Source organism: Glutamicibacter sp. AOP38-B1-38, assembly GCF_052377485.1.
Lineage (GTDB): Bacteria > Actinomycetota > Actinomycetes > Actinomycetales > Micrococcaceae > Glutamicibacter.
In genome coordinates, this window is record NZ_JBQSWU010000001.1 from 115,344 (window position 1) to 173,014 (window position 57,671).

General features: G+C 58.3%; 50 protein-coding genes (2 of these 50 cut by a window edge). 37 read left to right on the top strand and 13 right to left on the bottom strand.

Features of this window, described 5'->3' with window-relative positions:
• Positions 1 to 385: the 3' end of an NAD-glutamate dehydrogenase gene (locus ACT3TP_RS00520; RefSeq protein WP_444618769.1), read on the top strand. It extends 4,421 nt beyond the left edge of the window; 385 of the gene's 4,806 nt are visible here — the last part of the coding sequence; its start codon lies beyond the left edge, outside the window; the stop codon is at positions 383 to 385.
• Between the two features lie 9 nt (positions 386 to 394).
• Positions 395 to 1,891 (top strand): sensor histidine kinase, encoded by a 1,497-nt coding sequence (locus ACT3TP_RS00525; protein WP_096286575.1) that lies wholly within the window; start codon positions 395 to 397, stop codon positions 1,889 to 1,891.
• A 69-nt stretch (positions 1,892 to 1,960) separates the two neighbouring features.
• On the opposite strand, the gene ACT3TP_RS00530 is transcribed toward ACT3TP_RS00525, so the two are convergent.
• Positions 1,961 to 3,679 (bottom strand): LysM peptidoglycan-binding domain-containing protein, encoded by a 1,719-nt coding sequence (locus ACT3TP_RS00530; protein ID WP_444618771.1) that lies wholly within the window; start codon positions 3,677 to 3,679, stop codon positions 1,961 to 1,963.
• Between the two features lie 202 nt (positions 3,680 to 3,881).
• Between ACT3TP_RS00530 and ACT3TP_RS00535 the strand changes: the two genes are divergently transcribed.
• Positions 3,882 to 4,235 (top strand): Rv2175c family DNA-binding protein, encoded by a 354-nt coding sequence (locus ACT3TP_RS00535; RefSeq protein ID WP_444618773.1) that lies wholly within the window; start codon positions 3,882 to 3,884, stop codon positions 4,233 to 4,235.
• A 231-nt stretch (positions 4,236 to 4,466) separates the two neighbouring features.
• Here ACT3TP_RS00535 and ACT3TP_RS00540 read toward each other — a convergent pair whose 3' ends face one another.
• On the bottom strand, positions 4,467 to 5,573 hold the full coding sequence (locus ACT3TP_RS00540; protein ID WP_444618775.1) for a polyprenyl synthetase family protein: 1,107 nt from the start codon (positions 5,571 to 5,573) through the stop codon (positions 4,467 to 4,469).
• A gap of 149 nt (positions 5,574 to 5,722) precedes the next feature.
• Between ACT3TP_RS00540 and dinB the strand changes: the two genes are divergently transcribed.
• From dinB to nrdR, 24 genes are all read left to right on the top strand, one after another.
• Positions 5,723 to 6,901 (top strand): DNA polymerase IV, encoded by a 1,179-nt coding sequence (dinB, locus tag ACT3TP_RS00545; RefSeq protein ID WP_176484185.1) that lies wholly within the window; start codon positions 5,723 to 5,725, stop codon positions 6,899 to 6,901.
• A gap of 181 nt (positions 6,902 to 7,082) precedes the next feature.
• On the top strand, positions 7,083 to 7,469 hold the full coding sequence (locus ACT3TP_RS00550) for a DUF3040 domain-containing protein (RefSeq protein ID WP_096286567.1): 387 nt from the start codon (positions 7,083 to 7,085) through the stop codon (positions 7,467 to 7,469).
• 429 nt (positions 7,470 to 7,898) lie between these two features.
• The gene (gene mraZ, locus ACT3TP_RS00555; protein WP_444618777.1) at positions 7,899 to 8,312 is read left to right on the top strand and encodes a division/cell wall cluster transcriptional repressor MraZ; all 414 of its coding nucleotides are present in this window, start codon (positions 7,899 to 7,901) and stop codon (positions 8,310 to 8,312) included.
• Positions 8,313 to 8,491: 179 nt separating this feature from the next.
• Positions 8,492 to 9,484 (top strand): 16S rRNA (cytosine(1402)-N(4))-methyltransferase RsmH, encoded by a 993-nt coding sequence (rsmH, locus tag ACT3TP_RS00560; protein WP_096286505.1) that lies wholly within the window; start codon positions 8,492 to 8,494, stop codon positions 9,482 to 9,484.
• A 2-nt stretch (positions 9,485 to 9,486) separates the two neighbouring features.
• Positions 9,487 to 10,263: a hypothetical protein gene (locus ACT3TP_RS00565; RefSeq protein ID WP_444618779.1), complete on the top strand. Its 777-nt coding sequence runs from the start codon at positions 9,487 to 9,489 to the stop codon at positions 10,261 to 10,263.
• Positions 10,264 to 10,339: 76 nt separating this feature from the next.
• Positions 10,340 to 12,154, top strand: coding sequence for a peptidoglycan D,D-transpeptidase FtsI family protein (locus ACT3TP_RS00570; protein ID WP_444618781.1), 1,815 nt, complete (start codon positions 10,340 to 10,342; stop codon positions 12,152 to 12,154).
• Complete coding sequence (locus tag ACT3TP_RS00575) at positions 12,148 to 13,740, top strand: UDP-N-acetylmuramoyl-L-alanyl-D-glutamate--2,6-diaminopimelate ligase (protein ID WP_444618783.1); 1,593 nt, start codon at positions 12,148 to 12,150, stop codon at positions 13,738 to 13,740. Before ACT3TP_RS00570 ends, ACT3TP_RS00575 begins: the two co-directional genes overlap by 7 nt.
• Positions 13,741 to 13,790: 50 nt before the next feature.
• Positions 13,791 to 15,248, top strand: coding sequence for a UDP-N-acetylmuramoyl-tripeptide--D-alanyl-D-alanine ligase (locus ACT3TP_RS00580; RefSeq protein ID WP_444618785.1), 1,458 nt, complete (start codon positions 13,791 to 13,793; stop codon positions 15,246 to 15,248).
• A complete protein-coding gene (gene mraY, locus ACT3TP_RS00585; protein WP_096286499.1) occupies positions 15,245 to 16,348 on the top strand; it encodes a phospho-N-acetylmuramoyl-pentapeptide-transferase in 1,104 nt (367 codons plus the stop codon). The genes ACT3TP_RS00580 and mraY overlap by 4 nt, the downstream gene beginning before the upstream one ends.
• Positions 16,330 to 17,865: a UDP-N-acetylmuramoyl-L-alanine--D-glutamate ligase gene (gene murD / locus ACT3TP_RS00590; protein WP_444618787.1), complete on the top strand. Its 1,536-nt coding sequence runs from the start codon at positions 16,330 to 16,332 to the stop codon at positions 17,863 to 17,865. The genes mraY and murD overlap by 19 nt, the downstream gene beginning before the upstream one ends.
• Positions 17,866 to 17,890: 25 nt before the next feature.
• Positions 17,891 to 19,132: an FtsW/RodA/SpoVE family cell cycle protein gene (locus ACT3TP_RS00595; protein WP_096286495.1), complete on the top strand. Its 1,242-nt coding sequence runs from the start codon at positions 17,891 to 17,893 to the stop codon at positions 19,130 to 19,132.
• Between the two features lie 56 nt (positions 19,133 to 19,188).
• Positions 19,189 to 20,313, top strand: a complete 1,125-nt coding sequence (gene murG, locus ACT3TP_RS00600) for an undecaprenyldiphospho-muramoylpentapeptide beta-N-acetylglucosaminyltransferase (protein WP_096286493.1) — start codon at positions 19,189 to 19,191, stop codon at positions 20,311 to 20,313.
• A 2-nt stretch (positions 20,314 to 20,315) separates the two neighbouring features.
• Complete coding sequence (murC, locus tag ACT3TP_RS00605; protein ID WP_096286491.1) at positions 20,316 to 21,719, top strand: UDP-N-acetylmuramate--L-alanine ligase; 1,404 nt, start codon at positions 20,316 to 20,318, stop codon at positions 21,717 to 21,719.
• 14 nt (positions 21,720 to 21,733) lie between these two features.
• Positions 21,734 to 22,468, top strand: a complete 735-nt coding sequence (locus ACT3TP_RS00610; RefSeq protein ID WP_444618789.1) for a cell division protein FtsQ/DivIB — start codon at positions 21,734 to 21,736, stop codon at positions 22,466 to 22,468.
• Between the two features lie 218 nt (positions 22,469 to 22,686).
• Positions 22,687 to 23,877, top strand: coding sequence for a cell division protein FtsZ (ftsZ, locus tag ACT3TP_RS00615; RefSeq protein ID WP_096286487.1), 1,191 nt, complete (start codon positions 22,687 to 22,689; stop codon positions 23,875 to 23,877).
• Between the two features lie 59 nt (positions 23,878 to 23,936).
• Positions 23,937 to 24,620, top strand: coding sequence for a polyphenol oxidase family protein (locus ACT3TP_RS00620; RefSeq protein WP_444618791.1), 684 nt, complete (start codon positions 23,937 to 23,939; stop codon positions 24,618 to 24,620).
• 126 nt (positions 24,621 to 24,746) lie between these two features.
• A complete protein-coding gene (locus tag ACT3TP_RS00625) occupies positions 24,747 to 25,298 on the top strand; it encodes a cell division protein SepF (RefSeq protein WP_096286483.1) in 552 nt (183 codons plus the stop codon).
• A 23-nt stretch (positions 25,299 to 25,321) separates the two neighbouring features.
• Positions 25,322 to 25,618: a YggT family protein gene (locus ACT3TP_RS00630; RefSeq protein WP_096286481.1), complete on the top strand. Its 297-nt coding sequence runs from the start codon at positions 25,322 to 25,324 to the stop codon at positions 25,616 to 25,618.
• A 226-nt stretch (positions 25,619 to 25,844) separates the two neighbouring features.
• Positions 25,845 to 26,582: a DivIVA domain-containing protein gene (locus tag ACT3TP_RS00635; protein WP_096286479.1), complete on the top strand. Its 738-nt coding sequence runs from the start codon at positions 25,845 to 25,847 to the stop codon at positions 26,580 to 26,582.
• A 108-nt stretch (positions 26,583 to 26,690) separates the two neighbouring features.
• The gene (lspA, locus tag ACT3TP_RS00640) at positions 26,691 to 27,263 is read left to right on the top strand and encodes a signal peptidase II (protein ID WP_255248439.1); all 573 of its coding nucleotides are present in this window, start codon (positions 26,691 to 26,693) and stop codon (positions 27,261 to 27,263) included.
• Entirely contained in the window at positions 27,260 to 28,207 is a 948-nt protein-coding gene (locus ACT3TP_RS00645) for an RluA family pseudouridine synthase (RefSeq protein ID WP_096286475.1), read from the top strand. Before lspA ends, ACT3TP_RS00645 begins: the two co-directional genes overlap by 4 nt.
• 83 nt (positions 28,208 to 28,290) lie before the next feature.
• Positions 28,291 to 31,854 (top strand): DNA polymerase III subunit alpha, encoded by a 3,564-nt coding sequence (dnaE, locus tag ACT3TP_RS00650; RefSeq protein ID WP_096286473.1) that lies wholly within the window; start codon positions 28,291 to 28,293, stop codon positions 31,852 to 31,854.
• A gap of 75 nt (positions 31,855 to 31,929) precedes the next feature.
• Entirely contained in the window at positions 31,930 to 33,282 is a 1,353-nt protein-coding gene (hisD, locus tag ACT3TP_RS00655) for a histidinol dehydrogenase (RefSeq protein WP_444618793.1), read from the top strand.
• 85 nt (positions 33,283 to 33,367) lie between these two features.
• A complete protein-coding gene (gene nrdR / locus ACT3TP_RS00660; protein WP_096286469.1) occupies positions 33,368 to 33,856 on the top strand; it encodes a transcriptional regulator NrdR in 489 nt (162 codons plus the stop codon).
• A 107-nt stretch (positions 33,857 to 33,963) separates the two neighbouring features.
• Here nrdR and map read toward each other — a convergent pair whose 3' ends face one another.
• Positions 33,964 to 34,839, bottom strand: a complete 876-nt coding sequence (map, locus tag ACT3TP_RS00665) for a type I methionyl aminopeptidase (RefSeq protein ID WP_096286467.1) — start codon at positions 34,837 to 34,839, stop codon at positions 33,964 to 33,966.
• A 112-nt stretch (positions 34,840 to 34,951) separates the two neighbouring features.
• Here map and ACT3TP_RS00670 point away from each other — a divergent pair, with 112 nt between their 5' ends.
• Positions 34,952 to 35,146 (top strand): hypothetical protein, encoded by a 195-nt coding sequence (locus tag ACT3TP_RS00670; protein ID WP_096286465.1) that lies wholly within the window; start codon positions 34,952 to 34,954, stop codon positions 35,144 to 35,146.
• A gap of 70 nt (positions 35,147 to 35,216) precedes the next feature.
• Here the strand turns inward: ACT3TP_RS00670 and panB are convergent, their stop codons facing one another.
• Positions 35,217 to 36,053, bottom strand: a complete 837-nt coding sequence (gene panB, locus ACT3TP_RS00675; RefSeq protein ID WP_096286463.1) for a 3-methyl-2-oxobutanoate hydroxymethyltransferase — start codon at positions 36,051 to 36,053, stop codon at positions 35,217 to 35,219.
• 133 nt (positions 36,054 to 36,186) lie between these two features.
• On the opposite strand from panB, the gene glnA (ACT3TP_RS00680) reads away from it, so the two are divergent.
• The 4 genes from glnA (ACT3TP_RS00680) (at position 36,187) to ACT3TP_RS00695 (ending at position 41,721) form a co-directional block, all read left to right on the top strand.
• A complete protein-coding gene (gene glnA, locus ACT3TP_RS00680) occupies positions 36,187 to 37,527 on the top strand; it encodes a type I glutamate--ammonia ligase (protein ID WP_096286461.1) in 1,341 nt (446 codons plus the stop codon).
• Between the two features lie 51 nt (positions 37,528 to 37,578).
• The gene (locus tag ACT3TP_RS00685) at positions 37,579 to 40,605 is read left to right on the top strand and encodes a bifunctional [glutamine synthetase] adenylyltransferase/[glutamine synthetase]-adenylyl-L-tyrosine phosphorylase (protein WP_444618795.1); all 3,027 of its coding nucleotides are present in this window, start codon (positions 37,579 to 37,581) and stop codon (positions 40,603 to 40,605) included.
• Complete coding sequence (locus ACT3TP_RS00690; protein ID WP_096286457.1) at positions 40,605 to 41,168, top strand: DUF1990 family protein; 564 nt, start codon at positions 40,605 to 40,607, stop codon at positions 41,166 to 41,168. The genes ACT3TP_RS00685 and ACT3TP_RS00690 overlap by 1 nt, the downstream gene beginning before the upstream one ends.
• An 85-nt stretch (positions 41,169 to 41,253) precedes the next feature.
• The gene (locus ACT3TP_RS00695) at positions 41,254 to 41,721 is read left to right on the top strand and encodes a nucleoside deaminase (protein ID WP_096286455.1); all 468 of its coding nucleotides are present in this window, start codon (positions 41,254 to 41,256) and stop codon (positions 41,719 to 41,721) included.
• Here the strand turns inward: ACT3TP_RS00695 and ACT3TP_RS00700 are convergent.
• Together ACT3TP_RS00700 and glnA (ACT3TP_RS00705) are read right to left on the bottom strand one after the other, a co-directional pair.
• A complete protein-coding gene (locus tag ACT3TP_RS00700) occupies positions 41,718 to 42,086 on the bottom strand; it encodes a hypothetical protein (protein WP_096286453.1) in 369 nt (122 codons plus the stop codon). The genes ACT3TP_RS00695 and ACT3TP_RS00700 overlap by 4 nt on opposite strands.
• Before the next feature lie 139 nt (positions 42,087 to 42,225).
• Complete coding sequence (gene glnA / locus ACT3TP_RS00705) at positions 42,226 to 43,650, bottom strand: type I glutamate--ammonia ligase (RefSeq protein ID WP_096286451.1); 1,425 nt, start codon at positions 43,648 to 43,650, stop codon at positions 42,226 to 42,228.
• Between the two features lie 240 nt (positions 43,651 to 43,890).
• Here glnA (ACT3TP_RS00705) and ACT3TP_RS00710 point away from each other — a divergent pair, with 240 nt between their 5' ends.
• Positions 43,891 to 44,328, top strand: a complete 438-nt coding sequence (locus ACT3TP_RS00710; RefSeq protein WP_444618797.1) for an RDD family protein — start codon at positions 43,891 to 43,893, stop codon at positions 44,326 to 44,328.
• Between the two features lie 69 nt (positions 44,329 to 44,397).
• Here ACT3TP_RS00710 and ACT3TP_RS00715 read toward each other — a convergent pair whose 3' ends face one another.
• The 3 genes from ACT3TP_RS00715 to lipB all read right to left on the bottom strand — a co-directional run bounded on the left by ACT3TP_RS00715 (position 44,398) and on the right by lipB (position 46,980).
• Positions 44,398 to 45,141, bottom strand: coding sequence for a DUF4191 domain-containing protein (locus tag ACT3TP_RS00715; protein ID WP_096286447.1), 744 nt, complete (start codon positions 45,139 to 45,141; stop codon positions 44,398 to 44,400).
• Between the two features lie 158 nt (positions 45,142 to 45,299).
• A complete protein-coding gene (gene lipA, locus ACT3TP_RS00720) occupies positions 45,300 to 46,301 on the bottom strand; it encodes a lipoyl synthase (RefSeq protein ID WP_096286445.1) in 1,002 nt (333 codons plus the stop codon).
• Between the two features lie 31 nt (positions 46,302 to 46,332).
• Positions 46,333 to 46,980 (bottom strand): lipoyl(octanoyl) transferase LipB, encoded by a 648-nt coding sequence (gene lipB / locus ACT3TP_RS00725; RefSeq protein ID WP_444618799.1) that lies wholly within the window; start codon positions 46,978 to 46,980, stop codon positions 46,333 to 46,335.
• A 105-nt stretch (positions 46,981 to 47,085) separates the two neighbouring features.
• Here lipB and ACT3TP_RS00730 point away from each other — a divergent pair, with 105 nt between their 5' ends.
• On the top strand, positions 47,086 to 48,600 hold the full coding sequence (locus ACT3TP_RS00730) for a serine/threonine protein kinase (RefSeq protein ID WP_444618801.1): 1,515 nt from the start codon (positions 47,086 to 47,088) through the stop codon (positions 48,598 to 48,600).
• 72 nt (positions 48,601 to 48,672) lie between these two features.
• Here the strand turns inward: ACT3TP_RS00730 and ACT3TP_RS00735 are convergent, their stop codons facing one another.
• The 4 genes from ACT3TP_RS00735 to ACT3TP_RS00750 form a co-directional block, all read right to left on the bottom strand.
• Complete coding sequence (locus tag ACT3TP_RS00735) at positions 48,673 to 49,023, bottom strand: hypothetical protein (RefSeq protein WP_096286439.1); 351 nt, start codon at positions 49,021 to 49,023, stop codon at positions 48,673 to 48,675.
• A 108-nt stretch (positions 49,024 to 49,131) separates the two neighbouring features.
• Entirely contained in the window at positions 49,132 to 50,910 is a 1,779-nt protein-coding gene (gene sucB / locus ACT3TP_RS00740; protein WP_444618803.1) for a 2-oxoglutarate dehydrogenase, E2 component, dihydrolipoamide succinyltransferase, read from the bottom strand.
• 158 nt (positions 50,911 to 51,068) lie between these two features.
• Positions 51,069 to 52,448: a dihydrolipoyl dehydrogenase gene (gene lpdA, locus ACT3TP_RS00745; protein WP_096286435.1), complete on the bottom strand. Its 1,380-nt coding sequence runs from the start codon at positions 52,446 to 52,448 to the stop codon at positions 51,069 to 51,071.
• A gap of 257 nt (positions 52,449 to 52,705) precedes the next feature.
• Positions 52,706 to 54,220 (bottom strand): leucyl aminopeptidase, encoded by a 1,515-nt coding sequence (locus ACT3TP_RS00750; protein ID WP_444618805.1) that lies wholly within the window; start codon positions 54,218 to 54,220, stop codon positions 52,706 to 52,708.
• A 245-nt stretch (positions 54,221 to 54,465) separates the two neighbouring features.
• Between ACT3TP_RS00750 and ACT3TP_RS00755 the strand changes: the two genes are divergently transcribed.
• The 3 genes from ACT3TP_RS00755 to ACT3TP_RS00765 all read left to right on the top strand — a co-directional run.
• A complete protein-coding gene (locus ACT3TP_RS00755) occupies positions 54,466 to 55,422 on the top strand; it encodes a proteasome assembly chaperone family protein (RefSeq protein ID WP_255248438.1) in 957 nt (318 codons plus the stop codon).
• A 35-nt stretch (positions 55,423 to 55,457) separates the two neighbouring features.
• On the top strand, positions 55,458 to 56,687 hold the full coding sequence (locus ACT3TP_RS00760; protein WP_444618807.1) for an MFS transporter: 1,230 nt from the start codon (positions 55,458 to 55,460) through the stop codon (positions 56,685 to 56,687).
• Between the two features lie 66 nt (positions 56,688 to 56,753).
• Positions 56,754 to 57,671, top strand: partial view of a DUF4192 family protein gene (locus ACT3TP_RS00765; RefSeq protein WP_444618809.1) — the 5' portion only. It continues 186 nt past the right edge of the window; the window shows 918 of its 1,104 coding nt (coding positions 1–918); it begins with the start codon at positions 56,754 to 56,756; its stop codon lies off the right edge, out of view.

Below are 57,671 nucleotides of genomic sequence, written 5' to 3' on the forward strand. Positions count from 1 at the left end.
GGATATCGCCGAGTTGGTTGGGCGTACCGAGTATTCGGCACAGCAGGTCGCCGAGACCTACTTCGTGTTGTACAACCAGTTTGGCGCCGACGATTTGCTCAATCGGATCACCAAGCTGCCGCGTTCGGATCGTTGGCAGGCGTTGGCCCGTGCCGCAATGCGTGACGATCTGTATACAACACTCATTGATCTGACCTTGAACGTATTGGACAACGGTGCGGAGATTGACGGGCCGGCAGAGCGTGTTGCGGCTTGGGAAGAAGCAAACACGGCTAACCTTGATCGTGCGAAGACAATGTTTGCTGAAGTAAACAGCCTCGGACGCGACGATATGGCGTCGCTGTCTGTAGCCCTTCGCCTTCTGCGTTCCATCGTCCGGAGGTAACACCCCCTTATGGCCCTCATCACCGAGCAACTCCGTCAACAAGCAAACCTCGGGCCCGGTGATGAGGACTGGCTCCACCTGCTGGTGGGGGACTGGCAACTGATCTCAGATCTGGCGTTCGCCGATCTCGTTCTTTGGTTCCCCACCGGCGACGGGTCCTATGTCGCGCTCGCGCACGTACGGCCTTCTACCTCCCACACCGTATTCCACACGGACTTTGTGGGAGAGCGGATCCGTAGAGATTTGCGACTCATGGTTGATCAGGCTTGGGGTAGCCAACGCGTGCAAAAATCTGCAGAGCAACCAAGCGCCGATCTGATTTCCGGATTAACTTCGGTCCAAGCAATTCCCTTGGTCCGCCAGCACCGTCCGGTTGCCGTGATCACCTCACACTTCGATCCAAATCAGGCACGTACGCCCTCGAACTTGGAACTCGTGTACCGGCAGAGCGCCGAGGACCTTCTGACCATGGGAACCCGAGGGCTGTGGCCGGACTTCGCAAGCCCTACCGGCTCACGCCGCGGCGCGCCCCGTGTCGGTGATGGATTCATCAGGCTCAACGTCAACGGAGTGGTCGAATACGCCAGCCCGAACGCAGTGTCGGCTTTCCGCCGGCTAGGGGCGGCCGAAGTTCTCCAAGGTCAACCGCTCGCGGATCTGACCATGGCCCTGGTCAGTGACCGGCGCGTCGTCGATGAAACGCTACCACTGGTGCTGCAAGGCAAAATGCCATGGCGTACCGAAGTCGAATTTTCCGGGGTCACCCTGTCCCTTCGTGCAATCCCGCTTCGAGATGAAGCGAAACGTTGGGGTGCGCTAGTCCTTTGCCGTGATGTCACTGAGCTCAGACGTCGCGAGAAGGAACTTGTCACCAAAGACGCGACGATTCGGGAAATTCACCACAGGGTAAAAAACAATCTGCAGACCGTGGCGGCTCTATTGCGCATGCAATCGCGGCGGATGAACTCAGTCGAGGGCCAACAAGGACTCGAACAGGCGATGCGGCGCGTTTCAACCATCGCATCGGTGCACGATTTCTTGTCCAAGGGCCTGAACGAAACCGTCAAATTTGATGACCTGATGGATCGCCAGTTCCGCCTTATTGTCGAAATTGCGTCTCCGGGTCAGCGCGTTGCTACGCGGCGCGAAGGCGAATTCGGAATGCTCGATGCCGATTTGGCCACACCACTGTCGTTGGTTATCAATGAACTGGTGACGAACGCGGTGGAACATGGATTGGCCAACAGGGATGGCGAAGTTGGACTCCTCGCGAACCGGTACCGCGGACATGACGGCAAAGACTGGTTGCGCGTGGTGATTCAAGATGACGGACATGGCCTGCCAGACGGTCCGCGGCGTGAAGGTTTGGGATTGCAGATCGTGCGCACCTTGGTCACAAGCGAACTATCTGGCGAAATCCAGTGGGTGCAATCTGAACCGCAAGGAACAAAGGTTGTCATAGAAATGCCGCTACACCGCAACCGGCGCGAGCAGTACTCAGCATAGACCAAGAAGTAACGCGTTAAAGAACAGGGGGGCAAGTTCCTAAAGAACTTGCCCCCCTACTCTTTGGTTTTAGCTGTATTGCTTCATCAATGACTTGACGCTCGCGACGTAGCGCTTGGTGTCTTCGAACATCCCGTACTTTCGAACTCCTCCGAGCCCTTGGTAGTACGAAGCAATTGCATCGTCCAAACTATCGGTGTTATCCAGATTGAAACGGATCGTGGCCACTCCAGCAGTGACATTGTCCTGTGGCTTCAGCAAGTTCAGATCGCGTCCGAGCCGGGAAGACATCCATTCGCCGGTGCTCGGAATAACCTGCATGGCGCCCAGGGCGTTGGCGGGGGAGACTGCACGCATGTTGAAGCCGGATTCTTGCATAGCGTGTGCCATGGCAAGTGCAGGGTCAACCCCCATGCTGTTGGCGGTCGAACGGATCATGGCTTTCATTTCGTCACGGCTTGGGACCGAGACGGAATCTAAGTAGTTCTTGTTCTGATTGGCATCATTGACGGTGGCATCCGGATAGGTGCGACCTTCAAAAGTATTGCCGATCTTACGGTCTTCCTTCTTCTCGATATTGCCGTTTGGCTGTACAGAGGAGCCTGAGACCTTGAGCTTTTCACCAATCTTCAGCGGAGATTGGGTGCTCACCTGAGGGTTCAAGTTAAGCAGCGCCGACAGCTTCATATTGTGCTGGCCAGCGATACCGCCAAGCGTGTCACCGCTCTTGACTGTGTAGGCTGCGTTGCCGGACTTCTTCGGTTCGCTCTTCTTCTCAGAATTATTGGAACTCGAAGATCCACCAGAAACAACTAGCTTATCGCCGGGGAAGATGTGCTTGCCGGCGCTGATGTTGTTCTTGCTCAACAGGGCCGAGAGGCTCATGTTGTGCTTGGCTGCGATGCCGCCGAGGGTGTCGCCGCTCTTGACCGTGTAAGCAGAAGAGCTTGAACCTGAATTCTGGTTCTTGCTTTCGCTCTTTGGCTCAGAGGATTTGGAGCTGCCCGAAACGGTGAGCTTGTCGCCTGGGAAGATCGGCTTCGACGCGGAAACATTGTTCTTGCTCAACAGGGCCGAGAGGCTCATGTTGTGCTTGGCTGCGATGCCGCCGAGGGTGTCGCCGCTCTTGACCGTGTAAGCAGAAGAGCTTGAACCTGAATTCTGGTTCTTGCTTTCGTTCTTTGGCTCAGAGGACTTGGAGCTGCCCGAAACGGTGAGCTTGTCGCCTGGGAATATCAGCGAACTAGCTGAGATGTCATTCTTGCTCAGCAGCGAAGACAAGCTCATGTTGTGCTTCGCGGCGATTGCCCCAAGCGTATCGCCATTTTTGACCGTGTATGACGAGCTTCGAGTGCTCTGAGACTTTGACTTCTCCTGTGAGGAAGAAGCGCTGCCCGGAACCTTAAGAGTCTTTCCGGCAACAATAACGTCGTTCTTGAGATTGTTGAGTTTCTTCAACTCGGAGACGGAAGTGTCATATTCCTTGGCAATACTCCACAACGAAGAGCCTGGCTCGACTTTGATTTCCTTGACGCTGCGTTTAGCAGGAAGCCCCATCGTCGAAACACGAGAAGCAAGCAGATGCGCTTTGATTTGGTCTTCAGCGATCTTGACGGTCTCTGGTGAGACGCTTTTCGGCGATAAGGAGTTTGGGCTCAGAGGCAATGGAACAGGAGCCGCCTGAACTGCGGGGGCTAGGGCCAGACTGCCGATCACTGCGGCAGGTATAGCCGCGCCTGCTACGACGCCTAGCGCATGCTTAGCTGCATAGCTCGATTCGTGGGGCATGGGGTCAATCCTCAAATCAGGGGTGTAGGTAACAGCTTCCACTTGAACGATGCTAGGTAACGGCACCAGTGTTGTTCATGTGGCAATTGTTATCAAAGTGATACATGAAAATTTACACTACTAGTGTGGCGCATGGAAACCATTGTGGCGCGTCGGGAATAAAGTTTCTGCACCGTTCACTAATTTGTGGGAACCTTTAGAGGTGAATGAACTTCAAAAAACCGTTGGCCAGTGGCTAACCCTGCCGGACCTAGCCGAAATTCTTGACGTCGATATTCGACGTATCCACCGCATGCTCGATGAGCGCGCCATCATTTCCGTACGGATCGGTGAGCGTCATGTGCGGTCGATCCCAGCCGACTTCGTTCTTGACGGCGCTATCGTGGAGAGCCTCAAGGGAACTCTATCGGTGCTTCAAGACGCCGCCTATTCGGATGAAGATGCCATTAAGTGGCTATTTACCGAAGATGAGTCGTTGCCAGGAACCCCAATGAATGCCTTGCGCACCGGACGAAAAACCGAGATCCGTCGTCGTGCGCAAGCCCTCGCTTGGTAAGCCATTCGAGAAGAATATAAAGATTTTATAAAAGAGAGGTCTCGGCCACGTCAACTCATTGGACGTGGCCGAGACCTTTGTTACTTTCCTGAGACCCTACCTAGATCGCGCATTCCACTGACTCAACGATTAGTACCTAGTTCAAAAGCGACTTGTGCTCCAGGAGGGCTCGGCAGCGCATTGCTCAGCTAGCAATCTTTGAACTAACGGATTCTTGGGGGAGCAAAGAGCTCATTTGCTTCGCTTCGTGACTGCATCGCTGAGATAATGCATTCCGGCTAAAGGAAGCGGAGCGACATCGATGCGTTCTAGAGCTGCCAGTGACTGCGTAGTCAGTTCGCTGATACTGGACTCGGTTTCCCGCAGCGCGCCAGACTCCTGCAAAATTTTGCTCAGCTTGGCAACTTCCGCATCGCTTAAGCTTTGGGCGCCAAGCCGAGTTTGGATAAACTCGCGTTCCTCCGGGACGGTTAGTGCCAAGGCATGCGCAATCAATTCGGTGCGCTTACCTTCGCGAAGGTCATCGCCAGCAGGTTTTCCGGTGACCGATGGATCGCCAAAAACGCCGAGAACGTCATCCCGTAATTGGAATGCTTCCCCCAATGGCAAAGCGAAAGCACTGTAGCTTTCCAAAAGTTCGTCGCTCGCATTAGCCAATGCGCCACCAAGCAAGAAGGGATTCTCCGTTGAGTACTTTGCGGACTTGTAGCGAACGATGGTGCGAGCGCGTTTAACTGCCTCGGCAGGGTCGTAGGCAGAGCCAGCAGACTCCTCAAGAACGTCCAGATATTGTCCCGCCATGACTTGCAGACGCATCTTGTTGAAGATCGCCCGGGTGCCGGGCGCTAGATTGTCAATCCCAGCAAATACTTCTTCACTCAGAGATAGGCACAAGTCCCCGGTGAGGATTGCGCTCGCAATGCCGTACTGTGCTGCGTTCCCAGTTAATCCGAGCGAAGAATGCTGGGCCTCAAAGCGCTTGTGTACGCTCGGTTTGCCTCGACGCGTATCTGAGTTGTCAATGATGTCATCGTGGATGAGCGCTGCACCCTGGAAGAGTTCTAGCGCTATGCCCAGACGAACAATATTCTCGTCGTCGGGTCGACCGCCAGCACCAAGAAAACCCCAATAGGCGAACAGCGGACGAAGCCGCTTACCGCCACGAGTAAGATCTTGAATGCTGTTGACGATTTCCGTGGCGCTTGCAGTAATCTGAGCAACTTCTTCGCTTTTTGATGACAAGAAGTCTTCCAGACGATTAGCGACCGCATCGGTGTACGTGCGGCTCACCTCCCCGGCTTCTGACACGAGGGCTGACAGAGATTCAGACGGCGACATGCAAAACCATTTTCTAAGCGTGAACTGCTAGTGGATAGCTTCAACTCTACCGCTATCTTTATAGGTTGCTAGCAGAGCACAGAGCGACCCCATATTGGATTGCTAACCCTTGCCAGTCATCCGTCGGTGAAGCTCACTAGACTGTAGATATGTCAGCCTTGGAAAACCGCGCGATCTTGCATGTGGATATGGACGCTTTTTTCGTGTCTGTAGAGCTGCGCGAGCGTCCCGAGTTAAGGCATGAACCGGTGATCGTTGGATTTCCAAATGGCCGAAGCGTAGTCCTCTCCGCATCCTATGATTGCCGGGCACGTGGGGTGCGGTCGGCTATGCCGATGAGCCAAGCAATCGCCTTGATGCCGCAGGCAACGATTATCGAGCCGCAGCATGGGGTGTACTCTGCGGTTTCTGCCCAGATCATGAACTACTTCGAGACTATTACACCTTTAGTTGAACAAGTAAGTATCGACGAAGCGTTCCTTGACGTCACCGGAAGTATGAGGTTGCTCGGTGGCCCGATCGCTATCGCCCACCAGATTCGTGCCCACCTGGCCGAGGAATTGAATCTTCCCTCCAGCATCGGCATTGCTCGAAACAAGTTTGTCGCGAAACTAGCCTCGACGCATGCCAAGCCCAATGGGCTAATCGTCGTCGCACCAGAACGAACCACGGAGTTTCTGCATCAGTTGCCAGTGTCGGCGATGTGGGGCGTCGGGAAGAAAACTGGCGAACAACTTCACGCGTTGGCGATCGAAACTATCGAGCAATTAGCCAACGAGCCTCAAACACGTATGATCCAACGATTCGGTGAACACGGCCGTTCCTTGCACCTGCTGGCCCATGGCATCGATAACCGAGCAGTTCAGACCACCAGGGAAGAAAAGAGCATTTCTGCCGAACATACCTTTGCCGGCGACATTGCTGACCTCGAATCGCTGGAAGAAGAATTGCTCAGACTCGGACACCGGATAGGTCAGCGGCTTCGTGCCTCAAATAAAGCCGCATCCGCAGTAGGTCTTAAACTGAAGTACCAAGATTTTACTGGCGTAACAAGATCTCGTACTTTTGCCGCGCCAACCGACTCATCTTCCGCAATAAGTCAAAATGCCATCGAACTATTGCGTCGGATGACCCCGTTGCCTCAGTCGGTACGGCTTGTGGGAGTGAAGGTGGAAAGGCTAAGCGACCCTGATTTGGGCATTCAGCTCAGTTTGGATCCAGCGGAGGGCAAAACCCGCGAAGCTGAGAGGGTTGCGGACGAAATAAGCCATCGATTCCCTGACTCCGGATTAGCCCCGGCCCGCTTCCTTCGACCCAAAGAAAAATAGCATTAATCGGTGTAGCTATGAAGTTGCCTGAAAGAGCTGAAGATCAACTAGCAGGGTAGCGGTAAAAGAGACTATCCTAATAAGTAGGTAGCAAATACCGATTGGAACGTTTCCAAGTGGTTGTGCGTTATACCTGTAGGCGGTGGATGACCGCTACAGCAGTGATTGGAAGGAGAAGACGATGCCGCTATCAGAGCACGAGCAACGTCTGTTGGAGCAGTTGGAAAAGCAGCTGCACGAAGACCGCCGCTTCGCCTCCAGTATGAAAGCTCCAGCTAGCAGTGGTCGCCTTTCAACTCGCAACATTGCACTCGGCGCGCTTCTGGTCATAGTTGGGCTTGCTGGTCTCATTTATGGCATTTCGCAGCAACTCATCATCGTGGGTGTTGTTGGTTTCGCTGTCATGTTCGGTGGGGTACTGCTGGGCCTAGCCAAGTCCGCAGCAGGCAAGGTTGGTGGTGCAAAGACGCCAGCAGGTTCAAAACCGTCAGGCCCGGGAAACTCGCAGTTCATGAGCGGTCTGGAAGAAAAATGGAACCAGCGCAAGCGGGACCAATCCGACGGCTAGAACCCTTATTTACGAGGTGTAACCCTTTATTGGGGTTGCACCTCTTTTTCTTTTTAACGGTGTCCTTTTAACGGTCGACACGCGCTGCGTCGATTCTCGGCAGATTCCTAGGAAACACATTTGCACTGCTTCCTAACGACTCACCACTTTCCTCCCCGTCTCCCTCCACTGCCCTCCCCGCTCGCCCAAAAGGGCTGAAAATAGCGGTATCTCGGTACTTTCTTGGTCAAATTTCGAGATGCGCACATTCTCGCTCCTGGAGCCCTCCACAACGCAAGCTGGGAAAAACCCGCCAAAACAAGGCATTTTTTATGTCCAACCCCTCGCGAAAACGGTTGGTTTGCGTTGACAGTGGAGGGTTGTGGAGTAAAGTGGAGTGCAGTAGAGGGAATTGGGGTTTCCGGCCACTTCATATGAAAGGCGGTGTGCATGTTCCTTGGAACTTACACGCCCCGACTTGATGAAAAGGGCCGGCTGATTCTCCCCGCGAAATATCGTGACGATCTGTCTTACGGACTCGTGTTGACCCGTGGGCAGGAGCGCTGCATTTATGTTTTCAGCCAACGGGAGTTCGAGAAGCAGCATGAGCAATTAGCTCAGGCATCGCTTACCTCGCGTAAGGCGCGAGACTATGCACGTGTTTTCTTGTCTGGCGCTTCCGACGAAGTGCCGGATAAGCAAGGACGAGTCACGATTCCTCAAGTTTTGCGAAACTATGGAGGCCTAGACCGTGAAGTGACGGTCATCGGTGCGGGCAACCGCATCGAAATCTGGGACTCCACTGCATGGCAGCAGTACTTGCAGGAGCAGGAAGACGTATTTTCCGAAACGGATGAAGACTAAGGCTCCAACAGGTACCGGTTTACATCCACATCAGGTAATAGCGCTGGGTTGAGATCTCCAGCCACCTCCAGAGGGACTTGCTCTGGCTCCACTTCCCCGGAGCCAGATCGATGATCGCCGCTGGAAGGTTGGAGGGGGATCTGAATCCAGCGAACACGACGATAGCGAAAGGGGGCGCAGTGCCGAATCAAGATTCTCAACGACCCGCATCGGAACGACACGTTCCGGTATTACTGGATCGATGTGTCAATCTCTTGGCACCGGGCATCGAGAGCGCCAACGCCGCCGGACGCAAGGCAGTCGTCGTGGACTGCACTTTAGGAATGGGCGGGCATTCCGAAGCCATTCTCCAGCGGTTCGACAACCTCCACTTGATCGGCCTGGACCGCGATGAACAAGCCCACGAGCTTGCAGGTGCACGACTCAAACCCTACGCCTCGCGCATAGATTTGGTTCATGCGGTGTACGACGAAATCTCAGATGTTGTTGAAGACCTCGGCTACCCAGGTATCGATGGTGTCCTCTTTGATCTGGGTGTCTCATCGCTTCAGTTAGATGAACGCGAACGCGGATTCGCCTATTCCTACGATGCACCGTTGGATATGCGAATGGACACCTCGGTAGGACCAACTGCCGAAGATCTAGTCAACGACTTGGACCGTGAGAAGCTACTGCGCATCATTCGGCAGTGGGGTGAAGAGAAATTCGCGGGACGAATTTCCACCGCAATCGTCGAAGCCAGAGATAAAGAACGAATCACGACTACCGCCCAATTGGTGGACGTGATCCGTACAGTCGTTCCAGCTGCTGCCGCTCGTACTTCCGGCCACCCGGCCAAGCGGACCTTCCAAGCGTTACGTATTGCGGTCAATGAAGAACTCGATGTACTGGAGCGGGCTATTCCTGCCTCAATGTCTTCATTGAATATTGGTGGTCGAGTGGTCGTGATGAGCTATCACTCGCTGGAAGACAAGATCACCAAACGTCACTTCGTGAAGGGCTCAACTTCCTCCGCACCACCGGGATTCCCGGTCGAGCTGGAAGAGCACAAGGCTGAATTCAAGGTTCTGACCAAGGGCACCGAAAAGCCGAACGAAGCAGAAATTGCAGAAAACCCACGCGCTGCATCGGCCCGCTTACGGGCGGTCGAAAGAGTTCTGAAAAGGAGCTAGCCATGAGCCAACGAGCCCCACGTCGAGTATTGAAGACTGCCGCTATGACCGCACAGCCGGTTATAGAAGGCAGTGCCGCTCGCGATGTTCGTCCAGAGCCGGTGGCAGCAAGCGAACTGGCTGGCAACGACCCTCGGCAGCGTGTGACGCTCTCGCTCGTTCCGCGAATGAACGAGACGAACAAACGCTCAATGCTCGTTATGGTAAGTGCTTTGGTCCTGGTGGCCTTCGCGGTTGTGGTCACGCTTGTTCTCATGAATACCTCGGTCGCGCAGCGCCAGTACGACATCGTCTCCTTGCGAAACCAGGAACGCGCGCTCTCTCAGGAGAACCAGGCGTTGTTGAAGGAAGCCCAGTCGTTGTCCGCTCCACAGGCGCTCGCCAAGGAAGCCAAAGCGATAGGCTTAGTGGCTCCGGGAGCACCGGGCCTCGTCGACCTGACAGACAACAGCATCAAGAAATCAGCTGATAAGGCCGTCACGGCAGAAGGAAACGCCGCAAATTATGCGACGCTCCCATTGCCAGGACAGAGCATCCGCGAGAAGGCTGAGGCGAAAAAGAGCGAGTCGAAGGCTCCTGCTCCCACCGTGGGCCAGAATTCCAAGGACGAAACCAAAACCTCTAATGAGGCGTCGGAATCCAAGGACCCCACGAAGTCTGAGGCGAAGGAAGAAGCGGCAACTCGCAAGGTTGCTGATGACGGACGTCCGGTCTTCAACGACAGCGAGCTCAACGGCGGCACGATCCCGGCACCAATGATCAAATCCCCGACGAACTAACTTTCGCTTTCTAAGCTAGGACTACGGCGGTAATTCTCGCTGTCAAGAAACCACGTTGAGGGGACTGAGTATCACCGTGAACTCGACCGCACTGGAAACCGCAAAAAAGCGCATGCGCTTTTTGCTGATCTTATCTTTGGCAGCACTCCTGGCGATTGCTGGTCGTCTCTTTTGGGTGCAGGGCATCAACGCATCCACCGTCGCCGACGCCGCTCAAGCCGATCGCCAGCGCGAAGAAATCATCGCGCCGACGCGCGGTTCAATAGTCGATCGCAAGGGAACCCTATTGTCGGTCAGCGTGGATCGCTACGACCTGGTGATCGATCAGCGTGATCAACGAGATCAAATTCGTCGCGCCAAGCGTGATGGCACTAACGGCAGCGAGTTCATCGGCTGGGACCAGGCGATCCAGGAACTTGCGGAAATTCTTGAGCAGAACCCCGAGGACCTTGCCAAGTCGGTTCAGCCGCAGGATGAGGCCAAGCCCAAGGGCTACGTGGTTCTTGCCAAGGGAGTCACCCCAGAAGTCAAAAACGAGGTCATGGAAGTTGGCATCCCCCGTCTGACTCCCTTGCTGCGCAGCGAAAGGCAATATCCGCAAGGTGTCATTGCCGGACCGTTGCTTGGCTTCGTTCGAAATTCCGAAGACCAGACCACGGTGGTCGGTGCCGAAGGGCTCGAACTGAGCCAGGAGGAGCATCTGAAGGGAACCAACGGCAGCCGCAAGATCGAGGTGAGCGCCGACGGCGTGCGCATCCCGGTCACCGAAGTCGAAGAAACTCCTGCGGTCAACGGCCAGGACGTGATGCTCACCATCGATTCCGACGTGAACTATGTGGCCCAGCGTGAAGCCGAAAAGAAGCAGAAAGAATTCAACGCTGAATGGGTTTCGGTCGTCGTGATCGACGTGAAAACCGGCAAGCTTCTTGCCATCGGCGACTCTGCGCAGCTGGATCCCAACGATCCGGGAGCGACCGACCCTGAATTCCGGCGTTCGGTGGCCATCACCCGCGCCTTCGAACCAGGCTCTACGGGCAAAGCCGCCATCTTCGCCGCAGCGATCGACCAAGGCGCAGTGTCTGCGAAGACCGAAATGCGCGTCCCGAACAAGGTGACGGTCACCAAGGAGACGATCCACGACTCGCTGCCGCACGCCACCTACGACATGACCGTGGCCGGAATCTTCGCCCGCTCCTACAACACCGGCACGGTGATGGTGGGCAACAAGCTCAGCAACGAGGAACGCTATGACTACATGCGAAAGTTTGGGCTGGGCAGCCCCATCTACCTTGGACTGAATGGTGCCAGTGCCGGTCAGCTGGCAAAACCCGAGAATTGGGACCGACGCCAGCAGTACACGACCATGTTCGGCCAGGGCTATTCGCAGACCGTGCTGCACACGGCATCGATCTTCCAGGCCTTGGCCAACGGCGGCGAACTGATTGCACCAAGCCTCATCGAAGGGTACAAGAACGAAGACGGAAGCATCACCAAACCTGAAGCCCCGAAAACGACCCGGGTTGTGAAAAAGACGACATCTAAAGAGATGCTCAAACTCATGGAAGGTGTCGTGGACTCCGGCACCGGTACTAAAATGAAGATACCGGGCTACCGGGTAGGCGGAAAGACCGGTACCGGCCAGGCCGCCAGCGACAAAGGCTACGACGGATACAGCTATTCGTTTGCCGGCGTAGCACCGCTGGATGACCCGCAATACGTTGTGGTGGCAACCATGTACCGTCCACAGGGCAGCTGGAAGAACTTTTCGGTCGCCGACACGTTCACCGAGGTGATGAGCCACGTGCTCAACACCTACAACGTGCCGCCAAGCTCCACTAAATCTGAGTCGTACGACGTCTTCGTTGGTAAGGAACAAAAGAAACCTTGGTAGTTCAGGAATCAGGCACGCCACGCGAGCTGGAACGTTATTTACGACCCCAATCGGTCAAGGGAATCAGCTTTGACCGGCTCTGCGCGATGCTAGCCGCTGCTGCAAAGAACCAAGGGGCCTCGGCCAACCCGCGCATTACCGGCGTGAGCCTGAACCCGCAGATCGTCCAGCCGGGAGACGTGTTCCTGGCCATTTCGGGCGCCAAGCGGCACGGAGCCGAATTCCTTGCGGCAGCGCTCGAACACGGTGCAGTTGCCCTGATCACCGATCAGGCCGGTCTGGGATTCTTGCCTGCCGACCTTTCCATTCCGGTAGCGGTAGTGCCGAGCGTCCGACAGATCGCCGCCCGAGCCGCTAGCAGCGTCTACGGTACGGACACTCACTGCCCGCAGCTGCTCGCGGTGACCGGTACCAATGGCAAAACCACGACCAGCTACATGATCCGCGCGATCACCGAAGCCCTGGGCCGGCACTCCGGTCTGGTGGGCACCATCGAAATGTCTGCTCGCGGCCAGATCATCCCCAGCGTGCTGACCACTCCGGAGGCCACCCAGCTGCACGGCGTCTTGGCGCGGATGCAGGAACAAGATGTCGCCACCGTGGCCATGGAAGTCTCCAGCCATTCACTGAGCTATGGCCGGGTGGACGGACTTCGTTTTGCGGTCTCCGGATATACCAACCTCACCCAAGACCACTTGGACCTGCATGGTTCGATGGAAGAGTACTTCCAGACCAAAGCGGAGCTGTTCACCGCGCGGCACAGTGAACGCGCTGTGGTGATGGTCGACGATCCGTACGGCCAGCGCTTGGCAGAGCAGGCCTTGATCCCCACCGAATCGCTGAGCCTCGATGCTGCCAACCAAAGCGCCGACTGGAGAGTCACCGAGCTTGCACATAGTGCGCTTGGACATAAATTCGTCATCGTGCACCGGGACGGGCGAACCCTGCGTGCCCGTACCGGGCTGCCGGGCCTGTTCAATGTCGCCAATGCGGCGCTCGCCACGCTCATGGTGCTTTCCAGCGGAGTGGCCCTCGACACGCTGCAGCAGGTGCTGGAGGAGCACGATCCGCTCTCGGTGTCGGTTCCCGGACGCATGCAGGTCATCGGCGAAGCCCCGATTGCCGTGGTGGACTTCGCGCACAATTCCGACGCACTGGCCAAGGCGCTGGACTCGGTCCGCACCGGAGCCCAAGGCCGGCGGATCATCGTCTTCGGCGCCACCGGCGAACGCGACAAGACCAAGCGGCCGGATATGGGTGCGGTCGCTGCACGCCACGCCGACATCGTCATTGTCACCGACGACGACCCGCACGGCGAAGATCCAGCTCCGATCCGCGAACAGGTTGCCGCCGGAGCACAGCAGGTTCTCGATTCCGAGCGTCCGCAGGTGCAGCTGTACAACATCGCGCCACGCGCTAAAGCCGTAGAGTTCGCTGTGAGTTTGGCGGGGGTCCAAGATGCGATCCTCATCGCCGGTCGCGGACACGAAATCAGCCAAGACGTAGCGGGAATTGACGTTGCGCTCGATGACCGCGTCGAATTGGCCAACGCCCTAAAACTTCATGGGTTTGTGACCATTTACTAGCTCACAGAAGTCCTCGACCACGGCCGCTCAAGTGTAAAGTCCTAATTGCCATGATTGATTTGTCCTTCTCCGACCTGCTCGCGATCACCGGGGGTCGCGCGACAGCTTCTGTCGACCCATCCACCGTCATCTCATCGGTCACCACCGATTCGCGTGACGTGCTTCCCGGATCCCTCTTTGTCGCCAAGCCCGGCGAGTTCTCCGACGGGCACGCCTTTATCGACAAGGCCCTCGCCGGCGGCGCCGTGCTGGCCTTGGCCGAACGCATCACCTTAGATGACCGGCGGGTCGAGCATCCGGCAATCATCGTGGAAGACGCGGTGGAAGCCATGGGCCGCATCGCCGCGCACCTCGTGGAATACCTGAAGGCCGAGAACGACGCCGTGGTGATCGGGATTACCGGTTCGGCCGGCAAGACCACCACCAAGGACCTGCTGGCGACGATCTTGGCCAAGGTCGCCCCGACCGTTTCCCCGATCGGCTCCTACAACGGCGAGGTCGGCGTACCGCTGACCGTGTTCACCGCCACCAAGGACACCAAATACCTGGTGATCGAAATGGGCGCCACCGGAGTGGGGCATCTGACCTACCTGACCGACATGGTCCGCCCGAAGCTCGGTGTGGTGCTCTGCGTCGGGACCGCTCACGCCGGTGAATTCGGCGGAGTCGAGAACATCGAAAAGGCCAAGGGCGAACTCGTTGAGGCCTTGGACGCCTCCGGGACCGCCTTGCTGAACTTCGAAGATGCCAGGGTGGCGCGCATGGCGGAACGCTCCGGGGGAGCGGTCCGGTACTTCGGCAGCATCGCGGGCAAGCCACAGGAAGCCAGCGTCTGGGCCAATGATGTGGTGGTCAATGCGCATGGCCAGCCCGAGCTCACCCTCGAATTCGCCGACGGCTACAGCCAGCGGATCACCTCCGGCCTGCTGGGCCGCCACCACGTGAGCAACATTCTCGCCGCCGCAAGCGCAGCCTTTGAACTCGGCATCGCGGCAGCGCTGATCGCCGAGACCCTCGATGGGTTGGCCGCCGGAAGCCGCTGGCGGATGGAGCGCATCGAGCGGGCCGACGGGGTCACCATCATCAACGACGCCTACAACGCAAACCCGGAATCCATGCGCGCCGCACTGCGCACCCTGGCCGAGCTCGGCCTGCCCGATGAGCAGGGCCACGCCCGGCGCACCTGGGCGGTATTGGGTGAAATGCTCGAACTCGGGGACGACTCCCGGCACGAACATGACGTGCTGGGACGGATCGCGGTTCGCATGAACATCAAGAAATTGCTGGTCATCGGGTGGGGCGCGAAACTTGCCTATAACTCGGCGGTGCTTGAAGGCAGCTGGGGAGACGAAGCTTATTTCGTGGAAGATCTAGACGAAGCACGTACCTTGCTTCAAGAGCAGCTACTACCCGGAGATATTGTCCTGTTTAAATCCTCTAACGGGGCCGGTCTACGCTTCCTCGGCGACGACATTGCAGCATTCGCGAAGGAAGGCGACAACGCATGATCGCATTGATTTTGGGGGCCGGCATTGCCCTCGTGCTGACCATGGTGGCCATGCCGCTGTACATCCGCCTGCTCACCAAGAAACAGTACGGCCAGGTCGTGCGCGATGACGGGCCGAACTCGCACGCCATCAAGTCCGGCACCCCGACCATGGGCGGCGTGGTCTTCGTCTTGGCCGTGTTCGTCGCTTACTTTGCCACGCACCTGATCCTCGGTTTAATGGGACGCACCTCCTCGGGAATCACCGCCAGCGGTTTGCTGGTGCTGCTGCTCTTTGGCGGAATGGGCCTGGTCGGCTTCCTCGATGACTTCATCAAGATCTTCAAGAAGCGTTCATTGGGCTTGCGCGCCTGGCAGAAGATTGTCTTGCAGGCCTTCTTCGGCATCAGCTTCGCCGTGCTCGCCTTGCAATTCCCCAATGACCAGGGCTTGACCCCCGGCTCTACCGCAATTTCCTTCCTGCGCGACACCAACATTGATCTGGCCTTCGCTGGCCCAATGCTGGGCATGATCCTGTTCGTGCTCTGGGCGAACTTCATCGTTACCGGTGCTACCAACGGGGTGAACCTGACCGACGGCTTGGACGGGCTGGCTACCGGTGCCTCGATCATGGTCTTCGGCGCCTACACCCTGATGGGAATCTGGCAGCAGAACCAGGCCTGCAGCAACATGGATTCGCTGGACGTCTGCTACTCGGTGCGTGACCCGCAGGACCTGGCCCTGCTTGGCGCCACCCTCTCCGGCGCGCTGATCGCCTTCCTCTGGTTCAACGCCAAGCCGGCGAAGATCTTCATGGGGGATACCGGTTCGCTTGCTATCGGCGGTGCCGTGGCTGCCTTCGCGATCCTCTCGCGCACCCAGCTGCTGCTGGTGGTTATCGCCGGCCTGTTCGTGATCATCACCCTGTCGGTGATCATCCAGGTGGGCTACTTCAAGCTCTCGGGCGGCAAGCGCGTGTTCAAGATGGCGCCGCTGCAGCACCACTTCGAGCTTTCGGGCTGGTCCGAAGAAAATGTTGTTATTCGATTCTGGATTCTTGCCGGGCTGTTCGTGGCAGCCGGGCTGGGTCTGTTCTACTCCGAATGGGTTGTCGCGCTGTGAGTGAAAAACTGGCCGATCTGAGAAGCTGGGATGCTAATTGGAAAGGCTTGCGCGTCCTCGTTGCAGGTCTAGGGCTTTCGGGATTCTCTGCCGCCGATACCCTGATCGAGCTGGGCGCGATGGTCAGCGTCATCGACGGCCGCGACGATAAGATCAACGCCCAGCGTGCTGAAACGCTCATGCTGGTCGGAGCCCACGAGGTGCTGCTCGGCGAGCAGCACGTCGCTTCGCTGCCGCAGATCGATGGCGCGGCGCCAGAGCTGGTAATCGTTTCGCCAGGCTGGAATCCACGTCACCCGGTATTGCTTCAAGCCGCGGAAGCCGGCATCGAGATCTGGGGCGATATCGAACTGGCCTGGCGGGTCCAGAACCGCGCCGGGCGTAGCGCTCCGAAATGGCTGGCGATCACCGGCACCAACGGCAAGACCACCACGGTAGGAATGACCGAAGCGATCCTGCAGGCCGCTGGCCTGCGGGCGATCGCCGTGGGCAATGTCGGCACCCCGATTCTCGATGCGGTGCGCGAGCCGGTGGAATACGACGTGTTCGTTGTTGAGCTCTCCAGCTTCCAGCTGCACTACACGCACAGCATTTCTCCGCTTGCCTCGGTGGTGCTGAACATCGCGGAGGACCATGTCGATTGGCATGGCGGATTCGAAGGCTACAAGGCCGACAAGGCCAAGATCTACGAACGCACCGAAGTCGCCGCGATCTTCAATACCGCCGATGCGTCGACGCTGAAAATGGTGGAGAACGCTGATGTCGTCGAGGGCTGCCGGGCCATTGGCTTCTCTACGGACAGCCCGGCGGTTTCCACCGTAGGCATCGTCGAAGGACTGCTGGTGGACCGCGCATTCATCGAAGAGCGGCGAAGCAACGCGCTTGAACTGGTGGCGCTGACAGATATCGGCGAGATCGTTCCGCGGCATACCGCGGCCAACGCCGCGGCGGCGGCCGCCTTGGCCCGCGCCTACGGGGTGGAAGCCGAAGCAATCGCCAAGGGGCTCAGCGGGTTTGATTCCGGAGCGCACCGCATCCAAGCGGTGGCGCGTCGCGATGAGATCTTGTGGATCAACGACTCCAAGGCAACCAACCCGCATGCGGCAAATGCTTCCCTTGCGGCGTTCAGCTCGGTGCTGTGGATCGCCGGCGGCTTGTCCAAGGGCGTGGACTACACCGACTTGATCAAGGAACATGCCCAACGGCTCAGCGCCGTGCTGCTGATCGGCACGGATAACGATTCGCTGCGTGCGGCGCTGGCCGAACAGGCGCCGCAGGTACCGCTGATCGACATCACCGCTCAGGGGCTAGCCGCCGACGGCGTTGCCCCTACCGGGACTCAGGTGATGACCCAAGCGGTGCGCAAGGCGGCGGAACTAGCTCAAGCCGGTGACACCGTGCTAATGGCGCCGGCTGCGGCATCCATGGATCAATTCAGCTCCTACGCCCAGCGTGGCAACGCATTTATCAGCGCGGTCAGTGATCTGATGGATGCGGGCACCGAAGAAACCAAGTAAGCAGCGGACGGGACGGGAGGCAGATATGGCGTCACCACGTGGCAAAAAAGCCAGGAACGGAAAGCCTAAAATCTCCCCGATTTCCCGGCTCATCGGCAATATCGAATCCGGTAGTGCCCGGACCGCCTCCATTGACTACATGCTGGTGTTCGTCACCTCCATTGCCTTAGCCGTTTTCGGTGTGCTGATGGTGCAGTCTTCGGCATCGGTCGAGGCGATCGCGCGCGGAAACGACGGCTTTGAGGTGGCGATCTCCCAGGCGATGTTCGCCGCGTTGGGGATCGTGTGCATGATCGTCATGCAATTTTTCAAACCAGAGTCCTTGAAGCGGCTCGCCTGGCCCGCGGCAATCATCGCGTTCGGGCTGCTCTTCCTGGTGGCCTTCACCCCGCTGGGCCATGAGGTCTTGGGCAACCGAAACTGGATCCGCATCACCGCTACCGTAGGGCTGCAGCCCAGTGAATTCGCCAAGCTGGCGTTGGCGGTTTTTGCCGCGTTCATGCTGGAAAAGAAACAGGGCATGCTGCACGACTACAAGCACCTGTTCATTCCAGTAGTCGCTCCCGTCGGCGGCGCCATCCTCTTGCTGGTGCTGTGGGGCAAGGATGTGGGTACCGCGCTGATCCTAATCCTGATCATCGCCACCGCATTATTCCTCGGCGGGCTCAAGATCAAGTGGCTGGCCCTGACCGGCGCCGCGGGTTTCATCGTGCTCTCGGTCTTGGTTTTTGCCTCTAGCAACCGACGTGCCCGCATGCTGGCATGGCTGAACATCGACTGCGGTCCCGATGACCGGATCTGCTACCAGTCGAGCATGGGACTGCATGCCTTCGCATCGGGTGGCTGGTTCGGTGTAGGCGCCGGGCAATCACGGTTGAAGTGGTCGTATGTTCCGGAAGCTCAGAACGACTTTATCTTCTCAATCCTTGGTGAAGAGTTCGGCTTTGTCGGAGTGCTCTTCGTGCTGTGCATGTTCGCGCTGTTGGCCTTGGCCATGTACCGCATTTCGATGCGCGCAAATGACCTGTACACGAAGGTGCTCATGGGTTGCATATCTTCGTGGATCATTGGCCAGACGTTCATCAACCTCGGCACCGTCAGCGGATTGCTGCCGGTCATCGGCGTGCCCTTGCCGTTCATTTCTTCCGGCGGCTCGGCCATGCTTGCGGTAATGCTCGCCATGGGTTTTGTCCTGTGTTCTGCTCGCGCCCAAAAGGTCGCCGCATTGGCTACCCTTGTCGAGGATGCCAAGAAGCCTAAAAAGTAGTATTCGCTTACGTTATTGCCTAATAGCCGGTCTTGGACCCAAGGAGTAGAAAAGCCATGAGTGATCCGATCCGTCTGGTAGTTGCCGGAGGCGGAACCGCCGGCCATATCTCGCCGATGCTGGCGATCGCTGATGCGGTCCGCAAGCGGGACCTTCAAGCAGAGATCCTCGCGCTGGGATCCCCGGGCGGACTCGAAACGAAGCTGGTGCCGGAAGCCGGATACCGGCTGGAGCTGATTCCCAAGGCGCCGATGCCTCGCAGTATTTCGCTGGATCTGCTCAAGTTCCCTTTCCGATTCCTGAAGGCGCTAAGCCAAGCGAAGCGGACCCTGCGCGAAACCGGTGCCGAAGCACTGCTCGGCGTGGGAGGTTACGTATGCACACCAGCCTATCTCGCGGCAAAGCAGCTGGGGATACCGACCTTTGTCCATGAGGCGAACTCGGTAGCCGGCATGGCCAATAAATTGGGTGCCAAACACGCGGTAGCGGTCGGAACCACCTTCGCCAATACCGGGTTGCCTAAGGAACGCCAGGTGGGCATGCCGATGCGCTCGAATATTGCGCTGATGGATCGCAACGCGTTGCGCGAGGAAGCACGCGCGTATTTCGGCCTCACCGATGAAGCTCCGGTTCTCCTGGTCACCGGAGGTTCCTCCGGAGCGCAGAGCTTGAACACCACGATTATTGCCGCGCTCGATGAGCTGACGGCCGCCGGGATTCATGTGGTGCATATTACCGGCCGGGAAAAGCAGGCCACCGATGCCCAGGGAAATCTCTTGGCGCAGGAGGGCTATACGCAGCGCGAATATGTGGAACGCATGGACTACGCCTATGCGGCGGCCGATCTGATGATCTGCCGTTCGGGTGCCGGGACCGTCTGCGAGCTGGCCGTGGCGGGCACCCCTTCGGTACTGGTGCCCTTGCCTATCGGCAATGGTGAGCAGAAGCTCAATGCGCGTGAACTCGTCGCAGCCGGGGGCGCGGTGCTGGTCTCCGACGGCGAATTCACTCCCGACTTTGTCACCGACACGGTGCTGAAGCTGGTCACCGATCAGCATAAACTTGAACAGATGTCGCAGGCCGCCGCGGCCCAGGGGCAGCGAGACGCCGCCGAACAGATGGCGGCCCTGATTATCGATGAAGTTTCAACCCGCCGTTCAGCGTCGGGCCAGAAAGGCTAAACATGGCACAGCAGCCAGGCGAGCACATCGCCGAACTTGGCAAGGTACATCTGATGGGTGTTGGCGGTGTTGGCGTATCTGCCGTAGCCCGACTGCTATTGGACTATGGGGTATCGGTGTCCGGCTCCGACGCCAAGAACCTGCCGGTTCTCGACGGCTTGCGTGAGCGCGGCGCGCGTATTCATGTCGGCTATGACCCACAGAACTTAGGTGACGCGGACACCGTGGTGATCTCCTCGATCATCAAGCCCGGGAACGCCGAATACGATGAAGCGCTCCGCCGGGGACTGCGCATCTTGCACCGCTCCGAGGGGCTCGAAGCGACCATGCGCGGCCATCAGCAGGTGGTGACCATCGCCGGAACCCACGGCAAGACCACCACTACGTCGTTGACCGCCCATATGCTGAAGACCGCAGCGGCAGCCCCGTCTTTTGCCGTGGGCGCGAACATTCCAAGTCTGGGCACCAACGCAGAACTCGGCGCGGGAGGGATCTTCGTCGCCGAGGCGGATGAGTCCGATTCATCGTTCTTGAATTATCGGCCAAATGTCATTGTGGTCACCAACGTCGAAGCCGATCACCTCGATCACTATGGTACGGCGGAAGCCGTGCACCAGGCCTTTGTAGATTTCGCTCGGTTGCTGCCCGCGGATGGTCTGCTCATCTGCTGTGCAGATGATGAAGGCGCCAACGGCCTGGCTCGCAAGATGCGCCATGAACGTCCCGAACTGCGGATCCAGACCTACGGTTTCGCCGATCACGCTGACCGTCGGCTCAGCGATGCGCGCGCGCTGGACGACGGGCGTTTCGTGTGCACCATCGAATGGGGCAGCGGTGAGAGCCATACGCTGAACCTTGCGGTGCCTGGCCAGCACAATCTGCTTAACGCTGCCGCAGCCCTGGCGGTAGGCATGGATGCCGGGCTTGAAATCGCCGATGCGCTTGAGGCTTTGGCCAGTTTTGCAGGTGCAGCGCGCCGTTTCGAGTTCAAAGGCGAAGCCGAAGGCGTGCGTGTCTATGATGACTACGCCCACCATCCCACCGAAGTAAATGCCGCCTTGAAGGCAGGACGCGCGGTGGCCGGGGACGGCAAGCTGCATGTGGTGTTCCAACCGCATCTTTTCAGCCGAACCCAAGAGTTCTACCGCCAGTTCGCCCAAGCCTTGTCGTTGGCCGACAGCGTGCGCGTTCTGGAGATCTACCCGGCACGTGAAGAGCCGATCCCCGGAGTCACCAGCGCGCTGATCGCCGAGCGGATCGAAGTGCCAAGCGAGGTGCTCAGCCCGGTGGCGGCGGTGGCCCACGTGGTCGAGTATGCCGAACCCGGAGATGTCGTGATGACCATTGGTGCCGGAGATGTGACCGAACTTGGTTCGCAAATCGTCGCGGCACTGTCCTGCGAATAAAGCTGGGAGCCACTATGGGGGAAAACACCAAGGTTGTCGAGCTGCCAGCCAGCCCGGAGAAGAAACGACGCAAGCTGCTCATTATCATCGCCGCAAGCATTGTGGCGCTGAGCATCGCGGCGGTATTGATTCTCAGTTTTTCGCCGCTGCTTGCCGCGAAGAAAATTGAGGTGACCGGAAGCAAGCTGGTCAGCGAGCAGAAGCTGCTCGAAGCGTTGGCGCCGCTGGAAGGAGTGCCGCTGCCGCGGATCTCCGAATCGCGTGTCGTAGAGCTTATCGGCGATCAGCCAGCCGTGGACGAGATTGTGGTGCGTGCAAAAATGCCCGACACGCTAGTCGTCGAAGTGGTCGAGGCCGTGCCTGTGGCGATCCTGGTGGAGGGGAAAAATTCCTATATCGTCTCGTCTACCGGAGAGAAGCTGAAAAAAGTCGGAGAGAATGACAAAACCAAACTTCCTCGGGTGAAGGCCTCGGATCAAACCAAAGACCCGGAGCAGTTTCAGCTGCTGACCGGGATCCTGAGCACGGTGGAGCCCAACGTGCTCAAGCAGGTCTCCACCGCTACGCTGACCCAGGCTGGTTTCATGGAACTCGCCTTGCCGAAGAAGCGAACTCTGATCTGGGGAGACGGAGGGAAAGCCGCACTTAAAAATGAAGTTGCGAAGATTTTCCTCGACGAACTAAATGAAAATCCGAAGATGGCCAAGGTCATCGACGTGACCAATCCAGAAAACCCGGTGACGTATTAAGTCGTTCGCCACGGGCGAGGGATGAACATTCTCAAGGTAAATTCTGGAAAGATAGGTTTCAATAGGCGACACGCCACGGCGGTCGTTGCAGAAAGCCAGCATGGCTCATAGCGTTCTTAATAGCGATAGCTTGACAGAAACTTAACCTTAAGGCAGAAGGTCAAGGTTTCGCGCATGAATCGTGAAATATGTAGCACATCTAACAAGGGAAGCGGGACGTGGCAGCTCCACAGAATTACCTCGCGGTCATTAAAGTCGTCGGAATCGGCGGTGGCGGTGTAAACGCAGTCAATCGAATGATCGAAGTCGGTCTCAAGGGCGTTGAATTCATCGCCATCAATACCGATGCGCAGGCTCTACTCATGAGTGATGCCGACGTTAAGCTCGACGTAGGACGCGAACTTACTCGCGGCCTCGGCGCTGGCGCGAACCCTGATGTGGGACGCCAGGCAGCCGAAGACCACGTTGAAGAGATCGAAGACGTCCTACGCGGCGCCGACATGGTCTTCGTGACCGCCGGCGAAGGCGGTGGCACCGGTACCGGTGGCGCGCCCGTCGTGGCACGAATCGCCCGCGGATTGGGCGCTCTGACCATCGGTGTCGTCACCCGCCCATTCACCTTCGAAGGTCGCCGCCGCGCGAACTCGGCCGAAAATGGCATCGAAGCACTACGCGACGAAGTCGATACTCTGATCGTCATCCCGAACGACCGGCTGCTGTCCATCTCGGACCGCAACGTTTCCGTTCTGGACGCATTCCGCCAAGCAGACCAGGTACTGCTTTCCGGTGTTCAGGGCATCACCGACTTGATCACCACCTCGGGTCTGATCAACCTCGACTTCGCCGACGTGAAGTCCGTTATGCAGGGTGCCGGCTCGGCACTTATGGGTATCGGCTCAGCACGTGGCGAGGATCGTGCGGTGAAGGCCGCAGAGCTAGCAATCGCTTCGCCGTTGCTGGAAGCATCCATTGACGGTGCGCATGGCGTCCTGCTCTCCATTCAGGGTGGCTCGGATCTCGGTTTGTTTGAGATCAACGAGGCAGCTCGTCTGGTTCAGGAAGTCGCGCACCCAGAAGCCAATATCATCTTCGGTGCCGTCATCGACGACGCTTTGGGTGACGAAGCTCGAGTTACGGTGATTGCTGCCGGCTTTGACGAGCCAGATGTAACCAGCAAGCCGATGGCTCCGCTGGCTTCGAAGCCAGCGGCCAGCCGTCAAGCACAAGAGCAGCAGCCTGTTCCAGCTGCGGTGGCCCCTGAAGCAACACCAGCTCCGGCGGCTGCTGCTCCAGAAGCAAAGCCAGCGGCAGCGGAGCAGGACAACTCCTTCCAGGATCTTCCAGACGTTGTCGACTCGGACCTTAACGGTTCGAACGATGACCTGGACGTTCCGGACTTCCTAAAGTAAAAACAGCGACAAGCTGAGCAGTGCTACATTTCGCGTCGAACCTCGATTCGAGTATCCAAGTGGCATTTACCACGCAAGCCGAGGGAAACCTGGCCTTGCATGTAAATGATGACCCCCACTTAGTGGGGGAGCATCGGGCCAAGCTGGAAGACTCGATCGGGGTTCGTCGTTTTTCATTGCACTTCATGAACCAAATCCATTCCACAGTGGCGGTGCATATTGCCCCAGAGCAGCGCACCTCATGGAATGAACCCGAGGCGCCGACCTGCGATGCGCTCATCGACCCTACCGGGCGCGAAGCCCTCGCCGTCATGGTGGCCGATTGCCTGCCGGTCCTTTTTGTGGCACGAGACACGCACAATGCTCGGACTTTCACCGCCGCGGCCCACGCCGGTCGTCGGGGGCTACTGGGCGGGATTCTGGCGCATACCGTCGATGAACTGCATGGATTGGGCGCAGAATCGGTTGAGGCCGTCATCGGTCCGGCGATCTGCGGGCGCTGCTATGAAGTCCCGGAAGCCATGGCAGCCGAATCCGAGCTAGCGCGACCGGGCATACGAACCAGCACCAGCTGGGGGACCCCCGCGCTCGATCTACCGGTTTCGGCCGAGCAAGAGCTCTCGGCACTAGGCGTTCAGGTGCAGCAAAGCAGAATTTGCACCTTGGAGGATGAGAGATTCTTCTCCTATCGAAGAACTCCTCAATCGGGTCGATTGGCTGGCCTGATATGGCCGAAAACCTAGGCTTGCGCGACACACCGCGCAAAAAAATTCGAATGAGCGATGCCTGTCGATTGCCGTGCGGTAGCGTCAGAGTAGCGGAATCATGCACCTGCGCGTGCATGCACGGGACAACTGAGGAGAAATATCGTGGCTGACGGACTACGTAAGGCAATGGTCTATCTTGGCTTGGCGGATGCTGTCGAGCAGAGCGAGGCCGAAATGGACAACTCAGAACCTAGGACCCAGGTGCGGGCCGTAGAAGATGCTGCCCCGCAGCGTCCTTCCGAAGCCCCGCGCCCGCAGCCGGTAGTCAAGCCGGTTGCCCCGCATTCCGTAGCCAAAGAACCAGAGAGCGAATACCGTGCTCCGGTCACACCGATTAAGCGTGCCCCTTCAGTACGGGATGAGGATTCCGAATTGCGTCAAATTACTACCGTTCACCCGCGTTCTTACAACGATGCCAAAATCATCGGTGAGAACTTCCGTGACGGAATCCCGGTGATTATGAATGTCACCGATATGGGAGAAACCGATGCTAAGCGCCTAGTCGATTTCTCGGCTGGCCTAGTTTTCGCACTCCACGGCTCCATCGAGCGAGTCACGAATAAAGTATTTCTGCTCTCCCCGGCCACTGTGGAAGTACTGGGTGAAGACCGTAAACAGTCCGAAGCCCAGGCGACTTTCTTCAACCAGAGTTAAGCTGCAGGAGCGAGCGCGTAAACATGGTGTTCGGGATTATTTATTTCCTGCTAGCTGTCTTGCAGATTCTGCTAATAATGCGAATTGTGTTGGACATAACTGAAAGTTTTGCACGGCATTGGCGACCGAAAGGGATCGCGCTAGTGGCTGCAACTGCAATCGTCACGATTACCGACCCGCCGCTGCGTTGGTTGAGACGCAGGATTAAGCCATTGGATATCGGTGGAATCCGGCTTGACTTGTCATTTTTGATCCTGTTTATCGTCGTAATGATTGTCAAATCGATCATTAGTGGCGTAGGTTACAGTACAGGGATCTGAGCAGGTATTTCGTAGAAGAATACGAGGATCTGGCAGAGTCCTAAACTGTAAAATTCAATAGAAAAAGAGCTGTCCCGGCAGTTCGGTTTCGTAATTAGTGTCCGAATCGTTATATCCTTTAGGAAATAGTGCTCCGACTTCACCGGTCGCGACACTGAATGAACGGTAAGTGTTTCGCTAGACATCAACGGTCGAGCGGAAATGATCCCAGTATTGAGGTGACCCAATGGCTTTGACGCCAGAAGACGTAGTCAATAAGCGGTTTCAGCCGACCAAGTTCCGTGAAGGCTACGACCAAGACGAGGTAGATGACTTCCTCGACGAGATCGTTGTGGAGCTGCGTCGCCTGACCGGTGAGAACGAAGAGCTGCGCAGCCGCTTGGCAGCGCAAGGCGGGGACACCAGCGTCTCGGCCAAGGAACAGTCCGTTCCAGCTCCCGTGGCCGCCGCTCCAGCTGCGAAACCAGCTGAAGAAAAGAAGGCTGAAACCAAGCCGGAAGAGCCAAAGAAGGTCGAGACCCCAGCCGCTGCACCAGTAGCCGAGGCCAAGAAGGCCGAAGCTCCGGTTGCTGCAGCCAAGGTCGAGGACAAGAAGGACGCGGCTCCTGGAGCCAACGCCGTTCCTGCTGCCGCTCCTCGCACCGAATCCGCAGAATCTGCAGCCAACGTGCTTTCGATGGCACAGCGACTGCACGATGAATACGTTGCCTCCGGTGTTGAGCAGCGTGACAAGATCATCTCGGAAGCTAAGACCGAAGCGAACTCGCTGGTTACCTCTGCAGAAGAGAAGAGCCGCAAGACTCTCTCCGCACTGGAACAGCAGAAGTCCGTACTTGAGCGCAAGCTTGAGCAGCTGCGTGGCTTCGAGCGTGACTACCGTGCACGTCTGAAGACTTACATCGAAGGACAGCTCCGCGACCTTGAGTCGCAGGGATCCATCGATAACGCAACCAAGTCCAACTAGTCCCTTACGGGTTTGATGGCTTGAACTAAATATAAGTACAGTTGACGGTGGTGCTCGGGTTTGTCCGGCGCCACCGTTGATGTTTAAAGGGAATTAATGGGTAATAGTGTGAGTGCTTCACAACCGAGAAGTGCTGCTGCGGCCAAGCGCTTCACCGGCATAGGGCTGGTCATCGCCCTGATCGCATTGGTCCTGGACCAAGCGGTCAAAATTCTCGTGGAGAGAAATATGGAACTCGGCGAATCCTTCGTGGTCATCCCGAATTTCTTGGATATCCATTACATTCTCAATCCCGGGGCCGCCTTCTCCATGGGCGAAGACTTCACCATCGTCTTTGCCATCTTGCAAGCGGCGGTCGTGGTCTACGTGATCTATCTGCTGCTGCGCAAGGTGGCGGTACGCTCCTGGGCGATCATCCTGGGATGTCTGCTCGGTGGGGTCGCGGGAAACCTGGCCGACCGAATCTTCCGCGAGCCGGCCTTTGGCTTCGGGCATGTAGTTGACATGTTCTCCGTCCAAAACTTTGCCATCTTCAACGTCGCCGACTCGTTTATCGTCTGCTCGATGATCGTGGTTGCGCTGATGCTGATCCGCGGAAGGAATTTGGATGGCACCATCGGCGATGCGCCGACTAAGAAAATAAACGACGGGGACGACGAAGGCACGGAGCCCACAGCATGAGCGGTACCGACACCACCGAGAACCACGCACTAGTCGTCGCCCCAGAGGATGCCGGGCAACGTCTGGACGTCCACATCTCCAAGACCTTGGAAATCCCGCGCACCCTGGCCAAATCCCTGTGCAAGGATTCGATGGTTGAAGTCAACGGACGGATTGTCACCAAGCCGCTCAAACTCCAAGCGGGGGACAGGCTGCAAGTGACCATCCCACCCCAGGCCGATCCATTAGAAATCAGAGTAATTGCCGTGGAAGATCTGAAGATTATTGCCGACGAAGATGACTATGTGGTCATCGATAAGCCGGTAGGCGTCGCGGCGCATCCTTCGCCGGGTTGGGTCGGACCGACCGTGGTCGGTGCGCTGATGGCCGAGGGATATAACATCTCAACCTCAGGTGCGTCGGAACGCCAGGGCATCGTGCACCGGCTCGACGTCGGAACCAGCGGCCTGATGGTGGTGGCCAAGTCCGAACGCGCCTATACCGCGCTCAAGCGTGCCTTCAAGGAACGTACTCCGAAGAAGGTCTACCACGCGGTGGTCCAGGGATTGCCGGATCCTCTTGAAGGAACCATCGACGCGCCCATCGGCCGCCACCCGGGACACGACTGGAAGTTCGCGGTACTCGAAGGCGGGCGCGATTCGGTGACCCATTACGAAATGCTCGAAGCCTTCGGACGGGCAAGTTTGGTCGAAGTGCAATTGGAAACCGGTCGAACCCACCAGATCCGCGTGCACTTCTCAGCCTTCGGCCACCCCTGCGTCGGCGACCAAACCTATGGTGCGGACCCGAAGTTCAGTGCCGCCCTGGGGCTGACCCGCCAATGGCTACATGCCAAGCGTCTAGGATTCAACCATCCGGTCACCGATCAATGGGTCGAGTACGAAAGCGAATATCCGCACGATCTGTCGGGTGCATTGGAGCTACTGCGCGAAGGAACTTACTAGTTCCCTCGGTGCTTGCTATGAGAGCTCCCACAGCGGGTGGGGCAGTGGACGAAATTCGTTGCGTGAATCGCTAGACTGGTTCAGTGAGCGCGACACGTGACGGATTTGTCCATCTGCATACCCATACCGAATACTCCATGCTGGACGGAGCAGCCCGGCTAGGCGAGCTATTTGAAGAAGCCAACCGGCAAGGCATGGAAGCCATGGCCATCACCGACCATGGATACCTCTTTGGCGCCTTCGATTTCTGGAAACGGGCTACCGACGCTGGCGTCAAGCCAATCATCGGCGTAGAAGCCTACGTCACCCCGGGCACGGCCCGAAATGACAAGACCCGTGTGAAATGGCGTACCGATGAATCGCAAAAAGGCGACGACGTTTCCGGCGGTGGCCTGTACAACCACATGACCTTGCTGTCCTATAACAACAAGGGTATGGACAACCTGTTCAAGGGTTCCTCCAGAGCCTCATTGGATTCAGTGTTCGGCAAGTACCCGCGCTGGGACCGCGAACTGCTCAACGAGCATTCCGAGGGCCTGATCGCGACCACCGGTTGCCCCTCCGGGGAGGTGCAGACCAAGCTTCGTCTCGGGCAATACGATGCGGCCAAGGCTGCCGCGGCGGAGCTCCAGGATCTGTTCGGCAAGGAAAACTACTACTGCGAGATCATGGACCACGGTCTGGAGATTGAACGCAGGATCACCAAGGACCTGTTGCGCCTGGCCCGCGAGCTAAACATCCCCTTGGTGGCGACCAACGACCTGCACTACACCCATGAAGCTGATTCGAAAGCGCACGAGGCGCTCCTTGCCATCAACTCGGGTTCCACGCTCGATGAACCGACCTATGACCAGGGTGGCAGCCGCTTCGCATTCTCCGGTTCCGGCTACTATCTCAAGAGCGCGCGCGAAATGCGTGAGCTGTTCAAGGAACATCCAGAAGCCTGCGACAACACCCTTGAAATCGCAGATCGCGTTGATCTCACCTTTGACACCAACGCGAACTACATGCCGAAGTTCCCTTGTCCGCCGGGAGAAGATGAGACCAGCTGGCTGATCAAGGAAGTCGACAAGGGGATGCACTACAGGTATCCCAACGGCGTTCCGGACGCTTCGCGCCGACAGGCGGACTACGAGCTGGACGTCATCATCAAGATGGGCTTTCCTGGCTACTTCCTCGTCGTGGCGGACTTCATCAACTGGTCCAAGGACAACGGCATCCGTGTCGGTCCGGGCCGTGGCTCCGGTGCCGGTTCCATGGTTGCCTATGCCATGCGTATTACCGACCTCGACCCGCTGGTGCACGGGCTGATCTTCGAACGCTTCCTGAACCCGGAACGTGTGTCCATGCCCGACTTCGACGTCGACTTCGATGATCGTCGCCGCGCGGAGGTCATCAAATACGTGACCGAAAAGTATGGCGATGAACGTGTCTCCATGATCGTGACCTATGGTTCGATCAAGACCAAACAAGCGTTGAAAGACTCCTCACGCGTGCTTGGCTACCCATTCAGCATGGGTGAAACCTTGACTAAGGCACTGCCCCCGGCAGTGATGGCCAAGGACATTCCGCTCAATGACATTGAGAATCCGGATTCGAAGCGCTATTCCGAAGCCGGGGACTTCCGCAACCTGGTGGCGAATGACCCGGAAGCCGCGCGAGTCTTCGAGACCGCGAAGGGCCTGGAAGGGCTGAAGCGCCAGTGGGGGGTACACGCCGCCGGCGTCATCATGAGCTCGGATCCGATTATCGACGTGATCCCGATTATGCGCCGTTTTCAGGATGGCCAAGTCATCACGCAGTTCGACTACCCGACCTGCGAAGGTTTGGGATTGATCAAGATGGACTTCCTGGGGTTGCGCAACCTCACCATCATTTCCGACGCGCTGGAGAACATCCAGTACAACACCGGGAACGAGATCGACCTCGAGGTCTTGACCCTGGAAGATCCCGCGGCCTACCAGCTGCTGGCCCGCGGTGACACCCTCGGGGTGTTCCAGCTCGACGGTGGCCCGATGCGTTCGCTGCTGAAAATGATGCGTCCGGATAACTTCGAAGACATTTCGGCAGTTATCGCCCTGTACCGCCCAGGTCCAATGGGCGCGAACTCGCACACCAATTATGCGTTGCGCAAGACCGGGCTGCAGGACGTCACTCCGATCCACCCGGAACTCGAAGAACCGCTTGCGGATATTCTCGGCGGGACCTACGGCCTGATCGTGTATCAGGAGCAGGTTATGGCGATCGCGCAGAAACTGGCCGGCTACTCGCTGGGTCAAGCAGATATTCTGCGCCGCGCCATGGGCAAGAAGAAGAAATCCGAACTGGATAAGCAGTTTGCCGGCTTCAAAAAGGGCATGAACGACAGCGGCTATTCCGACGCCGCGGTGAAAACCCTGTGGGATATTCTGCTGCCCTTCTCCGACTATGCCTTTAATAAGGCCCACTCGGCGGCCTACGGTGTGGTCTCTTACTGGACCGCCTACCTCAAGGCTCATTACCCGGCCGAATACATGGCCGCCTTGCTTACCAGCGTCGGTGACGACAAGGACAAGCTCGCGCTGTACCTGAACGAATGCCGCCACATCGGTATTACCGTACTGCCACCGGATGTCAACGAATCGGCCTTGAACTTTACCCCTGTGGGCAAGGACATCCGCTTCGGCATGGGCGCCATCCGAAACGTCGGCGCCAACGCCGTGGCAGGCATGGTCGAAGCGCGCACCGAAAAGGGAGCCTACCGGGACTTCAGCGACTTCCTGAGCAAGGTGCCTGCGGTAGTGTGCAACAAGCGCACTATCGAATCCTTGATCAAGGCCGGAGCCTTCGACTCGATGAAGCACCCGCGTCGTGCGCTGGTGGCAATCCACGAAGAAGCCGTGGACTCGGTCATCCAGCTCAAGCGCAATGAGGCCGCGAACCAATTTGACCTGTTCAGCGCGCTGGATACCTCCGATGTTTCGGACGCGATGACGGTGGCCGTCCCCGACCTTCCCGACTGGGAGAAGAAGGAAAAGCTCGCTTACGAACGCGATATGCTCGGCCTCTACGTCTCGGACCACCCCTTGCAGGGTCTGGGCTCTGCCCTGGACCAGTATGCGGATATGCCGGTCACCAGCGTGCTTTCCGACGAAGGGCCCTCCGATGGGCACGTCATTTCAATTGCAGGCATGATCAGTGGCCTGCAGCGGCGCATTGCCAAGAAATCCGGTAATCCCTACGCGCGGTGTGAGATCGAAGACCTCTCGGGCTCCATGGAAGTCATGTTCTTCGGGCAGGCCTATCAGCCGATCGCCGAGATTCTGGCCGATGACCTGATCGTGGTCATCAAGGGCCGCGTGCAGCGCCGCGATGATGGTTCGATTACCCTCAACGCCCAAGAAATGATGATTCCGGAACTCTCGGATGCCTCTGGCACAGGACCGGTGGTCATCGGCATTCCGACGCATAAGGCCACCGAGTCGCTGATTCAAAAGCTCGGTGACGTGCTGCGTACCCACAACGGCAATACCGAGGTGCGGGTGAAACTCACCGGTAGCCGTGGAACCTCGTTGATGCGGCTGGGGATGAACTTCAGGGTCAATCCGAACCCCGCATTGTTCGGAGACCTCAAGGTATTGCTCGGCCCAGCCTGCTTGGACGTCTAGCAAGTTCCCGGGGCTTATGACCGGGTTGGGTAACCAAAGGAAACCTAACCCGGCCAGAGGCGTTAAACTAGGATCGTGACTTCAAACCCAGATACAGTCTTTTCCGAACTCGCGACCATCGACTGGCGTGGAGCAAAACTCAACCGTGCTCAGCTCAAGGCCAAACTGCCGCGACCTGAAGTGAACTCGCAGACCGCCGCCGAGGTGGTCCAGCAGATCATCGAGGATGTGCGCGAGCATGGCATGGAAACGTTGAAGGACCTCGCGAAGCGATTCGACAAGGTTGATCTGGAGCATACCCGGGTACCGCAGAGCGAACTCGATCGCGCCCTGGACGAGCTAGATCCGCAGGTCCGGCTGGCTCTGGAAGAATCGATCAGCCGCGCGCGAGTCTTCGCCGCAGCGCAGCTGCCGCAGGAAGCAAGTGTGGCTTATGGCCACGGCGGCACTGTGACCCAGCGCTGGGTGCCGGTGCGCCGCGTCGGGCTTTATGTTCCCGGAGGATTGGCCGTCTACCCGTCCTCGGTCATCATGAACACCGTTCCCGCGCAGGCCGCTGGCGTCACTTCGCTGGCGTTGGCCAGCCCTCCGCAGCAGTACTTCGGAGGACTGCCGCACCCGACCATCCTCGCCGCGGCGAAGCTGCTGGGCATTACCGAGGTGCACGCCATGGGTGGTGCGCAAGCCGTCGCGGCCTTCGCCTACGGCGTCGAAGTCCCCGGGGACCAGCGTGGAGACATCGAACCGGTAGATGTCATCTCAGGTCCGGGCAATGTTTTCGTCGCGACCGCTAAGCGCCTGGTCAAGGGAGTAGTGGGAATCGATGCGGAAGCCGGTCCCACCGAAATCGCGATCCTCGCCGATCACCGGGCCAACGCGGCCTTCGTCGCCGCGGACATGATTTCGCAGGCCGAACACGATGCGAATGCGGCGGCCGTACTGGTCACGGATTCCCCGGAGCTAGCTGTCGCTGTGCGCGCCGAACTTGCCACACAGGTGGCCGCAACAAAACACACAGAACGCGTGCAGCAGGCTTTGTCAGGTACGCAATCGGCGATCATCCTGGTCGATGACCTGGAGCAGGGGATCGAAGTATGCAATGCGTATGCGGCCGAACACCTCGAGGTACTGACCCAAAACGCTGCCGAGGTCGCCGCGCGGATCAATGCCGCCGGGGCGATCTTCGTGGGCGAATACGCCCCGGTGTCGCTGGGAGATTACTGCGCGGGTTCAAACCACGTGCTTCCTACCAGCGGTACCGCCCTGCACGCCTCGGGCCTGAATGTGAACACCTTCTTGAAGGCCATACAGGTGATCGACTATGACAAGCAAGCGCTCGCTGAGGTAGCCGCTCACGTGATCAATCTGGCCAATGCAGAGGACCTTCCAGCGCACGGCGATGCAGTCGCGGTCCGTCAGGCGCTTTAGAAGCTAAACTATTAGGTGACGTGTGTGGATTTCTGTACGCCGTAGGCCTCGGTAGACACCACGGTCGCAAAAAGTTGGAGGTGCCATGAATTGCCCTTATTGTCGCAACGCAGATTCGCGTGTGGTCGATAGCCGAGTCGCCGATGACGGCGTGTCCATTCGACGCCGTCGTCAATGCACCGAGTGTTCGCGCCGTTTCACCACCACGGAAACCGCTTCGCTGAGCGTTTTGAAGCAGTCCGGCGCAGTGGAGCCGTTCTCGCGCCACAAGGTCATCAACGGTGTGCGCAAGGCCTGCCAAGGCCGCCCCGTGACCGATCACGATCTGGCCATCCTGGCTCAAGAGGTTGAGGAAGCGGTCCGGACTTCCGGGGCCGCAGAAATCCCGGCCCATCAAGTTGGGCTGGCGATTCTCGAGCCGCTGTCGCGCCTGGACGAAGTCGCCTATTTGCGTTTCGCTAGCGTTTATCACAATTTCCAGTCGCTCACGGATTTCGAAACCGCGATCGCGAAGCTGCGCGACCGCCGGGCCAAGACCCCGCAGGGAAACCAGCGTCCGCTAACCGCAGACTAAGGGCCAGCGCTTCCCAGCCGTAGGCAGATAGTTTCAAGGCCGGGCTCCGAACCATGACGGTTCGGGGCCCGGCCTTGTTGCTTGCCGGAAATCGAGGACTCGAGCAGCTACGGAAGGGTGAGAATCTCGGCGCCGTCGTTGGTGACCAGCAGGGTGTGCTCGAACTGCGCGGTGCGCTTCTTATCGCGCGTGGTCACCGTCCAGTCATCGGCCCACATATCCCACTCAATGGTGCCCAGGGTCAGCATCGGCTCGATGGTGAAGACCATGCCCGGCTCGATCAAGGTATCGTAGGCCGGTGCCGCATCGTAGTGCGGAATGATCAGCCCGGTGTGGAATGCCTCGCCGACCCCGTGGCCGGTGAAATCACGGACCACGCCATAGCCAAAGCGCTTGGCGTAGCTTTCGATGATGCGCCCGATGACGTTGATCTCACGCCCCGGCATCACGGCCTTGATCGCCCGCTTCAAGGACATTTCGGTGCGTTCCACCAAGAGCCGGGATTCTTCGTCAACGTCGCCCACGAGGAACGTTGCATTGTTATCCCCGTGCACCCCGCCGATGTACGCGGTGATATCGATGTTGATGATGTCGCCATCCTGCAACACGGTGCTGTCCGGGATGCCGTGGCAGATGACTTCATTGAGCGAGGAACAGAGCGATTTGGGGAATTCCCGATAGCCGAGAGTAGATGGGTAGGCGTTGTGATCCATCAAGAATTCGTGTCCCAGACGATCAAGCGCATCTGTGGTCACGCCCGGCTGGCAGGCCTTGCCAACTTCGGCCAACGCTTGGGCCGCGATACGTGAGGCAATGCGGATTCGCTCGATCACTTCAGGACTTTTAACTTCCGAGGCCGTGCTTTTCGCCGGTTCCTTCTTGCCCACATATTCGGGTCGTTCGATATGCGCCGGGACGAAGAGCTCCGGTGAGATCGTGCCAGGGGTCAGGGTTCCAAGTGGTGCAGTTGCAACAGTAGCCATATAAACATTCTAACTACGCAGCTAGCCCAACATCGCTTTTCTGAAGCCACCGATATGCGTGAGATTGAGCTAGCGTGGAGTCAGCAACAGCAATCGAACCTAGGAGCTGACCGTGAGCCAGAGCGCCACCCCCGGTGAAGGCAAATATTGGTACAACGTATCGACCGGCGGCATCGAGAAGGGACCGCAGTCCGACTGGACCCAGCTTCTCGGCCCCTACGATACCGAGGATGCGGCACGCAACGCGATGTCCAAGGTGCAGGCCCGCAACGAAGCCTGGGATGCCGAAGACGAAGAAGACGAATAACGAACTGGACCCGGGTGCAAGGGAAATTGATTCCTTGCACCCGGGTCCAGTGTGACGGCCGTGGAACTTGCTAGTCCTTGAACTCGTACTCGGCCGAGGGAAATGCGCCGCTCACGACGTCCCGGTGGTATTCGCCGACGGCGGCGGAAATCACCGAGCGAAGATCGGCGTACTGCTTCACGAATCGCGGGGTGCGGTGAGCCCCCAGCCCCAGGAGGTCCTGCCAGACAAGGACCTGTCCGGTGGTCCCGTTTCCTGCGCCGATGCCAATGGTTGGCACCCGCAGAGCCGCATCGACCTTGGCCGCCACAGGACTTGGCACCATTTCCATGAGGACCGCAAAAGCGCCGGCACGCTCTAGCGCCTGGGCATCCGAGATCATTTCCGCGGCGCCGTCTCCGCGTCCTTGAACACGGTAGCCGCCCAGGGCATGCTCGGATTGCGGGGTGAATCCGATATGTCCGATGACCGGAACTCCGGCAAGCACCATCGCTTGAACATGTTCGGCGAACTGATGGCCCCCTTCAACCTTCACGGCCTGGGCGCCGCCCTCCTTCATGAGCCGAACCGCGGTGGCTACCGCTTGCTGCGGGGACTGCTCGTAGGAACCAAATGGAAGATCGGCTACGACCAGAGCGCGCTTGGCACCATTGGCGACGGCCTTGGTGAAGACGATCATTTCGTCCACGGTAATAGGCAAGGTGGAGTCGTAGCCAACCACGGTGTTGGCCGCTGAGTCGCCTACGAGGAGCAGCTCGATGCCTGCTTGGTCGAAGATCTCGGCCATCATGACGTCATATGCGGTTAACATGGCGAATTTTTCGCCATGCTCTTTTGCCTGCTGTAAATGGTGAACCCGAATGCGGGAAGGGCCTTTGTCAGGGTCGGAAAGATATGGTTGGGGCATAGAAAAACCTTATCGCACTTGCACCCAGCGGTGCGTGGCAGAGATTGAGGCCCAAAACGTATAGTCTTGCTTCAGGTTGTTTAACTCCCGGCTGTGATCAGTGCGGGAATCAAAGATTTTGAGGCGGTGAATTATGGATCGTCAGCAGGAATTCGTGCTGCGCACCATTGAAGAACGTGACGTTCGGTTCGTGCGTATGTGGTTTACCGACGTCGTCGGTTCCTTGAAGTCTGTAGCGTTGGCCCCGGCCGAAGTTGAAGACGCCTTCGAAGAGGGCCTGGGTTTTGACGGCTCCTCGATCGACGGGCTGTCGCGCATCTCGGAATCAGATATGCTGCTGCAGCCAGATCCGGCGACCTTCCAGATTTTGCCGTGGCGTGGTGAAGTCGAACCCACCAGCCGCATGTTCTGCGACATCCTCACCCCCGAAGGCCAGCCTTCCAGCGCGGATCCCCGCCAGGTGCTCAAGCGCCAGCTGACCGAAGCGGCCGACATGGGATTCACCTGCTACACGCACCCGGAGATCGAGTTCTATCTGCTGGAGAACAGCAAGCTCGATGAGCAGGGCCGCCCGCAGCCGATAGACAATGGCGGCTACTTCGACCACGTGCCCGATGGCGTGGGCCAAGATTTCCGTCGCGCCTCGGTGACTACCTTGGAAGCCTTGGGAATTTCGGTCGAGTTCTCGCACCACGAGACCGGGCCAGGGCAGAACGAAATTGATCTGCGCTATGCAGATGCACTGCAGACCGCCGACAACATCATGACCTTCCGCACCGTCATCAAGGAAATGGCCATGCAGAAGGGCATCCACGCCACCTTCATGCCCAAGCCGTTTGCGGACCAGCCAGGCAGCGGAATGCACACGCACTTCTCGTTGTTCGAGGGCGACGCGAATGCATTTTTCGAGGCCGGCCGCGAGTACCAGCTCTCCGACGTAGCTCGTTCATTCATCGCCGGCATTTTGCACCATGCTCCCGAGATGACCGCGATCACCAACCAGTACGTGAATTCCTACAAGCGGCTCTGGGGCGGCGGTGAAGCTCCAAGCTACCGTTCGTGGGGCCACAACAACCGTTCCGCTTTGGTCCGCGTGCCGCTGTACAAACCAGGCAAGGGTCAGAGCGCCCGCGTGGAATACCGCGGCATCGATTCCGCCGCGAACCCCTACCTGGCCTACGCAACCCTGCTTGGCGCCGGGCTGAAGGGCATCCGTGAGGGATACGAACTGGAGGAGCCGACCGAGGACGACGTATGGGCACTGTCCACCGCAGAACGCCGCGCCTCGGGCCACGTCCCGCTGCCTGGCACGCTGCACGATGCGCTGAAGTCCATGGAAGAATCCGAGCTGATGGCAGAGGTGCTTGGCGAACAGGTTTTCAACTCCTTCTTGGCAAATAAACGAGCCGAATGGGAAGAATACCGTCAGGTCATCACGCCCTACGAGCTCAACAAGTATCTGGGAATCCTCTAAGGAGTACGCCACGTCCACGACGTGGCGGCAAGTGGGAGACACACGAAAAATATGGCAGAAGTATCCTCACGGGCACTGATCAACGCTGGATTCAGCGATACCGAACGCGCCAAGAAGTTCCTTGAAGCAGAAGAACTGGCGAACGTTGATCCGGTTCTCATCGTGAGGATGATGGCGCACGCGCCAGATCCCGACCAGGCACTTCTGCTGGCGCTCAGGCTTGTGGATCGTCACCCCGAAGCCGCTGAGATTTTTCGACAGCCAGATACCTGCTTGGCAATGGTTCGACTGCTCGGCAGCTCTTCGGCCCTGGGTGAGTTCTTGATCCGCTGCCCAGAGGCCTTGGCGGTAGTCAGCCAGGCGCCGAGCAAAACCTTTCGGCCTGTCGGGCTCGAATCCCTACGTAGTGCCATGCTTGACTCGGTTGGCGCTACGCGTACCGCCAACGAACACTGGATATCATCGTGCATTGGGGCCGAAGCGCGGCAGAAATTACGTGCGAGTTACCGTAAGGCGCTGCTGTCTTTGGCGTACCGAGACCTTGGCGCCGCGGATCCGCAGGAAATTCTTCCCCTAGTTGCCGCCGAACTCGCAGATATGGCTGGTGCGGTGCTCGAAGGCGCACTGGCAATCGCACGCGCCGAAGCCTCCGAGCAGTACACCTCGGAAGATGTAGATAGCGTCAAGCTTTCCATCATCGGCATGGGTAAATGCGGTGCTCGGGAATTGAACTACATTTCAGATGTAGACGTGATCTATGTGCACGGCAGCACCCCGAACCTGGATGAGGACCTCGCATCCGCCATCGCCACCGTACTGTGCGGCAATACGGCTCGTGCAATTATGGTCCCTGGTCCCGAACCGATGCTCTGGGAAGTGGACGCGAACTTGCGTCCGGAAGGCAAGGACGGGGCCCTGACCCGGACTTTGTCGTCACACGAAGCCTATTACAACCGGTGGGCGCACTCCTGGGAGTTCCAGGCGCTGCTCAAGGCGCGGGCCATTGCCGGGGACCCGGAACTTGGACGTTCTTATGAGCGCATGGTCTCCCCGATGATCTGGTCCAGCTCGGAGCGCGAAGGCTTCGTTGAATCCGTGCAGTCCATGCGTCGGCGGGTGAGCGACCACATCGACAAGGAAGAAGTTCCTTGGCAAATCAAGTTGGGGCCCGGCGGACTGCGCGACGTGGAATTCACCGTGCAGCTTCTGCAATTGGTCCACGGACGCGTGGATCCCGAGATCCAGGTGCCGACGACCACGCTGGCGATCCGGGCGATGAGCGAGATCGGATACATCAGCCGCGAAGATGCGAGAAACTTTGACGAGTCTTACCGTTACCTGCGTCTGCTAGAACACCGAATCCAACTTAGCCAGCTGCGCCGTACGCACCTGATGCCACGCGTTGAGGGCGCTCAGCGGGTGCTGGCTCGGGCGGTGCGCGGGGCCGGTGACCTGCAGGCCACGAACCCTGAAAAGCTTTTGCGCCGGTGGAATGAGACCAAACGCCTCGTCCGTTCGCTGCACGAACGCATCTTCTACCGCCCGCTGCTGGTCACCAGCTCGAATCTCTCGGCAGACCAGGTGCGCCTGACCCCGGAGTCCGCGCAGGCACGTCTGCGTGCCCTGGGCTATTTGGATCCGAAGGCGGCGATGCGCCATATCGAGGCGTTGACCGGGGGAGTCTCGCGCCGGTCCTCACTGCAGCGGCAGCTGCTGCCGGTGCTCCTGGATTGGTTCGCACGGGGAGTGGACCCGGACGCCGGTCTGCTGGGGTTCCGCAGGCTCAGCGAGGCCTTGGGGAAGTCTCCGTGGTTCCTGGGCATGCTGCGCGATACCAATGCGGCGGCCGAGCGTTTGAGCCACCTGCTGTCAAACACGCGGTTCTTGACCGATCTGCTGGCCAACGAGCCGGCGGCGGCCGCGTGGCTGGGCTCGAACAGCGCGTTGGCGCCGCAGACCTACCAGAGCCTGCAGCAGCAGAACGCCTCGATCATCCAGCGCACCAAACAGCCCGAGGCGGCGATCCGGCAAATCCGTTTGGTGCGCCGTCGCGAGTTCTTGCGCGTTGCGCTGGCGGACGGAGCGGGTCTGCTGAACGTCTCGCAAGTCGGTGAGGCGCTGTCGAATATCGACGGAAACATGATCGATGGAATTTTGAAGGTGCTGCTCGCGGCGGACCAGCAAAAGCATGGAGTGCATGCGATCATCACCGTCATCGCCATGGGCCGGCAAGGCGGGGAGGAGATCGGCTACGGTTCGGACGCCGACGTGCTCTTCGTGCAGCGTCCCGTTGACGGCACCAGCGCCCAAGAGTCCCAAGAACAGGCCTTGCGCGTGGTGACCGAGCTGACCTCCTGGAGCAACAAGCCGCTCAAGCCGGCCATTCCCGCAGAAGTGAAGCTCCAAGTCGATTCCGATCTTCGTCCCGAAGGGCGAGCAGGGATGCTGGTTCGTTCGCTTGACGCCTATGCCCAGTACTACGAGCGTTGGGTGGAAGTCTGGGAACGCCAAGCTCTGCAACGGGCCCGCCCATTTGCCGGCGACGCGCAACTTGCTGCGGACTTCATCCAGCTTATCGAGCCGGTACGCTACGGCAAGGGGCTCGACGAGGGCCAGATGAAGGACATTCGAAAGATCAAGGCTCGCGTCGAGTCCGAAAGACTGCCTCGCGGTGCCGATCCCAACCGGCATCTGAAACTTGGCAGGGGCTCGCTTTCCGATATTGAATGGCTAGTCCAGTTTTATCAACTGCGCTACGCATGGAAACATCCATCGCTGCGCACTCCGGCCACGCGCAAGGCATTGGATGCCATGGCCGGATTGGAGCTGATCAGCGAAGAAGAAGCCGAGCTCTTGGACTTCACCTGGTCCTTGGCTACACGGATTCGAAGCGCCGAGATTATTACCTCCGGGCGTTCTAGCGATGTGCTGCCACGCTCGGCCAGGGATATGGAGGCAGTGGCACGCTGGTGCGGCTACGAGGCCAATCAAGGTCCGGCATTGGAAGAGGACTACCTGCGTGCCACCAGGCATTCGCGTGCAATCTTTGAACAGCTCTTCTACGGTTTTGAAGATTAATGGTGGGCTCGGACCCACCTGCTCCCGCGTCGTTAACGACTCCCGAGAGCCAGATCTGGCAAGCCAGTGGTTTTGGCCATCTACGCTGGGAGAAAACGGTCCGGATCGGTGCGGGGGAGCGTCATTGGCGCTGGGCTTCGGAACAGGTGCTGCGCTGGGGGATCAAAACCCGCAGCGGATTCAGCGTGCTTCCTGCGCTGCCTGTTGCCGTTGGGCAGCGCCCGGTCATCAGGGTCGATTTGCCAGGGGCTAGGATCCTTGAACCCGTGGAAGTGATCTCCGTTGTTGAAACGACTCAGCGAGTCGGCTTCGCTTACCGGACCTTGGCGGGGCATCCGGTTAGCGGCGAAGAGTGCTTCGTCCTCGAACAACGTACCGGCGGAAACTTCCTCACGATCAGGTCATTGACCAGGCCTGCCGACGTGCAGCCTTGGCGCGGGCTGTTCCCCTTGCTCAGAGCCGCCCAACTGATTGCTCGCTACCGGTACTTCAAGGCGCTCCGAATGCCTGGCAGCTCGAGGGCGAGCGGCAGCAGTACGTCCGGCTCTACCAATAGCCGGTGAACCTCCCTAGACTGGCAATTGAGCCACCGTTGGATGCAACATTCGGGAATCGGTGCGGTTCAGGCAGGTAGAAAGCGGTGCAACTATGGACGAACGATTTTTCGACGAGGCGGTCGCTCTGTCGCGTCAGGGGATGCAAGCCAATCAGGGAGGGCCTTTCGGGGCTGTGATCGTACTCGACGGTGCGGTGATCGCGACGGGCAATAATATGGTGCTCGGGATGAACGATCCGACAGCCCATGCCGAGGTGATCGCGATCCGCAATGCCGGGGCGAAGCTTAAAAGCTTCGACCTGTCCGAGTGCGAGCTCTATACCAGTTGCGAGCCATGTCCCATGTGCCTCGGTGCGATTTACTGGTCGCGGTTTAAGCATGTGTATTACGCAAACACGCGCCAAGATGCCGCTCGCATCGGATTTGATGACGAACTCATTTACACGGAACTGGACAAACCGATGGGGCAACGACTGATCCCTTTCACCCATGTTCCTTCGACCGATGCTGCATCGGTCTTCGCCGAATGGGCCGACAAGGTTGACAAGACGCGCTACTAGTCCAGCGGGTAGGGAACCAGAGCGGCATCAATATCGGGCCATGCCAGGTGAATTCTTTCGGTTGGCGCCAGCGCCTTGGTCAGAAGCGCGTCGGCCACGACGATACCTGCTGGGGAAACTTCGAGAATAGACAGCGGACCGTGCCCGTCCGACGTGGCATTGCGGAGCATCCAATGGTTCATGAGCTCGCCGATGCCACGCTCGGTCAACAACGCTTCACCCTGGAAATAATCGCACGAATCGAGCACCGCATGGCCCAAAACAGATCTCGGGCAGACCCGATCGTAGGACGCAACAAGTGGTTCCAGGTATCCTACGGTTTCCCCATCGGCACGTTTGACGGGGAGCCAGTTCGATGTATCCATAGCCCAAGGCTAGACCGGATCCGCGATATCGGCTATCGATCTGTTAAGGCGGCGACACGACAAAAACCTGTCCCGTGGACCAAGATGGCCCACGGGACAGGTTTTGCATTCCTAGCGGTTCAGTTGATCCGTGTCGGAATTAGCAACCGTAGTAGAGCTCGAACTCGTATGGGTTCGGGCGCAGGCTCAGTGGCTTGATTTCGTTTTCACGCTTGTACTCGACCCAGGTGCGGATCAGGTCCTCGGTGAATACCCCACCTTCGAGCAGGAACTCGTAGTCGGCCTCCAATGCCTTCAGAGCCTCTTCCAGGCTTTCTGGCGCGCGCTGGATGTCCTTGGCTTCCTCGGCAGGAAGCTCATAGAGATCCTTGTCGATTGGGTCCGAAGGTTCAATGCGGTTCTTGATGCCGTCCAGGCCTGCCATCAGCTGAGCCGCGAAGGCGAGGTAAGGGTTCGAGGAAGCATCCGGTGCACGGAACTCGATGCGCTTAGCCTTAGGGTTCGAGCCGGTGATTGGAATACGGATACCTGCGGAGCGGTTGCCCTGCGAGTACACCATGTTGACCGGTGCTTCGTAGCCCTTGACCAGACGGCGGTAGGAGTTCACCGTTGGGTTGGTGAATGCCAACACGGCAGAAGCGTGCTTCAGCAGGCCGCCGATGTACCAACGAGCGGTATCGGACAGACCTGCGTAGCCCTTTTCGTCGTAGAACAGCGGATCGCCGTTGGCCCACAGCGACTGGTGCACGTGCATGCCCGAGCCGTTATCGCCGAAGACCGGCTTTGGCATGAAGGTGGCGGACTTGCCCCAAGCATCGGCAACGTTCTTCACGACGTACTTGAAGAGCATCAGCTCGTCGGCCGCGTGGACCATGGTGTTGAACTTGTAGTTGATCTCGGCTTGGCCGGCTGCGCCAACCTCGTGGTGGCTGCGTTCGACTTCGAGGCCAACGTTGTCCAGCTCGACGCAGATCGCATCGCGCAGGTCGGCCTGCTTGTCGGTTGGCGACACTGGGAAGTAGCCACCCTTGTAAGGGGTCTTGTAGCCCTGGTTGCCGCCCTCTTCCTTGCGGCCGGTGTTCCAAGGCGCCTCGTCCGAGTCGACCTTGTAGAAGGCACCCTGTGGGGTGGATTCGTAGCGGACGTCTTCGAAGATGAAGAATTCGGCCTCTGGTGCGAAGACTGCGGTGTCGGCGATGCCGGTCGATTCCAGGTAGGCTTCGGCGCGCTCGGCTACGCCACGCGGATCGCGGTGGTAAGGCTCACCGGTGCGTGGGTTGATGATCGAGAAGTTGAAGGCCAGGGTCTTTTCGATACGGAACGGATCGACGAAGCCGGTGGTGACGTCAGGGATCAGTTGCATGTCGGAATCAGAGATGCCAGCGAAACCGCGAATGGACGAACCATCGAAGAGCTGGCCGTTGACGAAGAAGTCTGCATCCACGGACTTCGCCGGAACGTTGAAGTGCTGCTGGACACCTGGTAGATCGGTGAAGCGGATGTCAACGAATTTGATGTCCTCTTCGGCAATATATGCCAAGACTTCTTCTGGGCTGGTAAACATGTGCAGGTGACTCCCTGTTGAGTTATTGGTTTGGTAAACGGAACGATCATACGAATTGATCTGATCAGTTCTCTTGCTTACCAAGTAATCCTACCTAGAAACCGTTTCTGAATGGTGTCTCGATTGTTTCGGCTACGTTACAAAGCGCGAGTACGGGCGCGTCGTACCGGGTCAGTAGTGGCTTTGTGATGCGTAACAAACTGATGAGATTCACACAGATCGCCCAGATACACTAGTTATGTGGAACGCAAAGACTTTAGCTCGTGGCTCGAAGGCCCCCCGCAATTAAACTCGCAAGAATGGCCGGGCCAGCGCTTGGGACGACCGGAAAAAGGGCCTGGGGCGATCGGCCGGTTGCCGCGTCGGCTCGGCGCGTTATGCGTGGACTGGGGACTATCCATGTTGCTGAGCTGGTGGCTGTTCAACTTGAACGACCTCGCCACGCTCGCATTGTTCTGTGCCGGCCAGATGATTGCCGTTGGCTTCACCGGCCACAGTATTGGGCATCGGACCTTTGGGCTGCAAGTTCAATCCATGGATGGCACGGCGATCAAGCCGCTCACCGGGGTCATTCGATCGGTGCTGTTGTGCTTGGTGATTCCGGTTCTGTTCTCGGACGCGGATCAGCGCGGCTTCCACGACCGGGCAGGAAAAAGCGTACTGGTGAATATCCGCTAGTCCGCGTTCAAGAATCCAGGCATAAAGAAAACCGCACTAGCGAGCTAGTGCGGTTTTCTTTATGCCTGTTTAGCGAGCTCGGCGGTTAGGGCGTGCTCGGTTTGGGTCGATGCCCTTGGGAATCGGCAGGCGGTTGGCGGTAAGCGTGGTTAGTCGCTTGTCTACCGCGCTGATCTCCAGCTTGGTGATTGCCTTCGGAAGCTTCTTCATCTTCTTGCTGACTTCTACCAGATCGGTCTGGTCCTCGTCCTGTCCGGCGTTGATCACGTGGATCGGAACATTCGGCAGAACGCGAGCAATACGCTTGCGTTCGGACGCCACCAGATCACGCACGCGGCTGCTTGGGCCTTCGGTGACCAGCACAACGCCGGGACGGCCAACCGCCAAGAACACCAGATCCTGGTGGCGGTTGAACGCGACTGGCTCATCCTTCAAGATCCAGCCGCGACGCAGTACGCTCATCGCCGCGCCAGCGGCACCCGGACGGCCTTCAAGCTGCGCGAACGCGGCCTTCTCGGCCCGACGGGACATGATGAACAGGGCGGCGAGCAAGCCAAGAGGGATCGCGATAATTAGCAACGTGATCCAGTTGTTGATCAAGATACCGATGATCAGTCCAACGGCAATGACGCCAAGGAAGGCCAAGACCATCCACCAAACGACCATCGGATCGTTACGGCGGGTCATCTGGAAGACCTGCACCATTTGCTTTAGGCGCCCGGGCTCTTTATTTTGTTTTTCAGCTTTTGGTTTACGCGAAAACAGACCACGCTTCTGTTGCGCGGCCGCATCGTTATCGGAGTTTTTGGCCATAGTGCTTCAATTCTACGCGATCTGACTGGCTTATTTTTCTTTCGAGGAATTCCGCGCGAATCCGAAGGCTTCGCGCGGTGCGCTGCACAACATGAATTCGGACCCAATCGCCGGGTTTTACGGCAATTGGATCCGAATGCTTGAACATGGAGTTGGGCTCAGCGGTTAAGCAGCGAAGCAGCTTCCTGACGGGTAGTACCCGAGGATTCGATGTGGGAAAGGGACTCTGGGATCTCGCGACCCTTTTTGCGCATGGCGCCAGCCCAGAGTCGTCCCGCGCGGTATGAGGAACGAACCAATGGTCCGGACATGACGCCGGCAAAACCGAGTTCCTCGGCTTCTTGCTGCAGCTCCAAGAATTCCTGCGGCTTGACCCAGCGGTCGACCGGAAGGTGACGTTCGGTTGGGCGTAGGTACTGAGTGATCGTCAGCAAATCGCAGCCCGCCTCATGCAGGTCGCGCATAGCTTCGGAAATCTCCTCACGCGTTTCGCCCATGCCCAGAATCAAGTTCGACTTGGTGATCAAGCCGCGGTTCCGACCGTGGGTGATGACATCCATGGAGCGTTCGTAGCGGAAAGCCGGACGGATGCGCTTGAAAATACGCGGGACGGTTTCCACATTGTGTGCGTAGACTTCAGGCTTCGAATCGCAAATGGCGTCGAGGTTATCGGGTTTTCCGGAGAAGTCGGGGATGAGCAACTCGACTCCGGTACTCGGGTTCATCTTGTGGATCTGGCGTACCGTTTCGGCGTACAGCCAGACACCTTCATCTTCGAGATCATCGCGGGCCACGCCGGTGACGGTTGCGTAACGCAGATCCATCTTCTTCACGCTCATGGCCACCTTGAATGGCTCTGAGCGATCTAGTGCAGCAGGCTTTCCGGTGTCGATCTGGCAGAAGTCGCAACGACGGGTGCATTCGGAACCGCCGATGAGGAACGATGCCTCGCGGTCTTCCCAGCATTCGAAAATATTGGGGCAGCCAGCTTCTTCGCATACTGTGTGGAGGCCTTCGGACTGCACCAAATTTTTCAGGCCCACATATTCGGGGCCGATCTTGAGTTCGGCGCGGATCCACTCGGGCTTGCGCTCAACTGGCGTCTGGGCGTTGCGCTTTTCGACGCGCAGCAGTCGACGGCCTTCAGGTTCAATGCTCATTGGAGGGTCCTTCTACGTTAGTAATATTTGCTTAGACGACTTGTGGCGAGAGGAGACGTTCAAGTTCCTCTTGCACCCGCTCAACGACATCGTTGGGGGAGACCGTCTGGCCTAGTTGTTCGGAGATCGTGGTTACGCCGGCATCGGTAATTCCGCAGGGAATGATCTGGTCGTAGGCGGCCAGGTCGTTTGAGCAATTGAGCGCAAAACCGTGCATGGTGACTCCACGGGTGATGCGGATGCCAATGGCGGCTATCTTTCGATCTTCTTCGCCGTTCTTGCCTGGGACCCAGACGCCTGAACGCCCCTTGACTTGAACGGTGGGGATGCCAATTTCATCTATGACGTTAATCAACGCTTCTTCGAGGGTCTCCACATACAGACGTATCGCGCTGATTTTCTTCAGCTTCACGATCGGGTAGCCGATGAGCTGTCCGGGGCCATGCCAGGTCAGTTTCCCGCCACGGTCAACGTCAACAACGGGGGTGCCATCTAGGGGTAAGTCTTCAGGTTCGGTCCTTTTGCCGGCGGTATAAACCGCCTCGTGTTCAAGAAACAGGACTCGCGGGGTCTGTTCATCGGCCGCTACAGCATCGTGCAAATTTTGCTGGTAATCCCACGCTTGCAAATATGGAATTAGCTCCGTGCCGAGTCCGACTCGTTCGAATTCGATCGCCATAGTGGTTACCATACGCCTTTTGCAACAGGCCCCGCTAATTGGCTGAGAGGCGCTGAGCTGTGGATAACCGAGGCGAGAATCTGTTCTTTGCGTTAGAACTGGAACATGAATGATTCAAACAATCTGTTGGCCTGGCCAACTTGCCCCGGATATGTGACGGTTCGTCCATTAAAGGCCAAGTCACCGTGCAAAGTTTGGTTAATGCGCCGTGACTCGGATCAGAGCTACATGGTGTTGAAGCTTTCTACAAACGCCGAAAGTATCTGTTCGCTGCGTCAGCAGCAGGTCGAATCCGCAAGGAAATATGTCATAGATTTTTACGGCACCCTTTCGACACAGTTGGGCGAGGGGATTCTGATGGAGTACTGTCCCGGCGGAAGCCTGGCTCAACTTCTCGAAGAACGCGCACCATTTTCACTCGGAGAGTGCGTCACAGCTTTGGCGCCGATAGCCCAGACTCTGGCCGCCTTGCACTCCGCTGGGCAAATTCACGGCGATGTCTCGGCTGGCAACGTGTTGTTGACAGCCGATGGAATGCCGAAATTAGGCGATTTTCAAGAAAGCCGAACCGGTATCGATGAGACACCCGGGTCGGGTACTCCGGGGTTTATGGCGCCTGAGGTTTCCGCGCGCGAACCAGAGGGGCGCCTCGGTGAGCAGGACGTTTATTCCTTAGGCGCGTGCCTCTGGTTCCTGCTTGAAGGAACCGCTCCTTCCGAACCGAATATGCGCCCGCCGGTCACGGTCATCTTCCCGGCGGTGCCCACCCTGATCCATGAGCTGCTGCTTGATTCTCTGCATCAAGCTCCGGAGCAGAGGCCGACAGCGGAGCAATTCGCCCGGACGCTCTTCGCTGCGGCGCAGGCTGAAGCCATCAATTGGGAACAGTGCACACCGGTAGAATCGACTCATCTAATGGCCACAGTTCACCCTAGCGAGGCGCTCGGCCGGCGTCGGCGCAAGCGGCCAAGAAGACCCAAGACGGAGAAGAGTCAAAGAGATCCTGGCGCACCCGAGTGGCGTATGCATGAACTGCGCCGAACCCCAGGACGTGGCAAGGTCTTGCTGGCTGTCGCTGGAGGGGCAATGCTCGTGGGTGCGAGCTTTCTCGGTGTAAATCTAGTGGGGGAGCGCGGGCAATCGGAGACGGGGTCTCTGTCGCAAACACAGGAACGGCGTGAACCATGCCGGATCCTCGACGGAGCCGTGGTTCCTGCCTGCGCGTTCTCCGCTGAGACGGTAATAGCCAGTTTCATCAAGCTTTCACGCGAACGGGATGCGGCCTTAGAGACCGAGGACCTCAAAGCATTGTCAGCGATTTATCCGCCCGCCTCGGAGCAATTCAAAAGAGACCAGCAAACGCTCGAACGCTTGGAGTCGCTGAAGCTGGGAATCAATGGACTAGCTACCCGCTTGGAAGACATCTCGGTGACTGCCCGTGCGCAACCAGACACCGTGATACTACGTGCGACATCCACTCAGGAAGCCTACGACTATGTGGATTCAGTGAACCGTGTGGTCCATCAGGTGGCCCGTGGCACGCGGGAACGTATCGAAGTGGAACTGAAGCTGATTGAGGGGAAATGGAAAATTGGAAAGGTGCTCAGCCGCGAGGCATGACAAAGGCGAGGTAACCCGAATTGCCTTCGGGTTGCCTCGCCTTTGCCTGGAGCTGCAAGACTGTCTTGTAGCTTAGACCCAGAGAGTGGCGATCGCGATATTGATCAATGCCAGGCCGCCGGTTGCGTGCGCAATCCCGGTCGAAACCTCTTCGCCGGCCTTGACCTTCTTACGACCGATGAATGCCGCTACGAGAATGGCGATAGCGATGACAACCTTGACGCCAATCTTCATGTGGTTCACGTCGCCATCGCCTGCTTCGGCCATGCCAACGAGAGCCAAACCGGTAATTAGCTGAGCAATCGCGCCGTACCACTGCCAAACATTCACGGTAGGGGTCTTGAAGTTTGCCAGCCAGCCACCGAAGATCGCTGCCGCACCGAGAATGTGCAAGAAAACAAGGATAAGAGTTAGGAAGTCCATGGCTCCAGCCTAATTGATTTTCGACGAATTGTAGAAACGACGATCGCCCCTCCCGAATGAACGGAAGGGGCGATCGTTTACCTCGCTTGTGAAAGTCGATCGACGACTTTACAGACCCAGGTCGCCTTCGAAAGCGCCACCCTCAAGACGGGCCTTGAGAGTCTGCAGGAATCGACCTGCATCGGCGCCGTCAACCAGACGGTGATCGTAGGTCAGGCATAGGTACATCATGTGACGGATGGCGATCGAATCATTGCCATCGGCATCGGTGATGACCATTGGACGCTTCACAATCGCACCGGTACCCAGGATTGCTACCTGTGGCTGGTTGATGATCGGGGTATCGAACAGTGCTCCGACCGAGCCGATGTTGGTGATCGAGAAGGTGCCACCGGAAAGCTCATCCGGACCAATCTTGTTGGTGCGGGTGCGCTCTGCGACGTCGGCAATACGCGAAGCCATGCCAGCCAGGTTCAGATCGCCAGCGTTCGACACAACAGGAACCAGCAGGCCCTTGTCGGTGTCTACCGCAAACGCCAGATGCTCGGCATTGTGGTACGTGATCTGCTGGGTCTCTTCGTTGTACTCGGCGTTCAGCTTCGGGTGAGCCTTCAAGGCTTCGGCAACTGCCTTAGCGATGAATGGCAGGTAGGTCAGGTTGACGCCATTGACTGCCTTGAAATTATTCTTGGCAGAAGCGCGCAGCTTGACCACGCGGGTCATGTCAATCTCGTGAACCTGAGTCAGCTGGGTGGAGACCTCTAGGGACTCACGCATACGACGGGCGATTACCTGACGGATACGTGGAGCCTTCTCGGAGGTACCGCGCAACGAGGATGCCTCGACAACCGGGGCGGCCGGCTTAGCAGCAGCAGGAGCGGCAGGAGCAGCAGCCGGTGCAGCGGCGGCTTCCTTGGCAGCTACTGCGTCAAGAACGTCTTGCTTGCGGATACGTCCACCAACGCCGGTGCCCTTGACGGAAGCGATGTCGATTTCGTGCTGGTTGGCCAAACGACGCACCAACGGGGTGACGTAGCCTGCATCACTGTTGTTCTCGGCAGCAGGAGCAGGAGCAGGAGCAGGAGCAGCGGCAGGAGCCTCTTCCTTGGTAGCTGGTGCTGGAGCGGCTGGAGCTTCTTCCTTGGCAGCTGGTGCTGGAGCGGCTGGAGCTTCTTCCTTGGCAGCTGGTGCTGGAGCGGCTGGAGCTTCTTCTTTGGCAGCTGGTGCTGGAGCGGCTGGAGCTTCTTCCTTGGCAGCCGGAGCAGCGCCCGCAGCGCCGATCACTGCAAGAACGGCACCAACTTCGGCGGTGTCGTCTTCAGCAACACGGATTTCCAGCAGGGTGCCGGCAACTGGTGAAGGAACTTCGGTGTCTACCTTGTCGGTGGAGACCTCGAGCAGTGGCTCGTCTACGGCGACTTCTTCGCCAACTTCCTTCAACCAGCGGGTGACGGTACCTTCGGTGACCGATTCGCCCAGAGCTGGGAGGGTGACCTCGGTGCCCGAAGCGGAGTCTGCTGCAGCAGGAGCTGCGGCAGGGGCTTCTTCGGCCGCTGGAGCAGCAGGTGCCTCTTCGGCCGCAGGTGCCTCTTCGGCCGCAGGTGCCTCTTCGGCTGCAGGGGCTTCCGGTGCAGCGGCGTCGGAACCCGAACCATCACCGATACGAACTAGAGGAGCGCCTACTTCGGCTTCCTCATCTTCGGCGACGAAAATTTCTTCGATAACACCAGCGACAGGTGATGGAACCTCGGTGTCGACCTTATCGGTGGAAACTTCCACCAACGGCTCATCAACCTCAACGCGGTCGCCGACCTGTTTCAGCCAACGGGTTACCGTACCCTCGGTAACGCTTTCACCCAGTGCGGGCAGGTTTACGGTCTCAGACATCTTCCCGTATCTCCTCTTAAATCAAGCTTGAAGTGTGGTTTGAGTGTGCAATTTAAACGGTTGAACACCCAGAAACCGATGAATGGAGGCGTTGCCTCCGAGCTTAGTGCACCGGGTAGCGCGTGTGTGAACGCGCTACCCGGTGACCAACAGCTTATTTAGCCGTGAAGTGGCTTGCCGGCCAAAGCCATTGCGGCTTCGCCCAGCGACTCGTTCTGCGTTGGGTGTGCATGGATGAGCTGTGCAACATCCTCCGGGTAGGCTTCCCAGTTCACGATCAGCTGTGCTTCACCGATCTGCTCGCCGATGCGGCCGCCGATGCCGTGAACGCCCACGATTGGGCCGTTCTTGACGCGGACCATCTTGATCAGGCCGGAGGTGCCCAAGATCGAGGACTTGCCGTTACCAGCCAAGTTGTACTCGGTAGTTTCGATCTGGTCCTCACCGAACTTCTCCTTTGCGGCAGGCTCGGAGTAGCCGACCGAGGCGATTTCTGGCTCGCAGAAAGTTACCTTTGGAATGTTGATGTCTTCGACGATGGTTGGGTTCTGGCCAGCGATTTCTTCGGCGACAAAGATACCGTGCTGGTAACCGCGGTGTGCCAACTGAACGCCCGGGACCATGTCGCCGATGGCATAGATGTTGCCCACGCCGGTGTGCAGGCGCTCGTTAGGAATCACGAAACCGCGATCGAGGGTGATGCCCTGCTCTTCGAAGCCCATGTTCTCGGTGACCGGGCCACGGCCGACGGCAACGAGGACGATCTCGGCTTCGAGGGTCTTGCCGTCAGCTAGGGAGACCTTGACGCCGTCGGCATCCTGCTCGACCTTCTCGAAGAAGACACCGGTGTTGAACTTGATGCCACGCTTCTTGAAAGAGCGCTCGAGATTCTTGATGATGGCTGGGTCTTCGTTTGGAACCAGCGAAGGCAGGCCCTCAACGATGGTCACGTCGACGCCGAAGGACTTCCAGACGGAGGCGAACTCAACACCGATGACGCCGCCACCGAGCACAATGGCGCTCTTTGGCATGTCAACCATGTTCAGCGCTTCGGTGCTGGTCAGCACGCGGCCACCGATTTCCAGGCCGAAGGTCTTGGAAGTCGAACCGGTCGCAAGGACGATGTTTTTGCCCTTGTAGGGGACGCCATCAACCTCGATGGTGTCCTTGGAGACCAGTCGTCCGCTACCTTCGATAACGTTGACCTTCTTCATCTTCAGCAGACCCTGAAGACCCTTGTGCTTGCCGGCGACGATGCCGTCCTTGTACTTGCGTACTCCGCCCAGGTCAATTGACTCGAGGGAGGAGTTGATGCCGTACTTGGCACCTTCGCGAGCGTTTTCGGCGAGCTCTGCTGCGTGCAGGTACGCCTTGGTTGGGATACAGCCGGTGTGCAAGCAAGTGCCGCCGACCTTTTCCTTCTCGATCAATCCAACGGTGAAGCCCAACTGGATGGCGCGTAAAGCGACCGAGTATCCAGCGGAACCACCGCCGAGGATGAGGACATCAAATTCTTGCGTTGCTGCCGAATCGGCCACGTGAACGCTCCCTCGTAATAGCTAAGTGAGGTCGGCCATGGCCGACCTGGAGATCGGGTGGTGAACTGGTCTAACTCTCGCACGGGGCGCGAGCGAACAAATTCACCGGTGATGTTTCAAAACTTACCTTAGTACCGTCAAAGCACCAGAGTCATCTTGAGTTGGCTAAAAGTCGGCCATATCTCGTATTTTGGCACACATCCCGGCGCATTGGGCTATGACTTCGCCCGCACCGGGATGTGTCGAAAAAGGCATTTCTAGCGGGTGCCGGACATCGTCTCGGCGTAGGCCACCAAGGTGCGGACCTGCGAACCGGTGCCGTTCTTAGGGGTGTAGCCCCACGCCGAGCCCTCGTTAAAGGCCGGACCAGCAAAGTCGATGTGCGCCCAAGGAATCTTCTGACCGTCGGTTTCGCCCACAAATTCTTCCAGGAAGACCGCAGCGGTCATCATCCCGCCCATGCGCTCGCCAATGTTGGCCAGATCGGCGACCTGAGAATCGATGCTTGGACGGAGCTCTTCCGGAAGCGGCATGCCCCAGGCGAGCTCGCCCACTGCGTCCGAGGCTGCGACCAAATCGTCACGTACCTGCTCGTTGCCCATGACACCGGCGGTGCGCAGGCCCAATGCGAGCATCTGTGCACCGGTCAACGTGGCAATGTCGATCACCACATCCGGATTCTCCTGGCTGGCCGCTACCAAACCGTCGGCCATGACCAGGCGCCCTTCGGCGTCGGTGTTGAGCACTTCGACAGTCTTGCCGCCGAGCATGGTCAGCACGTCTCCGGGACGAGTCGAAGCGCCGCCTGGCATGTTCTCGGCCAGGCATAGCCACGCGGTGACCTTCACGTCGAGGCCAAGCTCCGATACCGCGGCGATGGTGTGGAAGACTGCCGCGGCGCCGGACATATCGGACTTCATCGCGTGCATGCCCGAGGCTGGCTTGATCGAGATGCCACCGGTGTCAAAGGTAATGCCCTTGCCCACCAGTGCCAGGTGCTTGGCGGCCTTGGCCGGGGAGTACTCGACCTTGACCATGCGAGGCTGGCGGACCGAGCCGCCACCAACGCCCATCAGTCCGCCGAAGCCTTCCTTCGTCAGGCGCTTCTCATCAAAGATGGTGACCTTCAACGGCAGCGACTTGGAGTAGTCCTTCACCGCGGTGGCGAAGGTTTCCGGGTACAAGATATTGGCCGGGGTGTTGATCAGATCTCGGGTGCCACGCACGGCGCGGCCGATAACCGCGGCGCGCTTGAGCAAGGCAGGCAGATCCTTGGAGGTTGCGACCGCGGTGGCGATGAATGCCTCGCCAAGGACTGGCTTGTCGTTCTTCTTCGAACGGAAGTTCTCGAAGCGGTATGCGCCCAGGGCTATCCCTTCGGCCACGGCTGAAACTTGCTCGAGTGTGTCGGCAGGCAAGGCGAAGATCGCGGTCTTGGCGTGGGAAAGCTGGCGTGCTGCCGATCCGGCGGCGCGGCGCAACTTCTCGTCGTTGAGCTCGGAGAGATCCTTCACTCCCAAGCCGATGAACATGATCGTCTTGACCTTGATGCCGTCGACTGCTGGAAGCACGGTTGCTTCGTCTGCAGAACCGGCGACGTTCAGCGCGGTGAGCGACTGTTCCAGAGCGGTGGTGGTTTCTGCCGCGAGCGGTGACGCGGCGATGGATACCTTGTCGCCGTTCTTCAGCACGCCCAAAATAAGGGCGTCGGCGTTTTTACGTTTGATGTCTGCACCAATGGCGGTCAACGTGAGATCACTGGAGTTGATCACAAAATCATTCCTTCTGTGCCTTTGTAGGGTCTAAGGACGGTTCAGCCCGCGAGAGTAACCGGTGGATGGGGCCGGTGAGCTGAGTGTTTCCTACACCCGATGTTAGCCGAGGTTTGAGCTCGGCGTGCGATACTTCACAGCGAGCGAAAGGCTGAACGGATAGGATAAGTTCTTGAGCTTTAAGTAATCGCCTCTGCTTGGCGGTACCGAAAACGATTGAGGTGAGAATGTCCAAGGATCCGTTGATGACTCTGGTCAGCATTAACTTGGACGATCCGAGTCTGCAGGGTCTAGGGATGTACGTTTCGTTGCGTGGAGCATCCGACGCAGGCCATGCCCATGACCTGGTATGCAACGAGCTTTTCGGAAATTTGAATTCTGAACTCTATGCCAGTTTTGACACGGATGAGCTTGTTGTCTACAGCGCCCAGCGCCCACGGGTGTCTTTCCTCGGCGATCACTTCGCCGGCTATCAGGAGCCGCGCATCGAAATCTACCTGATGACCGATGCGCTGGACCGGAAGTTCTGGTTCCTCACCGGAGTCGAGCCAGACCTGCGTTGGGAACGCACCATCGCCGAGTTGCTGAACTTTATCGACGCGTTCAACGTGCAACTGGTGACCGGCACCGTGTCGCTGCCTCTGCCTGTGCCACACACCCGCCCAGTGGGAGTGACCGCACACGGAAACCGCAAGGATCTCACCGAAAATATCTCCACGTGGGCCCCTACCGCCGAAACCCCATCGGGGCTGATGGCGCTTTTGGAGATCCGCCTGAATGACGCGGGCCGCGACGTCGTAGGCTATTCGTTGCACACCCCGCATTACCTGGCCGAATCCGAATATCCGGCGGTTGCCGTGGCTGCCTTAGAGCATGTGGGTGCCGCGCTGAAGCTGGCGCTTCCCACAGAAAAGTTGCGCGAAGCGGCCCGGTTGATCGAATCTCAGCTTGCCGAACAGATCGAAAGCAGCAACGAAGTCAAGCAAATGGTGCTCGGTTTTGAGAAGCGCTTTGACGAGCACGCGCAAGATCACGAACGCCGTTCGCTGCTGTTGGATGAAGACGAAAAAATGCCAGATGCCGAGGAGCTGGGGGCAAGCGTTGAAGACTTCCTGGCCACAATCGAGGACAGCACCGACTGGTTGAACGCCAACGGAAAGTCCGGGGGAGCGGACTCCGCATCGGGTGACCCTGACCAGTGATTCAGTCTCACCTAAACTCGGCGCGATCTTGGTTGGTGGTTTGTGCCGGAATATTTACCTATATGGCGGCCGTGTCCCAACGAACAAGTTTTGGTGTTGCAGGGCTTCAGGCCACTGAAAGATTTGATGCCACCGCTCAAATCCTGGCGTCATTTTCGGTGGTTCAGCTTGTTGTCTACGCCGGCGCTCAGGTTCCGGTAGGCCTGCTGCTGGACAAGATTGGGCCGCGCGTCATGATCATCACCGGTTCGGTGTTGATGGCTATGGGCCAAGCGTTCTTGGCTATTTCAACCAGCGTTCCGATGGGGTTAGGCGGAAGAATCCTAGTTGGGTCGGGCGACGCGATGGTGTTCGTCTCGGTACTCAAGCTGCTTCCGTTGTGGTTCTCCGGCTCGCGCATTCCGGTATTAACGCAGCTGGTAGGAACCTTTGGGCAGGCTGGACAACTAGTCAGCCTCTTTCCTTTTCATCTGATCTTGGTGCAGTTTGGGTGGACCCCGGCATTTTCAGTCATGTCCGGTCTGGCTTTAGCAAGCTTGCTGATCGCCATATCCCTGATTCGCAATGGTCCGGGCTGGGCGCATCTGAGCGAGAGTGCGCCGATGCGCACCCGTGATCGATTAACCACCGCGTGGAAGCAACCCGGAACCCGGCTCGGGTTCTGGACACACTTCACCACCTCCTTTATGATCAATGTTTTCTTGCTGACCTGGGGGTACCCCTTCCTGGTTCAAGGTCAAGGGCTCGAAGGTGGTTTCGCGTCCGGGTTGATGTCGATTTTCGTGGCGGTTGCGGTCTTATACGGGCCGCTTCTAGGAGCGTTGACGGCCAGATATCCGCACAAGCGCTCAAACTTCGCTCTGGGCGTTATTGGAGCCATGGTGTTCATGTGGGCGGTCGTGTTGTTCTGGCCTGGTGCTGCGCCGTTATGGGTGCTGATCATTTTGCTCGTTGCCGTGGCGGCTGGTGGTCCTTCATCGGTTATCGCGTTCGACTTTGCCCGGACCTTCAACCCACCAAACATCATGGGTACCGCCATTGGGCTGGTCAATACCGGTGGGTTCTTCGGCGGGTTCGTCACCATCTACCTGGTCGGCGTCGTGATGGACTGGCTTTATGCGGCCAACGGGTCGGTGGGCGAGCTATACAATTTGCCGGCCTTCCGCATTGCGTTGTCGGTGCAATTTGTCATGGCGGCGATCGGGGTGACGTTCATGCTGATCGAACGGCGCAAGGCCAGAGAGCAGCCGGCCAATACCCAGTAGGAGCACTTCTCCACAGCGCGCGCTGAACTGAAGCCCGGAAGAGTTCTTGGGGCGCATCGTGGGGTTATGACTACTACACCCGAACGGCAGCCCCTCTCGTTGTCCGATTGCGATGACGTACTCGCCTATATTCCCCATGCCCTTGGCTTTCACCCGCAAAAGTCGATGGTGCTCCTACTGATCGTTGGGCAACGCCTCGAAGCGACGCTTCGTGTTGACCTGCCCAGCGAAATTCATGAAGTGGACCGCAGGCCGTGGGTCGCACAGGTGCTCGGCTTGCTTCGGCGACTTCCACAGGTGCGCAGTGTTGTCGCAGTGGTATACGCACCGGGAGACATCAAGATCGCAGAGCAGATTCCCTATCAGCAAATGATCGGCGAACTCGAAGAAGCCTTTGATCCTCATGGCATTCAACTGCGACAAGCCTGGTGCCTTTGCCGCGAGAAAGTCTGGGACTACGACGACGGCGACGTCGGTGTAACTTTCCCACGGCCAGACATCGCGCTGGGAGAAACCAACCTGTCTCTGGTCCTTGCCGGTTCTGCTCCGTTGGACCGACCTTGGGACGGAACCGGAATAGCAACGTGGGCTAACGCGGCAGAAGTCCAAGAGCTCACAGGTGCATTTGGCGATGACCTGCTGGACAGCCTCGATGAATGGGCAGAAGTCCTGAACCTGAGCGATGATGAAGCACTAGAACGCATTCATTCGAGTTCGCTGAGCAGTGCACGAATGCTGGCGGGCCTGAGAATTCGTCTCGTCCGTGATGTACTGCCTTTTCTTGCTGGCGTCGGTACGGCGCAGACCATGGAAATGACCAAACAATTGTGCGTTGGCAATGGGGGCGAGCAGGTTAAACCTCTGGCAGATTTCCTCCTGGGGCGAGGGTGGCAGAGCCCGGACTGGAAGCGATTGGAACGGCTGTGGTTGGTTTCTCGTGATCTGCTCGGTGTTGCAATTGATGGCGAACGCCACGCCTTGATG

Coding starts and splice junctions, on each gene's coding strand:
- ACT3TP_RS00525 (WP_096286575.1), top strand. CDS start 395: ATGGCCCTCATCACCGAGCAACTCCGTCAACAAGCAAACCTCGGGCCC.
- ACT3TP_RS00530 (WP_444618771.1), bottom strand. CDS start 3,679: ATGCCCCACGAATCGAGCTATGCAGCTAAGCATGCGCTAGGCGTCGTA.
- ACT3TP_RS00540 (WP_444618775.1), bottom strand. CDS start 5,573: ATGTCGCCGTCTGAATCTCTGTCAGCCCTCGTGTCAGAAGCCGGGGAG.
- dinB (WP_176484185.1), top strand. CDS start 5,723: ATGTCAGCCTTGGAAAACCGCGCGATCTTGCATGTGGATATGGACGCT.
- ACT3TP_RS00550 (WP_096286567.1), top strand. CDS start 7,083: ATGCCGCTATCAGAGCACGAGCAACGTCTGTTGGAGCAGTTGGAAAAG.
- mraZ (WP_444618777.1), top strand. CDS start 7,899: ATGTTCCTTGGAACTTACACGCCCCGACTTGATGAAAAGGGCCGGCTG.
- ACT3TP_RS00565 (WP_444618779.1), top strand. CDS start 9,487: ATGAGCCAACGAGCCCCACGTCGAGTATTGAAGACTGCCGCTATGACC.
- ACT3TP_RS00580 (WP_444618785.1), top strand. CDS start 13,791: ATGATTGATTTGTCCTTCTCCGACCTGCTCGCGATCACCGGGGGTCGC.
- mraY (WP_096286499.1), top strand. CDS start 15,245: ATGATCGCATTGATTTTGGGGGCCGGCATTGCCCTCGTGCTGACCATG.
- murD (WP_444618787.1), top strand. CDS start 16,330: ATGGGTTGTCGCGCTGTGAGTGAAAAACTGGCCGATCTGAGAAGCTGG.
- ACT3TP_RS00595 (WP_096286495.1), top strand. CDS start 17,891: ATGGCGTCACCACGTGGCAAAAAAGCCAGGAACGGAAAGCCTAAAATC.
- murG (WP_096286493.1), top strand. CDS start 19,189: ATGAGTGATCCGATCCGTCTGGTAGTTGCCGGAGGCGGAACCGCCGGC.
- murC (WP_096286491.1), top strand. CDS start 20,316: ATGGCACAGCAGCCAGGCGAGCACATCGCCGAACTTGGCAAGGTACAT.
- ACT3TP_RS00610 (WP_444618789.1), top strand. CDS start 21,734: ATGGGGGAAAACACCAAGGTTGTCGAGCTGCCAGCCAGCCCGGAGAAG.
- ACT3TP_RS00630 (WP_096286481.1), top strand. CDS start 25,322: ATGGTGTTCGGGATTATTTATTTCCTGCTAGCTGTCTTGCAGATTCTG.
- ACT3TP_RS00635 (WP_096286479.1), top strand. CDS start 25,845: ATGGCTTTGACGCCAGAAGACGTAGTCAATAAGCGGTTTCAGCCGACC.
- ACT3TP_RS00645 (WP_096286475.1), top strand. CDS start 27,260: ATGAGCGGTACCGACACCACCGAGAACCACGCACTAGTCGTCGCCCCA.
- nrdR (WP_096286469.1), top strand. CDS start 33,368: ATGAATTGCCCTTATTGTCGCAACGCAGATTCGCGTGTGGTCGATAGC.
- map (WP_096286467.1), bottom strand. CDS start 34,839: ATGGCTACTGTTGCAACTGCACCACTTGGAACCCTGACCCCTGGCACG.
- panB (WP_096286463.1), bottom strand. CDS start 36,053: ATGCCCCAACCATATCTTTCCGACCCTGACAAAGGCCCTTCCCGCATT.
- glnA (WP_096286461.1), top strand. CDS start 36,187: ATGGATCGTCAGCAGGAATTCGTGCTGCGCACCATTGAAGAACGTGAC.
- ACT3TP_RS00685 (WP_444618795.1), top strand. CDS start 37,579: ATGGCAGAAGTATCCTCACGGGCACTGATCAACGCTGGATTCAGCGAT.
- ACT3TP_RS00690 (WP_096286457.1), top strand. CDS start 40,605: ATGGTGGGCTCGGACCCACCTGCTCCCGCGTCGTTAACGACTCCCGAG.
- ACT3TP_RS00695 (WP_096286455.1), top strand. CDS start 41,254: ATGGACGAACGATTTTTCGACGAGGCGGTCGCTCTGTCGCGTCAGGGG.
- ACT3TP_RS00700 (WP_096286453.1), bottom strand. CDS start 42,086: ATGGATACATCGAACTGGCTCCCCGTCAAACGTGCCGATGGGGAAACC.
- glnA (WP_096286451.1), bottom strand. CDS start 43,650: ATGTTTACCAGCCCAGAAGAAGTCTTGGCATATATTGCCGAAGAGGAC.
- ACT3TP_RS00715 (WP_096286447.1), bottom strand. CDS start 45,141: ATGGCCAAAAACTCCGATAACGATGCGGCCGCGCAACAGAAGCGTGGT.
- lipA (WP_096286445.1), bottom strand. CDS start 46,301: ATGAGCATTGAACCTGAAGGCCGTCGACTGCTGCGCGTCGAAAAGCGC.
- lipB (WP_444618799.1), bottom strand. CDS start 46,980: ATGGCGATCGAATTCGAACGAGTCGGACTCGGCACGGAGCTAATTCCA.
- ACT3TP_RS00730 (WP_444618801.1), top strand. CDS start 47,086: ATGAATGATTCAAACAATCTGTTGGCCTGGCCAACTTGCCCCGGATAT.
- ACT3TP_RS00735 (WP_096286439.1), bottom strand. CDS start 49,023: ATGGACTTCCTAACTCTTATCCTTGTTTTCTTGCACATTCTCGGTGCG.
- sucB (WP_444618803.1), bottom strand. CDS start 50,910: ATGTCTGAGACCGTAAACCTGCCCGCACTGGGTGAAAGCGTTACCGAG.
- ACT3TP_RS00755 (WP_255248438.1), top strand. CDS start 54,466: ATGACTCTGGTCAGCATTAACTTGGACGATCCGAGTCTGCAGGGTCTA.